Raw genomic sequence first — 55252 nt, forward strand, 5'->3', positions numbered from 1 at the left:
CTCTGCCAACCAGCCCGCCTTCTCTGGGGGGGGGGCGCCCCCCCCCGCCGCGCCCCGCGGGGGCGCGGGGGGGGGGGCGGGGGGGGGGGGGGGGGGGGGGCCCCCCCCCCCCCCCCCCACCACGGGCCGCCCTCGGATGCCGATCCTTCACGCCCCGGGCCCGCCGCGACCGCACATTGGCCGCATGCTGATGTGGTGACTTGAAGAAGTCTTCACATCATGGGCAGCCGTGGCCCGGGACGTGGCGGACGCGCTAGATGTCGATCACCTCCTCCACCCGCTTGAGCTGGAGGCGGGCCATCGCCAGGTTCGAACGGACCTTGTCGAGGACGAGGTAGAGGAACAGGCCGTTGCCGGAACGGCCACTGACCAGGCGGATCAGGTGGTACTGCGCGTCCAGCGTGATCAGGATGTCCTCGATCTGACCCTTGAGTCCGAGCTGGTCCATCGTGCGGACCTTGGCCCGGATGACGTCCGTGTTCCCGGCCGCGGCGACGGTCAGGTCCAGGTCCTTGCCCCCGCCCAGGGTGCCCAGCGCCATTCCGCTGGTGTAGTCGACGACCGCGGCCCCCAACGCCCCTTCGACTCCGGCCATCATCTCCTTCAGCGACACTTCCACACTCGCCACAGCGGCCTCCCTTTGCGTGTCTTCGACGACGGCGGGCCGGCGCTCCCGACCCGCCTCGGTCCACGGACCGTACGCATGCCGCTCACACGTCCGGAGCGACTCTCTGGGACTGACGGAGGACGACCGGAGAAGGTCACTGAAGGATCATCCGGAGTGCGCTAAGTGCCCCTACCAGTGCGGAAGTTGACACCGGAGACCGGCGTTCCGGTAGGGGCGGGCACCGGCGATCCCGCTGCCAGGTCCCGTCCTCACGGCTAACTTGATTGGAGGGACGCCGAGTTGGGGGAGGACCGAGGATGAAGCGCTTGTGGAGACTGGGCGTGGCGATGGGTGCCGTGGTGGCCGCGTTGCTGCTCGCGGGGTGCAGCCAGCCCACGGACTACAGCGAGATCGTCACGTTCACGGACGAGCACGGCCGGGTGTGCACCGCGGCGGTGGTCGTCGACCAGGAGCAGAGCGAGGGGGACGACTACGAGGTCTCCAGCCTCGACTGCGACTATCCGCCGGACGGCCGCACACCGGGGCCCACGCGCTACTCGCCGATGCCCGAGCGGGATTCCGAGTAGGCCGGCGGCTCAGTGACCGGGCGCAGGGGAGCCGGTGGGCCGCTCGGCCACCGGCTCGACCCTGCCGCCTCCCGCGCTCATTGAGGGGGCAGGACGCAGAACTCGTTGCCGTCGGGGTCGGCCAGGACCACCGGGCCGGCCTCGCCCTGCCCGATGTCGAGGCGGGTGGCGCCGAGGGAGACCAGGCGCTCCACCTCGGCCCGCTGGTCGCCGCCCGCGGGTGGGGCGAGATCGAAGTGGAGCCGGTTCTTTCCGGTCTTGGGCGCGACCGGCGGACCGCCCCAGGTGACCTTCGGGCCGCCGAGGGGTGAGCGGATCGCCGTCTCCTCGTCCTGGTCCCACACCAGGGGCCAGTCCAGCGCCCGGTTCCAGAAGTAGCCGACCGCCTGGGAGCCGTCACTGGCGAGGGCGCCGATGAATCCGCAGTCGGCGAGGAACGTGTTGCCGGGTTCGATCACACAGAACTCGTTGCCCTCGGGGTCGGCGAGGACGACATGGCCCTCCTCGGGGAGCTGGCCGACGTCGATGTGGCGGGCGCCGAGTCCGAGGGCCCGCGCCACGACGTCCTGTTGGTCGTCGGCGGAGGTGCTCGTCAGGTCGAAGTGCATCTGGTTCGGGCCGGACTTCGGCTCCCGGCTCGCGGCGAACCGGAGCCGGAAGCCGGTGTCGTCGTCCGGCAGCAGGGCGATGCCCCCGTAGCGGTCCTCGGTCGTCTCCCAGCCCAGGAAGCCCGCCCAGAACCGGGCGAGCCGGTCCGGGTCGTTCGCGTCGAAACTGAGCGCGTGCAGGTGGGAAGTCATGTGCCCGGCATCTCCGATCCCCTGGCCGCCAGCCGCGGACAAGGGTTCACGCTAGGAGGGCCGGGAGGAGGACCGCAACGGAATAACGGAGGGCTCAGAGGCCCTCGACCGCGGTGGTCACCGGGGTGCCGATCTCGACGGTGCGGCTGACCGTGCACAGCCGGTCGTGGGAGGTCTTCACGGCGCGCGGGAGGATCGCCCGGGCGCGCTCGGCACCGTCGCCCTCGGGGAAGGCGACGGAGAAGGTGACCGCGAGGTCGGTGAGCCGGTTGCCGAGGTCGTCGGCGACCTTGTTGCCGGTCACGGTGACGGTGAAGGTGTCGGGTTCCGCGTGGCGGCTGGTCGCGATGTCGACGTCGACGGCCGAGCAGCCGCCGAGGGCCGCGAGCAGCAACTCGACCGGGGTGAAGGCGGTCTCCCCGTCGGACGCCGTCCCGAAGTCGATCGTGCCGCCCCGGGCGTTCGTCGCGGTGAAGTGGCCGGTGCTGGTGCGCTCGACGGTGACGGAGCGCGGAGAAGGGTCGGTCATACCGGCGACCCTACGGGCCGCGGCCGGGAACCCGGAAAGATCGACACGGCCCGGCTGCCCCGTGACGGCCCAGGTCGCGTCCGCGAAGTCCCGTCGTCCGCCCTGAGGGCGGCGGGGCAGGCGGGACTTCGCGGACACGACCCAGAGGGTGTGGCGAAAGTCCTGTGCGGTGCCCGCGGTGTTCGGTGCGTGGCCTCGGTGTGCCGGGCGCCGCGGGTGCTGTGCGGGACTTTCACCACACCCCCTAGCCGCCCAGCAGCGCGAGCAGTTCCGTCGCCGGGAGCGCGTGCCGGGTGTCGCCGTGCGGGCCCGTCGTGGTGGTGGCCGTGAGGAGGGAGTCGAGGACGGCTTCCTCGACGGCGTCCAGGACCGCGACGAAGAGGGGATCGAGGGCGGTGTCGGGGAGGGCGCGGGGGTCGGCGGGCCGGGTGGCGAAGGCGAGGGCGTAGTCGCCGCTGCCGTGGGCGTAGGCGGCTCCGCTTCGGGCCAGGGCGTAGACGGCGCGGCGGGCGAGGCGGGTGAGCTGGCGGGCGTCGAGCGGGGCGTCGGTGGCGGCGACGATCATGCAGGAGCCGTCGTCGGGGACGGGCCTCGGGTCCGGGAGGCCGACGTCGGCGGGGGTGACGGTGCGTCCCGCCACACGCAGGGTGCCGCCGAAGTTGGCCTGGACGAGGACGCCGAGGGTGACCGGGCCGTCGGCGAGGGCGAGCCGTCGCGAGGAGGTGCCGATGCCCGCCTTGAAGCCGAGCGCGGTCAGGCCGGTGCCGCCGCCGACACAGCCCTCGGCGACCGGTCCTGCGGATGCCCCGGTGAGGGCGGCGCGGACGTGTTCCTCGCGGACGGGACGGGAGCGGATGTCCGACAGGAGGCCGTCGTTGCACTCCCCCACCACCGGGTTCAGGCTCCGCGCGCCCGCCGTCTCGGGCCGCTCCAGGAGCCAGCCGACCAGGGCGTCGGCGGCGCGGAACGCGGACAGGGTGGAGGTGAGCAGGACGGGGGTCTCCAGCGTGCCGAGTTCGGCGACCTGGGTGCTGCCGAGGAGCTTGCCGTAGCCGTTGCCGACGAACACCCCGGCGGGCAACGGGCTTTCGGGGCCGACCCCGTCGGGGACGATCGCGGTGACACCGCTGTGCACACGGGGCGGGTCGACGAGAGTCGTATGGCCCACCCGGACGCCGGGGACGTCGGTGAGGGCGTTGTACGGCCCGGTGGGCAGGCCACCGACGCCCAGGCCGAGTGCGCGGGCTCGGGTGGGTGTTCCAGGTGTGTGCATGAGCGGGACAGTAGCCGGGGTGTCGGTTCCGGGGCGGCGACGGGTTCGGGACATCGGTCCGGGGCGCCACCGGTTGCGGATCATCGGGTGCGGGGCGCCGTTGCTCCCGGGGCGCCGATTCCGGGCGCCGGTTCAGCGTCGTCGTGGTTGGCGCGTTGCCGTCGGTCCCCCGGTCGTCGGTCCCCTGTCGCCGGCTCCGCGCCGCCGCCGGTCCCGGTCGTCGGTTCGCCCTCTTCGGCGGTCTCGGGTCACCGGTTCCCCATCGTCGATGGTGTCGCGTCGCCGCAGGTCCCGGTAGCCGGTTCCGGGTCGCCGCAGGTCCCGGGGCGACAGTCCCCAACTCGCCGATGGTCCCTGGTCTTCGTCGGTACCTGGTCTTCGTCGGTGGCGCGTTGCCGTCGGTCCTTGGTCGTCGGTGCCGCATAGTCGTAGGTCCACGGTCGCCAGTCCCGCGCCGCTGCTGGCCCCGGGACGTCGCCGGTCCCCGGTCGCCAGTTCCCCCTTTTCAGCGGTTCCGCGTCGTCGTCGGTTCCGCGTCGTCGTCGGTGCCGCGACGCCGAGGTCCCCAGTAACCGGTTCCGGGCCGCCGTCAGTCCTAGGTCGTCGCCTGTACCCGGCAGTCGTCTGTTCCGCGCCCCCACCGGTCTTCGGTCGCCAACGCCGCACAGTCCCCGGCCCCCGGTCGTCGGTACCGCCTCGTCACCCGTCCCACGGCATTGGTTCCGCGCCGCCGGTCCCAGGTCGTCGACGGGCCCGGTCGTCGGGAGCGGGGTGCCGTCGGCCCCTGGTCGACGGCACCAGCCAGGCACCCTCACGCTTCCGGCAGCGCCGCCTGTGCTGCCGCGCGGTGCTCCGCGGCGGCTGTCGGGTCGGTCGCGTCGAGGACCGCCGCGATGCCCTCGTGGGCCAGGGCCTCGGCGTGCCGGTGGCCGAGCGCGGGGGCGAGTTCCAGGGCCCGCCGGTGCAGTCGCAGCGCCTCGTCGGGCAGGCCGGCGAGCCGGCTCGTCTCACCGTAGGCGTTGAGGAAGTGGATCTTCCAGTGTTCCTCGAAGAGCTGGTCGAGCAGGGCGAAGGCGGCTCGGTGGCTGTCCAGGGCCTCCTCGTGGCGGCCCATCTGCCGCAGGGCCACGCCGAGGCAGTTCAGGCACCAGGCCTCGTTGTGCTTGTGTCCGTCCTCGCGGGCCAGGTCGAGGGCCTCGCGCAACTGCCGTACCGCCTCGTCCGGGTCCTCCTCGGCGAGGGCGACGCCGAGGGTGATGCGGGCCGTCAGCGCGGGCGCCCACGCGGGGTCGGCGGCGTGCGGGACGTCCAGGGCGGTCCGGGCGAGACGGGCGGCCTCCTCGCGGTGACCGAGCTGGAGCGTCGCCCAGGCCTCGTAGGCGATCGCGTGGGCGGTGCCGGTGGGGCAGTCGGCGTCGGCATACAGCTTGGCGGCGAGCCGGAAGAGGTCGAAGGGTTCCTCGACGTGGCCCTGGTCCCAGCGCAAGTAGGCGCGACGCATGGTCAGTTCGGCCTCCGCGAGGGTGTCCCGGGCGCGGATCACCAGGGGTTGGGCGGCGTCGTAGGCGGCTTCGGCCTCCGCCGTGCGGCCGGCGTTGTGGCGGGCGAAACCCAGGTCGCTGTGGGCCTCGGCGAGATGCAGCGGGTCGTCCAGTCTGCGGGCGGCGGCCAGGGACCGTTCGAAGAGGGTGTTGAGCAGGGTGGTGCCGCACCGGCGGGCGAAGTAGGCCCGCATGAAGCGCGGCAGTTCGCACACGTGCCGGTCGGCTCCGGCGGCGTCGGCGGCCTCGAAGACGGCCAGAAGGTTGGTGTACTCCGTGCCGAACCACGCCATGGCCGCGTACTTGCCGTCGAACTGCGGCAGAGCGGCGGGGCGTTGTCCCGCGACGGGCTCGCGGCTGAGGGCGAGGAAGGGCATCGTGGCGTCGGCGGAGGCCGCCGCGTGCACGTAGTAGTCGAGGACACGGACGAGCGCCCGGTCGCGTTCCGCCGCGCTGTCCTGCTGGGTGGTGGCGCGGCGCGCGTGCTGGTGCACGAGGTCGTGGAGCCGGTAACGGCCGTACAGGTGCTGCTGGACGAGGTGGGCGTCGAGGAGGTCCTCCAGTGTGGCGCGGGCGTCGCGCAGGGGGACGTCGGCCAGGGCGGCGACGACGTACTCGTCGAAGGTCGCTCCGGGAAGCAGGCCCAGCAGCCGGAACAGCCGGCGCTGGGGGTGGGTCAACTGCCGTACGGACATGGCGAACGCGGTGTCGAACTCGCCGACGCCCTCGGCCATCCGCTCCACGAGGATGCCGACGGTCCAGCCCGGCCGGTGCCGTAGCCGGGCCGCGGCCAGCCGCAGGGCCAGCGGGAGCCGGCCGCAGCGGCGCAGCACCTCCGCGGTGGCGTCCGGGTCGCGGGCGAGCCGGCCTTCGGGGCCATCGCCCTCGCCGCTGGCGGCGGCGAGCAGCCGGGAGCTCTCCTCCTCGGTGAGGACGTCCAGGGAGACCGGGGGCACGTCGTCGAGGCCGAGGAGCCGGTTGCGGCTGGTGACGACGGCGACGGAGTCACCGGCACCGGGCAGCAGCGGGCGGACCTGGTCGGCGTCGGCGGCGTTGTCGAGCACCACGACGGCCCGTACCGCGGCGAGTTCGGCGCGCCAGCAGGCGGCGAGCTGCTCGACTCCCCCGTCCTGCGGGACCTTCTCGGAGGGGACGCCGAGCGCGGCGAGCAGGGTGCGCAGGGCGCGGTCGTGGTCGAGCGGGGTACGGCCGTCGGTGAAGCCGTGCAGGTCCAGGTAGAGCTGGGCGTCGGGGTGGTCGGCGGCGAGCCGGTGCGCGGCGTGCACCGCGAGGCAGGTCTTGCCGACGCCCGCCATGCCGTCGACGGCGACCACACGGCTGCTCCTCACGGCGTCGAGCAGTGCGGCGAGTTGGTCCTCGCGTCCGGTGAAGTCGGGCACGTCACGCGGGAGTTCGTTGCGGGGCGGACGCGGGGCGTCGGCCGGCGGCATCGGCGGGTGGACCTGGCGGCTCGTCCTCGGCGGCGCGGGAAGGGGGTTGGAGGCGCGCTCCCACAGCGGGCGCAGGGGGCGGGGGTCCCGCTTCACGAGCCGGCACAGCGCGACGACCGCGGGCCAGGGCGGCGCGGTCCGGCCGCTGAGATAGCGGGAGAGGGAGGAGGAGCTGAGCCCGGTGTCCCGGGCCAGGGCTCGTACGCCGAGCCCGGACAGTTCCTGGATCAGCCGCAGCCGTAGGGCCAGTTCGTCCCGTGCCGTCGCCTCGGACACCGCCATCGTTCTCCCCCGTCGTCCCACCGCCGAACTGTCCGTCCGCCCCGACTCATGCCTGCTCAGGGCCGTTTCGGCTGTCCCACGGTGTCCCACGCCCGTCGTCCTGGCAAGCCCTCGGCGCTGAGATGGAGTCACGCCCCGGGGAACACCGGGGCACCGAACCGGAGGAGTGAACGTGATGCAGTCCCGTATGCAGAGCCCCGCCGCCGTCCTGCCCGACGCCATGGGCGCGATCCAGGGCCTGATCAAGGCCGTTCAGTCGGGCGGCGTCGAGGGGCACACCCTGGAGCTGGTGCATCTGCGGGCCAGTCAGATCAACGGGTGCAGCGCCTGTGTCGACGGCGGCGTCAAGTCGGCCCGCAAGGCGGGGGTGAGCGAGGAGCGCCTCGCGACCGTCGCCGCCTGGCGCGAGACGCCGTACTTCTCCGAGGAGGAGCGTGCGGCGCTGGCGCTGACCGAGTCCGCGACACGGCTCGCCGACCGGTCCGACGCGGTGAGCGACGAGGTGTGGGACACCGCCGCCACCTACTTCGACGAGAAGCAGCTCGCCGCGATCGTGCTGATGATCGGCCTGACGAACCTGTTCAACCGGCTCAACGCCACGACCCGGCAGATCGCCGGCGCGTGGGGCTGACCCGCCCGCCTTCGAGGACGACGACAGAGCGACCGGCACCGAGCGGAGACAGCCATGACGGACAAGGACAAGCGGCACGGATCGTTCTCGCGGTGGATGCAGCACCGGATGAACGCCCGGACGAACCGTAGGATCCGGCGGGGGCGCGGCACGTTCATGGGGATGGACGTCCTGATCCTGCACACGGCGGGCCGCCGCAGCGGGGAGCCCCGCGAGACGCCCGTGGCGTGGTTCGAGGACGCGGCGGGCGGGGAGGACACCTGGCTGGTCGTCGCGTCGGGCGGTACGACACGGCACCCGGACTGGCACCTCAACCTGCTGGGGCGCCCGGAGCGGGCGTCGGTCGAACTGCCCGGCCGGACCGCCGTACCGGTGGCGGCGCGGGTCCTCGACGGCGCCGAGCGGGAGCGGGCGTGGCGGCGGGTCACCGAGGCCCAGCCGCGCTACGCGAAGTACCAGAGCAGGTCCGACCGGCAGTATCCGCTGGTCCGGCTCACCCCGAGGTGAGCGGGTCGGAGTCCGCCGGCCCGGCGCACCTCCCGGTGACCGGGTCGGCACCACGGCGAAAGGGGTCAGGCGTGTCCGGCACCACCGAGGTGAACCGCTCCTACCGTGACGTCCTGGTGCGCCGTCCGCTGCTGGCGGGGCTGCTGCTGGGCGACCTGCTGGCGAACGCGGGCACGGGCATGCTGATCGTGGCGATGCCCGTGCAGACGCTGGCCGTGCACGGCTCGGTGGACCCGGCGTACGCGATCGGGATGGTGGAGGCGGCGCCGTTCCTGCTGGCGACGGTGCTCGCCCTGGCCATCGGGCTGGGGCGGGTGTCGGTGCCGCCGAGGCGGCTGCTGCTCGTGGACTGTCTGCTGCGGGCGGTCGCGCTGACCGCGCTGGGGGTGCTCGCCGTGACGGACCGGCTCACGCTGCCGGTCCTGGTCGGCGGGCTGCTCCTCGGCAGCACCTGCCGGATCGCGGGCGCGGGCAGCCGGCGCCTGCTCGCCACGTCGATGGTGGGGGACGCGGACCGGTTCGCCGTCAACGGACTGCTGGGGCTGGGCACCAACGTCGCCCTGTACGTCGCCGGGCCGGTGGCCGGAGGGCTGCTCGTGGCGTCGGCGGGGGCCGGGTGGGCGCTGTTCGCCGACGCGTGCGGGGCGTTGATCCTGCTCGCGGCGGTGGTGCGGTGCGCGCCGCAGCCCGCCGCCGAGCCCGAGCGGGGCGAATCGGGGTGGCGGATCATGCGCCGGCAGCCGATGGCGGGGCGGCTGCTCGTCGTCGTGTTCTTTTTCTTCTTCCTGTACATGCCGATCGAGGTGGCGCTGCCGCTGTACGTCCGGGACACCCTGCACAGCGGGGCGTCCGGGCTGGGGCTGCTGTGGACGGCGCTGGGCGTCGGGACGATCGTGGGCGCGGCCCTGGTCGACCGGCTGCGCGGGCTGCCGCAACGCCCGCTGCTGGTCGTGATCATCGCGTTGTGGGCGCTGTGCCCGATCGCGCTGGCCGCGGTGGACGGCCAGGCGGCGGCGATGGTCGTCTTCGCTCTCGGGGGGCTGGTCTGGGCGCCGTTCACGCCCGTCGCGTACAGCTTCCTCCAGTCGGGGCTGAGCCCTGAGGAGCAGCAGCCGGTCGTCACGCTGTGGGCGACCGGGTCGAACGTGGCGGTGCCGCTCGGGCTGCTGGCGGGCGGTCCGCTGATCGCGCTCACGACGGTGCACACCGCTCTGGTGCTGTCCGGGCTGCTGACACTGCTGCTGGCGCCGCTCGCGGCGTGGGGCGTGCTGGCGGGAAAGGCGCGCCGGGCCGGGTGATCGTGGACCGAGGCGGGTGGGTATCGGCATGGTCGACACGGCGGGCGTCCGCCGCGTCCGTTCCAGGGAGGGCAGCATGACCGATGTCCCGTTCGTACGGCCCGACTCCGACCGCGCCGGTCCGCTCGGCCGGCTGACGCTGGAGCGGTTGCGGCGGCGCACCAGCATGAAGTGGCGCACGCATCCGGAGGACGTCCTGCCGCTGTGGGTCGCGGAGATGGACGTCCCGTTGGCCGGACCCGTCGCCGACGCCCTGCGCGCGGCGATCGGCCTCGGCGACACCGGGTACCCGCACGGGACCGCGTACGCCGAGGCGGTGGCCGCGTTCGCCGCGGAGCGCTGGGGCTGGGACGGGCTGAGGGTGGAGCGCACGGCGCTGGTGCCGGACGTGATGCTGGGTGTCGTCGAGGTGCTGCGGCTGGTGACCGCGCCCGGGGACGCGGTCGTGGTGTGCTCCCCGGTGTACCCGCCGTTCTACGCGTTCGTCACCCATGACGCCCGGGAGGTCGTCGAGGCGCGTCTGGGGCCGGATCTCCGGGTCGATCTGGGCGCGTTGCAGGACGCGTTCGTACGGGCCCGGCGCGGGGGCCGCGGTGCCGCGTTCCTGCTGTGCAACCCGCACAACCCGACCGGGACGGTGCACACGCGTGGGGAGTTGGAGGCCATGGCGGCGCTCGCGCGCGAGCACGGGGTGCGGGTGGTGTCCGACGAGATCCACGCGCCGCTGGTGCTGCCGGGGGCCGAGTTCACGCCGTTCCTGAGTGTGCCGGGCGCGGACGACGCGTTCGCGCTCGTGTCCGCGTCCAAGGCCTGGAACCTCGCGGGGGTCAAGGCGGCGCTGGCCGTCGCGGGCCCTGGGGCCGCCGGGGAGTTGCGGCGGATGCCGGAAGAGGTCGGGCACGGGCTCAGCCACCTCGGGGCCATCGCGCACACGGCGGCCTTCCGCGAAGGCGGGCCCTGGCTGGACGAGTTGCTCCTCGACCTCGACGGGAACCGGCGTCTGCTGGGCGAGCTGGCCGCGCTGCACCTCCCCGGTGTCCGATGTCATCGCCCCGAGGGCACGTACCTGGCGTGGCTCGACTGCACCGCTCTGGGGCTGCACGACGAGCACCGGGGCCCCGGTGAGCCGGGCGTGGTGAGCGATCTGGACGGCCCCGCGCGGATGTTCTTCGACAAGGCCAGGGTCGCCCTCAGCTCGGGGCACGTCTTCGGGTCGGGCGGGGAGGGTCACGTACGGCTCAACTTCGCCACGTCACCGGCGATCCTGCGGGAGGCGCTGACGCGGATGGGCGAGGCGGTACGGGGTCTGTGACCGGGCCGCACCGGTCCGCCGAGGCGCCTGGAACGCGTCCGGCGCCTAGGGGACGCGTCGCAGGGTGGCGGCCAGGTGGTGCTGCAACGGCTGTCCCACGGCGGCGAGTTCGTGGGCGAAGGTCAGCGTGTCGGCGTCGGTGAGGGTGTAGCGGCGGCGGGTGGCCTCGACGTCCTTGGCGGTGGGGGTGACCGCGACCTGGTCGGTCGAGAGGTCGACGGTGCCGTCCGCGGCGTGGCCGACCGCGAGTTCGGCGATCCCGGTGGGCTGGGTGATGAGCGCCTCCACCCTGCCCTCGGGCCGCAGCCGCCACCAGCCGCTCTCCCGGGCCGCCGGGCGCAGCGGCGCGCCCTCCGCGTCCAGCAGCCAGGCCCGGGCCTCGTAGTGCAGGAAGGGCCGGCCGTCGTGGCTGAACGTGACGACCTGCGCGTAGGTGAAGTCCTCGGCGAGGGTGGGGTATTCGCCGTGGCCGCGGCCGTGCCAGGTGCCGAGCAGGGCGAGGACCGGGCCGAGCAGGGGGTGGGGTGCGGGCGCCTGGTCGGGCCGCACGGCGTCCGGGTAGGGCGGCTCGGTCGTCGGGTCGGGCACGGTGGGTCTCCAGGAATGCGGTTCCGGTGGTGGGCAAAGCTTAGAACCCGCTGCGGTCCGGGGTTCACACCTCTGACTCGTGAGTTCCGCGCGCCGCCTCAATGGTCCATGCCAATAAACCGCGCGCGACCCCTTCTCCCCCCAGGGACGGCGTGGCATGCTCACCGCTCGACGCAAATCTGAACGTCGTTCACATTCCTGAATACAGAGGGGGAGGACGGGCATGCGAGAAGCGCCGACGGACACCCGCGCGGTGCCAGGAGTCACAGGCATGACCAGACGGGCACTGCTCGTGAGCGCCGTCGCGGTGGCGGCCGGTGCCGGATCCAGTGAGGTGACCGCCGCCGCCACGGGAACGGCCGGGGCCTCGGCCACCACCGGGCAGGTCCCGTCCCTGTGGGCGGAGTTCGGCCTCACCCCCTTCACCCACCCGCAGATCCCCTTCGTCGGCCGCGCGGGTTGCCACGGCGGAGCGGTGCGGCTCCCGCGGCGGCCGGTCGTCGCCGATGTGCGCGACTTCGGCGCCGTGGCCGACGGCACGACGGACTCCGCACCCGCGATCAACCGTGCCATCGCCGCCGCCGGAAGGGCCGGCGGTGGCACGGTCTCCCTACCCGCAGGAACCTTCCGGATCGACGACGTCATCCGCGTCGGCCACTGCAACGTGGTCCTCAAAGGCGCCGGGAGCGGCCGTACGACCCTCCTGGCGACGAAGAGCCTGACGGAGCTGATCGGCGTGTACGGCTCCCGGTACGGCGGCGACAAGTCGGCCTGGTCCTGGGCCGGTGGGCTCATCTGGCTGGCGCCCCAAGCGCGTTGGGACTCCCTCGTCTCGGCCGTCCGGGCGAAGGCCTGGCCCTTCGAGGGCTGGACGGGCAACGCCCGCGACGAGTGGCGTCCCCTCACCGCCGTCGAACCGGCGCTCCAGGGCTCCTGGACCGTCACGGTCACCGACCCGTCGCGCCTGCGCCCCGGCGACCTGGTCCTGCTCCGGCTCACCGACGACGCCGAGCACACCCTCCTGGAGCACATGTGCGGCGGCGGACCGGGAACGGAGGCGTATGTCTGGGACGACAAGACGAAGTTGACGTCGTACGTCCCCCACGAGTGGCCCGTCCGTATCGCGAGGGTCCACGGCGGACGCGTCACCCTCGAACGCCCCCTCCCCCTCGACGTACGCCCGGAGTGGAACCCTCAACTGACCACCCACGTGGCGGCGTTGACGGGCTCCGGGGTCGAGGGACTGACCCTGGAGGTGCCGGAGCTCGCGCAGCAGCCGCATCTCCTGGACAAGGGGTTCAACGGCGTGTCCCTGCAATGCGCCTACGACTGCTGGGTGGACGACGTGACAGTCCGCAACGTCGACAACGGCTTCGGACTCGTCGCCGCGTCCGCGTGCACCCTGCGGCGGACACGGGTGACCGGACGCGGGGCGCACCACCCCTACTTCTGCCGCGAGGGCTCGCACGACAACCTCGTCGAGGACTTCACCATCGAGGCGCGCACCACGCCCGCGCCGTCCACCACGCAACTGCACGGCATCAACGTCGAAGGGCTGTCGTCGTACAACGTCTGGTCGCGCGGGGTGATGCGGACGGGCACCTTCGACAGCCATCGCGGGCTGCCCTTCGCCAACGTCCGCACCGACATCACGATCGAGAACAACGGGCGCCACGGCGGCGACGCGAGCGCCGGTCCGCTCTACGGCGCGCGGTTCGCCCACTGGAACATCCGGGTGACCAACGGCCGGGCGGGACTGGTCAGGATCGACGGGCTGGCGCCGTACTCGGCCACCGTCGCCATCAGCGAGGTCACCGAGTTCGACCAGATCGACGTACCCGACTTCACGGGAGATCTGCACGCGCGGCTGGAGCTGTACGGCCGTCCGGACGCGGTGCGGCCACGCAATCTGTACGAGGCGCAGCGGGAGTTGGGGGTCGGACGATGAGGGCCGGGTCAGGGGCCGGGGTGCGGATCGGGGTGCGGATCGGGGTGCTGCTCTCCGCGTTCGCCACGTTCGCCGTCCCAGCGGTCCCGGTCGCGCAGGCGGGGCCCGTCGTACCGCATACGGCGGTGCTCGACGGGACGCGTCTTCAGCGGACAAAGCTGCGGCTGCACCAGGGCGATCCACAACTCCGCCAGGCCGTCCGGACGTTGACGGCACGAGCGGACAACTGGCTGGACCAGGGCCCGTGGACGGTCGTCGACAAGCCGCGGCCCGCACCGGGCGGAGACGTGCACGACTACCTGAGCCAGGCCCCGTACTGGTGGCCGACCACGGCCCCGACGGCCGACAACCCGTGGGGCTGCCCGTACGTGCAGCGCGACGGACAGCGCAATCCCGAGGTCGACAGCGGCACCGACCGCCAGGACGTCGAGAAGACCTTCGACTCCGCCTACGACCTCTCCCTGGCCTGGTACTACACCGGCGACCGGCGCTACGCCCGCAAGGCCGGACAGGTGCTGCGGACCTGGTTCCTCGACCCGGCGACCCGGATGAACCCGAACCTGGACCACGCCCAGTTCATCCCCTGCAAGTACGACGGCCGGGCGATCGGCGTCATCGACTTCTCGCAGTCGTTCACCAGCGTCCTCGACGCGATCGCCCTCCTCGACACGGGCGCCCCGGGCTGGACCACGGCGGACGCCACCGGCATGCGCCGGTGGAACACCGACTTCCTCGACTGGCTGAGGAACAGCGACTTCGGCCGGCAGGAGGCTGCGGCCACCAACAACCACGGCACCTTCTACGACATGCAGCTCGCCGGACTCGCGTACGCGACCGGCGACCGGGCGCTCGCCCGCCGGACCGTGCTGGAGGCGCGCGCCAGGCGGATCGCGCCGCAGATCGCGGCCGACGGCAGCCAGCCCCAGGAGCTGGCGCGGACCCGGAGCTGGCACTACTCGACGTTCGACCTGGTGGCCTACACGCGGCTCGCGGCGATCGGCCGGCAGGTGGGCGTGGACCTGTGGGCGTACCGGGGTCCGGACGGGCAGAGCCTGTTCAAGGCGGTGGGCTACCTGCTGCCCGCCGCGACGGGCGCCGCACCCTGGCCCCATCCCGAACTGGAGTTCCACCGGTTCGCGGCGACGGACGTCGTGCACGCGGCGGCCGACGCCGGGGACGCCCGGGCCCGGGAGGCCGTACCGCTGCTGGAGACCCCACCCAGTGGCGACCTCTGGGCGCTGCGCCCCGCGGCGGAACAGCTGGACTCGATCGCGGGCTGACCGGCCTCCGGGCCGTCAGGGCGTGGACGGGCAGGACGACGGCCCGTCCACGCCCTGCGTCCCGTTCATGTCACGGTGGCGCCACCGACCTGCTCGGGTGCGCCCCGCGCGCCCTGCACACGCCCGCGCGGGCCCGCCGTAGCGTGGCCGGATGTGTTGGAGCGCTACGGCCGATCTCGTCGCGGGCAGCTGTGTCGCGGCCGTCGGTGCCGTCTGTGTCGCGCGGGTGCGCGACCCCCGTGACCTCCCGCTCGCCGCGCTGCCCCTGCTGCTGGGCGCGCACCAGCTGGTGGAGGCCCGGGTCTGGGTCAACGGGGGCGGCAGCGGCCCGGCGACGCTCGTGTGGGCCGTCATCGCGTTCCCGCTGCTCGCCGTGTACGTACCGGCGGCGGTGCTGTGCGCCGCCGCGCCCCGCGCCCGGCGCCGGCTGCTCGGCCTCCTGGCGATCGGAACGGCCACCGCCGCAGCGCTCGCCCACGCCCTGGCCACACGCACGGTGACGGCCGAGATCCGCGGCCACACGGTCGGCTACTCGCTCGGCCTGACACACACCTCGCTGCTCGTCACCGGCTACCTGCTGGCAACCGTCGGCTCCCTGCTGCTCTCCGGCGACCGACGGCTGCTGGTACTGGGCCTGCTGATGGCGGCGGGCGCCACGGTCTCCTGGACCCTGTGGCGCCTGGAGTTCGTCTCCACCTGGTGCGCACTCGCGGCGCTGTGCTCGGTGGTGCTGCTGGGGTGGGTACGGTCCAGGGGGTCGGCGCGGAGCGTCCCCCGAGTGGATCGCTAGCGCCGACCTCCGAACATCCAGTCGTGGATCTCGACGGTCTCGTAGCGGCCGTCCCTGGCGTAGGGGTCGTTCGCGATGAGGGTCTCGGCTGTGGCGCGGTCCGGGAGTTCGACGAGGAGGGCGGTGCCCTGCCAGGTGGTGCCGTCGTCGGAGAGCAACGGGCCGTAGGCGATGAGGCGTTCGCGGTAGGACGTGTCGAGGTAGCGGGCCTGGGCCTCGTCGGCCCGTGTGTCCGTGCGGCCCTGGGCGATGATCAGGAAGCGGTGGTGGTCGGGCTGTGCGTGGGCGTACTCCCACATCGTGCGGCCGAGGACGTTGGTCCAGCGGCGGATGAGCACCTCGCCGTAGACTCCCGCCCGGTGGTTGGGCTCCTCGAAGGCGAACGCGTGGGCCGTCTCGGCGTCCGGCAGGTCGACGATGTGCAGGCTGCCGGTCACGTTGTCGTCGTCGTCCAGGGTGAACGTAGGGCCGCGGGCGATCATGCGGTCGGCGTAGCCGTCCATGAACGTCCAGTGTTCCTCCGCCAGTTCGAGCCGTTTCGGCATCGAGCCCTGCTTGTCGCGGCAGTAGAAGAAGTACTCCATGTCGCTCCCCCCGGAACGTCGTGCGTGCCACCGGGACCGGCGGCGTCGGATCGTACCAACGTTCGGATGCGGGGTTGCCGGGATGCGGAATCGCGGCCCGTGGGTATTCCTGGACTCGGGTGACGTGAGCGGGCGGAGGGTCGTGGTGGTGGACGTGGGATCGGCGGTGTGCGGGTGACGGGGCCGGGCGAGGCACCCGGGGCCGTCGCGGCCCGGTTGACCGGGCGTGCGGTGACGGGGCTGCGGCCCCTCACGGGGTCGGTCACCGAAGTCGCCCTGGACGGGGGGACGGTGGTGGTCAAGGACGCCGGTGAACCGGCGGCGGCCCGCGCCGAGGCGGCGGGGCTGGACTGGCTCGCCGCGGCCGGACCCGGTGCGGTGCGGGTCCCTCTCGTCCTCGGCCGCGAGGGGCGCTGGCTGGTCACCGAACGGGTCCCGGAAGGGCGGCCGAGCCGTGCCGCGGCGGTGCGGTTCGGCCGCGCGCTGGCCCGGACGCACTCGGCCGGGGCGGAGGCGTTCGGTACGCCGCCGCCGGGCGGGACGGCGGACGCGTACATCGGGCTCGCTCCCCTGCGCAACGTACCCGGCGGCGACTGGCCCACCTGGTACGCCGAACACCGGGTGCTGCCCTATCTGCGCCGTGCCGCCGACGACGGGACGCTGCGGTCCGGCGAGGCCGCCGTGATCGAGCGGGTCTGCGAGCGGCTGCCCGCGCTCGCCGGTCCCGCCGAGCCCCCGGCCCGGCTGCACGGGGACCTCTGGAACGGCAACGTCCTGTGGGGCGCCGACGGCGACGTCCGGCTGATCGACCCCGCGGCCCACGGCGGGCACCGCGAGACCGACCTCGCCATGCTCCGCCTCTTCGGCTGCCCTCACCTGGACGACATCCTGACGGCCTACGACGAGACCGCCCCGCTCGCCCCCGGTCACCACCGCCGCGTCGGCCTGCACCAGCTCTTTCCGCTCCTGGTCCACGCGGTCCTCTTCGGCCGCTCGTACGCGGAACAGGCGCTCTCCGAGGCCCGGCGCCTCCTCATCGACTGAGCGGCTGAGCGGCTGATTCTCTGAGCGGCTCAGAGAATCAGCATCTCAGCAACCAAGACTCCACGTCTCACCGACAGGGGCCCGAGCATGACGCACTCCACCCGTCTGATCGTGCTGCGCGGCAACAGCGCCAGCGGCAAGAGCTCGGTCACGGCCGGGCTGCGCGCCCGCTACGGCCGGGGCATGGCCGTCGTCGGCCAGGACGTCCTGCGCCGCGAGGTCCTGCACGAGCGCGACATCCCCGGCGGCGCGAACATCGGCCTGATCGACCTGACCGTGCGCCACGCGCTGTCCCACGGCTTCCACACCGTCCTGGAGGGCATCCTGCACACCTCGCGCTACGGCGACATGCTCGCCGGGCTCTTCGCCGACCACCCCGGCCGCAGCCACTGTTTCTACCTGGACGTCCCGTTCGACGAGACGCTGGCCCGGCACGCCACCAAACCCATCGCCGACGCGGTCTCCGCCGACCAACTCCGTCGCTGGTACAGCCCGCTGGACCTTCTGCCCGGCGGCGTCGAGACCGTGATCCCGGCGTGCAGCACGCTCGACGCGACGGTCGAGCGGGTGCTGCGCGCGTCGGGTCTGACCCCGTCGGGTGAACAGTCGGGGGCGACCGGCTGATCCCGGAACTTCTCGGGCCGGCCGCTAGTTTCTACGTTGCTGTAGATCTTACGGAGCACCGGACCGTCGAACGGGCGGGCCGGGCCCGATACACCGTTTGGAGTGCGCATGGCCCTGTGGGACCGCTTCAAGGAGTCCGCGTCGACGATGCAGACACAGCTCTTGGCGAAGAAGAACGACCTCAAGAGCGGCGCCTTCCGCGACGCCAGCATGGCCATGTGCGCGCTGGTGGCCGCCGCGGACGGCAGCGTGGACCCGTCCGAGCGGCAGCGCGTGGCCCAGCTGATCGCCACGAACGAGGTGCTGCAGAACTTCGACGCCATGGACCTCCAGCGGCGCTTCGACGAGAACCTGGCCAAGCTGACCACCGACTTCGCGTTCGGCAAGGTGAGCGTGCTCCAGGAGATCGGCAAGGCGAAGAAGAAGCCCGCCGAGGCGCGTGCGGTCGTCCAGATCGGCATCGTGATCGGCGGCGCCGACGGCGACTTCGACAAGACGGAGCAGGCCGTCGTGCGTGAGGCGTGTTTCGCGCTGGACCTGCCGCCGCACGAGTTCGACCTCTGACATCCTCCCGCCACTGACCGCATTCCGTCTCTGATCACCTCCCGACGCCGATCGGACTCCGTCTCCGGTCACATCCCGTCGCTGATCGTCCCCGGCGCACGGGGCGGGCCCTGCCGGTCCGCCCCTCGCCGGTGCGGCATGCGCCGCCCACGACAGATCTGCGCGCCGCCGAGCCGCTGCCACCACCCCCTGCCCCCGCCGCACCCCTCCCGCGCACTTCACGTGCGACGGGCCGTAGGGAGACCCCGCCACGAACGGCGTCCCGCCGCGCTTCTCCCGGCGTAGGAGAAGCGCTCTGTTTCCGGGCGGCGAGCGTGTATTGAGCGGCGAGTCGCGGGTTCCTCTTGCACGGCAGCGGTACGACGGTGAGGCTTTTCGTGCCGTTCCTCCCATTCGGGGGATGACATCGACAATGGACCGCTTTTGTCCAAGGAGGAAACATGGCGTGGACCTTCGGCGGGGGCACCATCGCCCCAGGAGCCACCCAGGAGTGGTGGTTCGCCTGGGGTGGCAATGGTGACGTCGGGCCGCAGCTCATCCAGGCACAGCCGCTCAACCCGAACGGGCTGCTCTTCACCACGCAGATCGGAGAGGTGCGCGACGGCAACAACAACCTCTCCTACCGGGCGACCGTGCGCAACGCGGGTCCCCTGACCGTCAACTTCAACTGGCGCGGCGGCGGGAGCGTGTGAGATGACCCGGCTCAAGGTACTGATCGACACCGCGGGCGCCGTCCTCGGCACGGTGCGCGAGGACGGCGCTTCCGGAGAGGGCGACGGTCCCGTGAAGGGGGCGTTCGTCGCGGGTCCGGGCCAGCGGATCGTCACGGTGGACGTCGACGACGACATCGTCGAGGGACCGCCCGCCACGCTCTACTCGCACATCAGGAACACCCACATCGGCTGACGGCCGTGAGCCCGGTCGGGTCCGCGCCCTGACAGGTGTGTCTCCGTCCGGCCGGTCGCCAGGGGCGCCACGCCTCCGGCGGCCGGCCGGGCTCGTGCTCAACCGTTCGCGCAGGTGCTGCCGTTGAGCGTGAAGGTGCTCGGTACGGCGTTGGCGGTGCCCTTGGTGCCGATGAAGCCGACGGTCACCGAACCGGCGGCCGGCACGGTGGCGGTGTAGGACGCGGGGATCACGGTGACGGCCGCGCCGCTCTGACTGGCGGTGCCTCCCCACATGTTGGAGACGGTCTGGCCGTTCGCGAACGAGAAGCCCAGTGTCCAGCCGCTGATGGCCGTCGTGCCCCGGTTGCCGATCACGATCTCGCCCTGGAAGCCGCCCGGCCACTCGCCGACGACGCGGTAGGCGACCGAGCAGTTCAGGGCCGGAGCGGCGCTGGTGGTGACGCTCACGGTGGCCGAGCGGGCGGAGCGGTTCCCGGCCGCGTCCCGGGCGTAGACGGCGAAGGTGTACGCCGTGGAGGCCGAAAGCCCGGTCACCGTGACCGAGTTGGTGGTGGAGGCCGCGACGTTGGTCTCGGTGCCGCCGCTGACGCGGACGATGTCGTAGCCGGTGACACCGACGTTGTCCGTCGAGGCCGTCCAGGCGAGCGCCGCCGTCGTGGCCGTCACCGCGGAGGCGCTCGGGGTGCCGGGCGTGGTGGGTGCCTGGGTGTCGCCGGATCCGCCGCCGCCGAAGACGGTCGCCTCCTTCGACGTCTGGGCGATGCCGTTCACGCCGTTGAAGATCCGCTGACCCCAGGTGCTGAGCTGCGCGGGGTCGAAGCCGATGGCCAGATCGAGGATCGGGTCGGTGTTCCCGCTCCAGGACCAGGCGAGATAGCCGAGGTCGAGCTGCTCGGCAGTGGCCATCATCGTGTCCTCGTCGGGGTCGCCCCACTGGTCGGCGGGTCCGCCGAACTCACCGATGAGGAGCGGGAGTTCCGCGTTGACGAAGGCGTTCAGGTAGTCGGTGATCTCCGCGGCGGTGTCGAAGACGCTGTACATGTGGATGGAGAAGATCAGGTTGCCGGTGGTGTCGGCGTCGTAGACGGTCTGGGCGTTGGCGCGCATGACGCCCTGCCAGTCCTGGCCCCAGTTGGGCGCGTCCACCATGATCGTGTGCTCGAAGCCGGCGTTGCGCAGCTTCTGGATCGCGGCGATGGTGGGCGCCGTCCATCCCTCGGGACTGGTGTTGCCCCAGGGCTCGTTGCCGATGTTGATGATGATGTAGTTCTCTTCGCCCGCCAGGACGCTCTTCAGGCCGATCCAGTAGTCGGCCGCCTGGTCGAGGGTGCCGGCCGCGGAGTCCTCGCCGTAGCCGGTGGTGTCGTGGACCTCCAGGACGCAGATGAGCCGGTTCGCCTTGCACTGCGCGACAACGTTGGCAACGTCCGCCGCGGAGTTGGCCGTCCAGCGGTGGCCGTCGGCCAGGACGACCCGGACGGTGTTGGCGCCGAGCGCCTTGACGTCGGCGAGCGACTGCGTCTCGTTCGGGTACCAGGTGTGGGCGTGGTTCACGCCGCGCATCACGAAATCGTTGCCGTTGCCTTCGAGAAGGCGGCCTTCGCTGATGTGCAGGCCGATGGCCTCGGCGGCGGGCGGGTCGTCGGCCCGCGCCTGGGCCGACGTCGCCGCCGGGAACAGCGCGGCGGCGACGACCAGCGAGAGGACCGCCGCCGCGCGGGCCAACAGGGTCCTTCCTGCGGTGCTCTTCTTCGTTCTCCTTGCGATTGTCCTCACTGCGACTCCAGGGAATGGGCGCCAGGAACTCAGGCATCGGAAGGTGCGGGTATGGGAGCGCTCCCATCAAGCCACCGCGACAAGTACACGTCAAGAAGAACGCCCGACTGTCGACACTATCGAGAATGACGAACGTCAACACCCTTGACCTCGCCATAGTGTCGACACTAGGAAGGGAGGGCGAGCCGTACCGCGGTCTCGTGAGACCGTCTCCCGAAAGGGGTCCTCGTGACCGGCAGGCTCTTTGGCAAGGTCGCTCTCGTCACCGGCGCGGGCGCCGGCATCGGACAGGGGTGCGCGCTGCTCTTCGCCGAGCAGGGCGCGACCGTCGTCGGATGTGACATCGACCCGGCGTCCGCCGAACGGACGCGCGAACTCGCCGCCGATCGCGGGCTGGACGTCGACGTGCTCGCCCCGCTCGACATGACCGTGCCCGAGGACGCGCGGCGGTTCGCCGACGAGGCGGCCGAGCGGTACGGCCGGATCGACGCGCTCGTGACGGCGGGCGCCATCGCCCCGCACATGGCCACCGCGGCCGACATGGACTTCGCCGGGCAGTGGACGCCGACGATGCGCGGCGAGGTCGACGTCGTGTTCCTCCCCGTGCAGGCGGCCTGGCCGCACCTGGTGGCGTCGGGAGGCGGCTCGATCGTCAACTTCGCGTCGGTCAACGCGTTCCGGGGCAGCGGCACCTTCGGGATGGTCGCGCACTGCGCGGGCAAGGCGGCCGTGCTCGGCATGACCCGGCAACTCGCCGTGGAGGGCGGGCCGTCGGGCATCCGCGCCAACACCATCGCGCCGGGGATGGTCCGGACACCGGCGACCGAGTCGGCCGGGGCGCACGAGGGCTCGGCCCGCGAGACGCTGCTCGCGCGGATCCCGCTGGGCCGCACCGGCACGCCGGAGGACATCGCGTGGTGCGCGGTGTATCTCGTCTCGGACGAGGCGGCGTGGGTGACCGGCGGCAACTTCCCCGTCGACGGCGGAGTGCTCGCCAAGTGACGGGCTCGCCCACGCGCGTCAGGCGTCGGCGCGGCGCCTGCGCGCCGGCTTCCCGCCCCGGTCCGCGTCCTGCTCCAGCTGTTCCTCCACCGCGCGCAGCGCCCGGACGGTCGCCCCCGCGATCAGCGCCGACGCCAGCTCGCCGTCCCGCTCCTCGCAGGCCTGGAGCAGCCGCTCCTGATCGTCGACGCTGTAGGCGAGGCGGCCCGCGCGGGTGAGGCTCAGATGGCGCAGCATCAGGGTGCGCAGCGCCAGGGAGTCCAGGATCTGCTTCAGGGTCGCGTTGCCGACGATCTCGGTCATGCGTTCCTGGAGCTGGACGTGGGCCCAGAAGTAGCCGTCCACGTCACCGGAGTCGGCGACCTTGCGCATCCGCTCGACCCGGCCGCGCAGCTCGGCCAGTTCGGTGTCGGTGGCGCGCTCGACGAGCAGGCCCGCGAGCATCGCCAGGAGCTGGCGCCTGACCTGGTAGATGTCGCGGATGTCCTGGAGGGAGGGCGCGGCGACGCGGGGCCTGCGGCGGGCCTTCATCTCGACCAGCCCTTCCTGTTCGAGGAGCATCAGCGCCTCGCGGACGGGCGTACGGCTGGTGTCGAACCGCCGTGACAGGTCGACGCTGTTGAGGTCCTGGCCCGGTTCGAGGCGTCCCTCGATGATGCCGGCGCCGACCCATTCGGCGATCTGCGCGACGAGCGGCTCGCGCCGGTCCCGCAGCCGCAGGAGGCGCTCCAGCACGAGGTGCGTGTCCTGCTCGGTCATCGGCGACTCTCCCTGCCTGCCCACCTGCCACCGGCTCACAGCCGGTTCAACGGTGTCGACACTAGCGCATCCCGCTCCGGCCCCCACGGGGGATTCCCCGTACCTGTCGACAGACAGCGCTGTCTGTCGGCCGACCATCACCATCGGGAGGACACCATGCATCAGGACCGCAGCATCCACGGGAACCCGGACACGGGTCGTCGTGCGGAGGTCAGCAGACGGGCCGTGGTCGGTGGCGCGCTGGCGGCGCTCGCCGTGACCGGCACCGCCGCCCAGGGCACGGCGCGGGCGGCCTCGCACGGCCGCTCGCCGTGGGAGCCGGTGCCGGTGCCCGCGCAGGTCCCGGTCACCGAGTACCAGGTGCCCGTCGCCGGGGACGGCAGCCTGTGGTGCTGGGACACCGGCGGTTCCGGTGAGCCGGTGATCCTGCTGCACCCGGGCTCCGGAAGCGGCGAGAGCTGGCCGTACCAGCAGCCGGTGCTGGCCGGGGCGGGCTTCCGGGTGCTCGCCTACTCGCGGCGCGGCGCCTACGGGTCGGTGGCGGGGACGCGGGCGGCGGCCGACACCGCGTCCGGCGACCTCGACGCCCTCGCCGACTTCCTGGGCCTGGGCCGCTTCCACCTGGGCGGTTCGGCGGCGGGCGGCCCGGTCTCCCTCGACTACGCGCTCACCCACGGCGACCGGCTGCTGAGCCTCACCGTCTCGGGCAGTGTCATGGGCGTGATGGACGCGGAGTACCTGACGCTGACCGCGGCGCTCCAGCCGGACCCGTTCGGGGACATGCCGGTCGAGTTCAAGGAGCTGGGGCCGTCGTACCGGGGCGGGAACCTGGACGGCGTCGCCGCCTGGCTGGAGATCCACGAACGGGCCCGGACCGCCGACGCGTTCCCCCAGTCGCTCGCCCGCACCCTCACCTGGGCGGCGCTGGAGACCCTCTCCCTGCCCGTGCAGCTCATCACCGGTGATGCCGACCTCTACTCCCCGCCCTCCCTGATGCGGCTCAACGCCGGGCACATCGGGGACGTGGAGACGCACGTCGTCGCCGAGTCCGGGCACAACCCGCACTGGGAGCAGCCTAACGCGTGGAACCGGCTGCTGATCCGCTTCATGCGCCGGCACGGCCGTAAGTCCTAGCCGCCCGCCGGTAGTTCGGCATCGAGGGCGCCCAGGAACCGGGACGTCATCTTGTACGGCGCCACGGTCGCCCCCGGTTGGACGAGTCCCGCCTCGTCGGCGTCTCCGCGCGGGGCGCCGAGGGGGGTCTGCGGGACACGCCGCCCACGGGTCGTCGCGTGGGCGTGCGCGACGACCCGTGGGCGGCGTTCGTCGAGGCCCTCGTCGGTGAGACCTGGGCGGCGTTCATCGAGGTCCTCGTCGGTGAGACCGGCCTTGCGTGCCTCGCCCTCGTGCGCGGTGCACTCGTACGGAGCGCGGCCGAGGGGGTGCGGGTCGCCGCCCCGGCGGGGCACGGACACGGGCGGCGACGTCGCCGCTGCCCTGCGGGGCGGGGAGTCGGGCCACCCGGCTCCCTTCGGGTCGTGCGGCAGCGTCAGAGGGGTCTGGGGCAGCGGGACAGGAAGTGCATCGCCTCGATCCGGTCGACGGGGCCGGCCGTCACCGTGTCACCGAAGTGCATGGCCTCGGTGCCGGTGAAGGCGGGCCAAGGGGGCAGTCCGGGGCCGCCGGGGTCTCCCGTGGCGACGAAGCGGGCCCAGGCGTCGGCCATGGTGCGGGCCAGCGCGCGGTCGGTGTCGGTCCAGGGCCAGGGGCGGCAGTCCAAGGTGTCGAGGGTGTAGGGGAGTTCGGCGGTGTGGTGCACGCCGTAGGAGGGCAGGCCGTCGGCCGGTGGTCTGACGTCGAGGCCGTCGGGGTGGGGCGGGGTGCGGGCGAAGCGGTAGAGCCAGGTGGGTGCCTGGGTGCGGTGGGCCGTGGCCCAGTGCCACACCGGGTAGGTGAAGCGGCTCTCCCCGGTGAAGCGGCGTGCGGTGCGGCGGACGTCGTCCGCGTCGCGCACGGGGTACAGCTCGTCGGTGCCGGGCAGGACGGGCAGCCCGCGTACGGCGTCCGGGGTCGCGTACACGGACCCCTCGTCGCGGTTGCTGCCGACGAGGAGCGGTACGGCGTGCTGGCGGCCGGTGGCGAAGACGTCGTCGGTGGGTTCGGTGAGAAGGCGGCCGTCGACGACCGGGCCGAAGTGCCCCTTGAGGACGAGTTCGACGCCGTCGGTGCGGCGCAGCGCCGTGAGGTCGCGGTCGCCGAACTCCCCTGCCCAGCGCAGCCCTTGTTTCTGGGCGGAGGCCTGGTCCGGGAGGGGGCCTTCGGCGCGTCCGACGCCCGACGCGCCCTGGCCGAGGGCCCGGTGGAACAGGGGGCGGGCCGTGGGGGCGGCCATGAGGTGGCAGATGTGGGCGGCTCCGGCCGAGTTGCCCGCGAGGGTGACACGGGCGGGGTCGCCGCCGAAGGCCGCGATGTTCTCCTGGACCCAGGTCAGGGCGGCGACGATGTCCAGGAGCCCGTAGTTGCCGGACGCGCCGTCGCCGTCCTCGGCCGCGAGACCGGGGTGGGCCAGGAAACCGAGGGCGCCGAGGCGGTGGTTGAGGGTGACGGTCACGAGCCCGCGGGCGGCCATGTTGTGGCCGTCGTGGATCTCCTGGCCGCCGTGTCCGTACCGGTTGCCGCCGCCGTGGATCCACACCATCACCGGCAGCCCGGCGCCGCCCGGGTCCGGCGTCCATACATTGAGGTAGAGGCAGTCCTCGCTCATCACCAGCGCCCGCCGGTCGGCGAAGTTCGCGTGGTACATGATCGCGTCGCGCGGCGGCTGCGGTTGCAGGGGTGCCGGGCCGAAGCTGTCGGCGCGGCGCTCGCCGTCCCAGCCGGGGCCCGGTGCGGGCGGGCGCCAGCGGAGGTCGCCGACCGGGGGCGACGCGAAGGGGACGCCCTTGAAGGCGCTCACCCCACCCCGGCGCTCCCCCACGAGGCGTCCGCCCGTCGTACGGACCCGTACCCGTGTCCCGGTGGCCGCGGGGGCCCGGGTCACGCCGGTGCCTTGTGCAGGACGCCGTCCTTCATGACGACGGTGAGCCGTGCGGGGTCCTGGAGGAGGGCGATGTCCTCCAGCGGGTCGCCGTCGACGAGGACGAGGTCGGCGAGGAACCCTTCGCGGATCAGGCCGAGTTCGTCGCCCATGCCCATGATCTGGCCGCCGAGGCAGGTCGCGGCGCGCAGGGCCTCGGCCGGGGTGAAGCCGAACCAGTCGACGAACAGTTCCAGGTCGCGCAGGTTGCGGCCGACCGGGTTCCAGGCGAAGCCGTAGTCGCCGCCGGGGACGACCCGGATGCCGCGCCGCACCAGTTCGGGCACGACCCGGCGGACGGCGTCGTGGGTGGCCTCGACCTCCATGCCGGGTTCGGGTTCGCTGTCGGCCTCGTGGAGGTTGGCGTGGATGATGCCCGGGGTGGGGGCGACGAAGATCCGGTCGCGGGCCGCTTCGAGGAGGTCGAGGGCTTCCTCGTCGGCGAAGGTGCAGTGGTAGACGGCGCGGATGCCGTGGCGTACGGCCATCTTGACGGACTCGGCGGCGTGGGCGTGGGCGGTGAGCCAGACGCCGTGCTTCTGGGCGGTGTGCGCGGCGGCGGCGACCTCCTCGTCGGTGAACTGGACGATCCGTGAGGTGCCCTGGACGACCGCGCTCTCGCCGGAGAGGGACAACTTGACGATGTCGACGCCGAGTTCGGCCATGTCGCCGACGAAGCGGGACACCGATCCGGGGTCGGAGGCACGGCCGTCGACGCCGGGGAAGTCGTAGACGCCCGGTTCGACCATGCCCGCGCTGCCCTCCCAGGAGGCGGCCTTGAGGCGCGGGCCGGGCATCCAGCCCTCGGCGAACGCCTTGCGGGCGGCGGTCTCGGTGCGCGGGAGCCGGTTGCCGCCGGAGTAGGCGCTGGTGATGCCGTGGTCGAGGAGGACCCGTCCGGCGTGGGCGACGAGCAGGGCCTTCTCCTCGTCGGGTTCGTCGCGGCGCCGGGAGCGGTGTTCGACGGTGGAGCCGAAGCCCAGGTGGGCGTGGGCGTCGACGAGGCCGGGGAGCAGGGTGCCGCCGGCGCCGTCGACGAGGCGGGCGCCGTCCTGCCGGATGTGCCGGGCCACGCGGGTGATGCGGTTGCCCTCGACGAGGACGTCCGCGGGGAAGGGGTCGCGGCCGGTGCCGTCGAAGACCTGGACGCCGGTGAAGAGGATGCCGTGGTGCGGGTGCCGGTTCATCGGGTGGTCGCCCTCCGGAAGTGGTGCCGCATCTCCCCCACGCCGGTGATCCGGCTGACGAGTTCGTCGTCCGGGGTGAGGAACCGCCGGGGGGTGCGCCGGTTGCCGACGCCCGCGGGGGTGCCGGTGAAGATCAGGTCGCCGGGGAGCAGGGTGCAGAACGCGCTGAGGTACGAGACCAGCCGGGGGATCGGGAAGATCATGCCGGAGGTGCGGTCGTGCTGCACCACCTCGCCGTTGAGCTCGCAGATGAGTTCCAGGTCGTCACGGTCCTCGATCTCGTCGAGGCTGACCAGGGCCGGGCCGACGGGGCCGAAGCCGGGGTGCGACTTGGCGAGGGAGAACTGGGCCGGGCGGCCCGCGAGTTGGGCGACGCGTTCGGACAGGTCCTGGCCGACGGTGAGCGCGGCGACCGAGTCCCAGGCCTTCTCGACGGGGACGTGGCGGGTCTCCCTGCCGATGACGGCGACGAGTTCCAATTCCCAGTCGACGTTGCCGGGCGGCAGTTCGATCACGGTGCGGGGTCCGGTGAGGCAGGTCGGGAACTTGGTGAAGACGAGGGGTTGTTCGGGGTCCTCGTAGCCCGCCTCCGCCGTGTGGGGACGGTAGTTGAGGGCGACGGCGAAGACCTGGCGCGGGGCGGGGACGGGGCTCTGGAGGGCCGCGGGGTCGTAGGGGCGGGCCTGCGTGGCGGCGGCTGCGGTGGCGGTCGCCGACCACGTGCGCAGGTCGTCCCAGCGGGCGTAGAGGTCTGTCGACAGTTCCGCGGGGACGTCGACGGCGCCTTCGGCCGTCAGCAGGACGGTACGGCCTTCGAGTTGTGCGATGCGCATGGGCCGGTCACACCCACTGCTCTGCGGGCGGCTCGTCCTCGCCGTACGCGTCCCGCCAGGAGACGACGGGGTTGCGCAGGACGCCGAGTCCCTCGATCTGGGCTTCGACGACGTCCCCGGGCTTGAGGTAGTTCGCGAAGGGGTCCTCGGTGCTCGCGGCGACGCCGGCGATGGTGCCGGTGGTGATGATGTCGCCCGCGCTGTAGGTCTGCGGGGAGTGGTAGGCGACGAGTTGCGGGATCGACACCGACATGCGGGCGGTGCTGGACTTCTGCCGGACGTCGCCGTTGACCCTCAGTTCCATGTCCAGGTCGTGCGGGTCGTCGATCTCGTCGGCGGTGACGATGTACGGGCCGATCGGGCAGAACGTCTCGATGGCCTTGGAGAAGGAGAAGACGCCGGACTCCATCTCCCTGCGCTGGATGTCGCGGGCGGTGATGTCGTTGAAGACGAGGTATCCGGCGATGTGCTCGGCGGCCTGCTCGGCGGAGAAGAAGCGACCCGGCTTGCCGATGATCACGGCGAGTTCGAGTTCGTAGTCGAGTTCCCGGGTCAGGTGCGCCGGGTGGACGATCGGCTGGTCGGGGCCGATGATCGCGTCGACGTTCTGGAAGAAGACGATGCCCTTGTTGACCGGGTGGGACCAGTCGACGCGGACGAGGTCCTCGTGGTGCTCACGGAAGTTGCCCGCGGTGTGGAAGAACTTCTTCGGCACGATCGGCGCGCGCAGCCGGACGTCGGCGAGCGCGAACGCCCGTCCGGTCTCGCCCACTTGGCCCTCCCGCTCGAAGTACGCGCGGGTCGAGGGCACGTCCAGCTCCACGACCGTGTCGCCGTCGAGACGGCCGACGAGTCCGTCGTCGAATGTCACCAGCTTCATCAAGACCTCCCTAACTGTCGACACTCAGCCTGCCCAGGGCGGCTTTGATCGTCAATAGCTGTGCGAAGTGTGGACACAATTCATGGCCGTGGCTTAAGTTCCGGAGCATGCGCACTACATGGGACTTCACGGGCACGCGCGCTCTGGTCGCCGGCGCGGGCGGGATCGGGGCGGCCGTCGCCCGGGAACTCACGGACGCGGGTGCCTCGGTCGCCGTACTCGACGCCGACAAGGACAGACTCCCCACCGAGAACGGCATCGCCGCCGACCTCACCTCCCCCGACGCCTGCCGCGCCGCCGTCGCCGAGGCCGTCCGGCTCCTCGGCGGACTGGACGTGTTCGTGCACGCCGTCGGCGCCAACGACCGCAGACCGGTCCTGGAGACGCCGGACGAGGTATGGGACCGGCTGCTCGCCGTCAACCTCACCAGCGCCTTCCATCTGGGCCGCGCGGCCGGTGCCGTGATGGTGCCCGGCGGCTACGGGCGTGTCGTCTACCTCTCCTCCGTCTCCGGGCTCCTGGCCCACAAGGACCACGCCCCGTACGCCGCGACCAAAGGCGGCGTCAACCAGCTCATGCGGGTGATGGCCCGCGAGTGGGCCCCGCACGGCGTCACCGTCAACGCGGTCGCACCGGGCTACACGGAGACCGGACTCACCCGCGAGTACCTCGAACGGCCCGGTATGCGCGCCTCCCTGGAGTCGCTCGTCCCCGCCGGACGCCTGGGCCGCCCCGAGGACCTCACCGGACCGGTCCTCTTCCTCGCCTCCGCCGAGTCCGCGTTCGTCACCGGCCAGGTGCTGTACGTCGACGGCGGCCGGACCCTCGTATGAACACCCTTCCCCCTCGCACGACTTCACGATCGGAGCCCGTATGACCGCCGCCCCCGTCCCTTCCCCCGTCCCCGGCCGCTTCGCCGGGAAGACGGTCCTCGTCACCGGTGCCGGTACCGGATTCGGCGCCGAGATCGCCGTACGGGCCGCGCGGGAGGGGGCCGATGTCGCCGTCCACTACCGCGGTTCGCGCGAGGGCGCCGAGGCGACCGCCGAGCGGATCGCGGCGCTCGGCCGCAAGGCCTTCGTCGTGCAGGCCGACATCGCCGAGCACGAGCAGATCAAGCGCCTCGCCGACGAGGTGTGGACCCACTTCGGCCGCCTCGACGTCGCCGTCAACAACGTCGGTGACGTGGCCCGTGAGCAGATGTCGTGGCGGGACATCACCGAGGAGTCCATCGACCACGTCCTCGCCGTCGACGTGAAGGGAACCCTCCTGTGCACCCATGAGTTCGGGGCGCGGATGCTGGAGCAGGAGGGCGGCGGCGCGATCGTCAACATCGGCTCCACGGTCGTCGTCCGGGGCAGCGCGCGGGCACCCCAGTACGCCGCCGCCAAGTACGGGATCATCGGGCTCACCAAGTCCTACGCCCACGCCTTCGCACCCGCGGTACGCGTCAATGTGTTCGCGCCCGGGTTCATCGAGACGGCGGCGACGCTGGGGCGGGCGGACTGGCAGGGCGGACGCGGGGACAGGCTGCGCGAGGCCACGCCCATGGGCCGGATACCGGGTCCCGAGGAGCTGGCGGGGGCCGCGCTGTTCCTGGCCACCGAGGACGCCCAGCACATCACCGGCGGCTTCCTCGTCGCCGACGGCGGCTACAACATGATCGGCGCGTAGCCCTGACCGGCGCGTAGGCGCCCGCACGAACGCCGGCCCCCGGGGAGTGGTTCGCATCCCGGGGGCCGGCTCCTGTGCGGGGCGGGTTACGCGACCGTGAGGGTGAGCGCTCCGGTGTAGCTCTTGCCGGCGGTGACGGCCGTGGCCGTCCCGTCGACCGTCAGGGTCACGGTCTTCCCCGACGGGGCCGTCACCTGGGCGTCGGACGCCAGGGTGAGCGCGCTCAGGTACGACGTGCCGGTGACCGTCCAGGTGGAGCCGCTGCCCAGCGTCACGAGGACGCCGTTGTTGACGACGGGGCTCGGGGTGTTGGTGACCTCGCTGATCTCCCGGTACTCGGCGGAGGTGATGGTGGTGACGTTGTGCTTGGCGGTGCTCGCCGAGATGACACCCGTGACGGTGGACCCGGTGAAGGAGACGCTGAGGTTCTGCCCCTGGAGGCTCGCGTTGCCGCCGCCCCAGACCGAGTTGTAGAAGTCACCGGTCAGGTCGATGTCGGTGAAGGAGGCCTTGGAGTCGGTGGACTGGGAGCTGGTGGTGACCCAGGACGACGACTTGACCGGGGAACCGGTGGGTTCGGTGTAGGTGCCGATCGTCTCCGTCTTCCAGGGCTTGCCCGACACGGTGACGCTGCTGGGACGGTCGGTGTCCATCAGCTGGAAGACGATGCCGTTGCCCGCGTTGACGGCGGCGCCCTCGGAGCCGTCGACGGTGACCGTGCCGGCCACGGCCTTGGAGACGAACGCCGTCTCCCCGGTGTTGACCTGGGTGCCGCCGTCGATGGTGACGGAGCCCGCCGCGTACCACAGCACCATGAAGCGTCCGGCGTTCACGGTGGTCGACTTCACCTTCAGCTTGTTCAACTCGGCTGTGGTGAGACCGAGTTCGAGCGAGGTGTTGAGGTCGGCGACCGCGGCCCTGGTGCTGTCGCCGTAGTGCGCCGAGGCACCCCAGTGGATCAGGGCGTAGTCGCCGACGTCGAAGGTGCAGCCGAGGAAGTGCTCGGTGACGTTGCCGATGGCGTACGAACCGTAGCCCTGGCCGCCGGTGTTGGCGATGGTGGAGTTGATGGCGGTGAGCGTGCAGTTGCTGCCGCCGTCGACGGACAGGGCACCCCATTTCTCCGAGGAGATCGTGGAGTTGATGTACGAGGCCCTGGTGCTCGCGCCGAGCAGGTTGGTGGTGCGGACGTTCCCGGACAGGCCCAGCATCCACGGCACGGTGATCATGTAGCGGGTGTCGCCGGTGCCGGCGGTCGGGTACTCGTCGGGGACGGTGCCGTCGTCGCAGTGAAGGGTGGAGTTCTTGACGACGACGTTGGCGGTGGCGTCGGCGATGACGGCGGTGCGGACCACGCCTTCGTTGCGGATGGTGGCGCCGTCCACGACGAGCGTGGTGCCTTCGCCGGTGCCGACGACGGAGGCGCCGTAGCCGATGAAGTCGCAGCGTCCGTTGCCGTCGAAGGCGATCTTCGGCTTGGTCAGGGTGTAGGTGCCGCCGCCGGTGACGTAGACGCCGTTGAAGGCCTCGCCGTTGGACAGGAGCTGGATGTTGGAGGCGCCGGTGTCGGTGACCGTGCCGCCCCGCACGTTCGACGGCACCGACTTGGCCTCGTCCACGCCCTCGGCGTCCACGTAGAGGGACTGGCGGAAGGGGAAGGTGAGGTCGCTGAAGGCGAGTTCGTTCGCCCCGGCGACGGTCAGGACGACCGTTCCCTGATAGGTGCCGGCGGCGATCGCGGTGGCCTCTCCGCCGTAGCCGTCGGTGAGGGCGGCGAGTTCGGCACCGGTCTCCACGCCGTTGACGGTGAGGGAGAGGCTGTAGCCGTCGGGGACGGTGATGACCCCGCCCTCCTCGATGGTGAGACGGCTCGCGGTGGTCGTCTCGGTCAGCTCCAGGGTCTCGTCGGCGCCGACGGTGATGGTCGTCGCCTTGGTGCCGGCCTTGTCCTTGCAGGCGGCGTTCGCGGTCGCGGGGACCAGGAGGGTCGGGGCGAAGGCGGCGGCGACCGCGACGAGCAGGGCGCGGGGGCGGGCCCGGTAGGTGAACTCGGGCTCTGTCCTGCTGGGGTGTTCCACAGTGAACTCCTTTGTTCTCAGAGGGTTTTCACGGGTTCCGTGGGGGGGGTGCGGAAGGCTTTTCGGGCAGGGCTGACCCACGCGTGGCGGTCAGATGTGAGGGCCTCGGCCGGAAAGGCTCAGCCCTGAAGGGAGCGAGAGGGGCGGGCCGCCGGTCTCGTCAGACGGTCCGGTCGATCAGTTCGATCAGGTTGCCGTACGGGTCGGCCACGAAGGCCATCCGGCCGCCCGGCCGGGGTGCGGGGCACGGACGCATCCGTGCGCCCGCGCCCGCGGCGAGGAGGCGCGCGTAGGCCGCGTCGACCTCGTCGGCCGTGTCCACGGCGAGGCACAGATGGCCGTAGCCGAGGGTGCCGGCGGCGTGCACCGGGTCGGTGGGGGTGAGGCCCGGTGCGGCGCCCGGCCGGTGCAGCAACTCAATGCGGTAGCCGCTGTCGTGACGGAGCATCACTCCGCGCAGGTCGGTGCCGGGGATCGCGAACGCCCGCTCCTCGGTGAGGTGCAGTGCCGCGCGGTACCAGGCGGTGGCGGCCTCCAGGTCGGGGACGGAGACTCCTATGTGGTCACACCTCACTGGGCGCCGCTTCCGGTCCGGTGGGCAGCTTCTCGCCGCGGATACGCGCCAGGACGCGGGTTCGGAGTTCGGCGAAGCGGGGGTCGGCGCGGGTGGTGAGCTGGTCGCGGTGGTCGCCGAGGGGGATGGTGAGGTTGTCCAGGACGGCCGTCGGCCTGCCGCCGAGGACGACGACACGGTCGCCGAGATAGACGGCCTCGTCGATGTCGTGGGTGACCACGACCACCGTGATGCCCAGCCGCCGGCGCAGTCCGAGGGTGAGGTCCTCCAGGTCGAAGCGGGACTGCGCGTCGACCGACCCGAACGGCTCGTCCATGAGCAGCACGGGAGCGTCGTAGGCCAGTCCTCGGGCGATGGCGACGCGCTGCTGCATGCCGCCGGAGAGCTGCCAGGGGTACTTCTCGCCGACGTCCGGCAGCCCGACGGCCTCCAGGCACTCCAGGGCGCGCCGCTTGCGGACGGCCTTCTTCACGCCGCGCCCCTGGAGCGGGAAGGCCACGTTGTCCCAGACCCGCAGCCAGGGGAGCAGGGAGCCCCGGTAGTCCTGCGAGACGACGGCGATGTCGGCGTGGGGTTCGGCGAGCTCCTGGTCGCCGTAGCGGACCCGGCCGCCGGTGGGCGGGGTGAGTCCGGCCAGGCAGCGCAGCAGGGTGGTCTTGCCCGCCCCGGACGGTCCGACCAGGCACACCGCCTCGCCGGGTTCGACGCGCAGGGAGAGGCCGTCGAGGACCCGGTGCTCCCCGAAGCTCATGGAGAGGTCCTCGACGTGGAGGATCGATCCGCGTGTCATACGACGACTCCGTTGCTCTTCTCGACAGGTGCCGCGCGGACCGGCCGCGGGGACCGTGTGCGCGGGGCGCGTTGGTGGTACCAGCCCAGCAGACGGTGCTCCAGCAGCAGGAGGAGCACGCTGAGGCCGTAGCCGACGACGCCGATCAGGACGGTTCCGGCCCAGGTCTCGGCGACGTGGAAGCTGGAGCCGCTCTGGAGGATGAAGTTGCCGAGCCCGATGGGTGAGCCGTAGATCTCGCTGACGACCATCAGGACGACGGCGACGGACAGGGCGACCCGGATGCCCGCGAGGATCTGCGGCAGGGCGCCCGGCAGGACGACCCGGCGCAGCCGCAGCGGCCAGGGGATGCGGTAGCCGCGGGCGGTCTCGTGGACGGCGGGCCCGATGGACCGCACCCCGCTGACGGTGTTGAGGAGGATGGGCCAGACCGAGCCGAGGAAGATCAGGAAGATCTTGGGTCCGGAGCCGATGCCCAGGGTGAGGATGATGACGGGGACGAAGCCGACGGTGGGGGTGGCGCGGGCGAAGTCGAGCAGAGGTCCGGTGGCCAGGCGCAGGGTGCGGAGCTCACCGATGACGAGTCCGGCGCCGACCCCGACGACGGTGGCGACGGCCAGGCCCAGGACGATGTTGCGGAGGCTGAAGAGGAGGTCCTCGACGAGGCCGCCGTGCAGGAGTTCGTCCCACAGGGTGGTCAGGACCTCGGTCAGGGGCGGGAAGTAGAAGCTGGTGCTGCCCGCCGTCGCGACCAGGAGGATCACGAACACCGTGGCGGGGAGCCAGAGTTGGCGCAGGATCGGTTTCCAGGGCATCGGCCGGTCACTCCTCTCCCGCGTGGGCCGGGGGCCGCCAGCGCAGCAGCCGGCGTTCGGCGGACTGGGCGGCGAGTGTGATCGCGTAGCCGATGGCGCCGGCGGCGAGGATGTAGGCGTAGGCCCGCGCGGAGGCGCCGCCCTGCTGCGACTCCATGATCATGTGCCCCATCCCGGGGAGGGTGGTGAGCACCTCGACGCCGATCGACACCAGGACCGAGGTGGTGGCGGCCAGCCGCAGTCCCGTCATGATCGACGGGGCGGCGGCGGGCAGGACCACGCGGCGCATCCGCAGCAGGCGCGGGATGCGGTAGCCGCGCACGGTCTCGTGCACGGCCTGGCTGACGCCGCGCGCCCCGTACTGGGCCTGGAGCAGCACCGGGAAGACACAGGCGATGAAGACGACCGTCGCCTTCATCCCCGGGGTCGAGCCGAGGACCAGCAGGAACACCGGGAGCAGGGCGATCACGGGGAAGGAGCGGAGGATCTCCATCAGGAGCCGGGAGGATTCCTCGGCCGCCGCGTACACACCGGTGAGCAGCCCCAGCGGGACGCCCACCGCGACGGCGAGGAGCAGCCCGGTGACGGCGCCGCGCAGGGTCTCCCCCACGGCCTGCCAGAAGGTGCCGCTGCCGAGCAGATCACCGAGGGCGGCGGCCACCGGTCCCGGTCCCGGCAGTGCCGTCGCGCTGACCACCCCCACGGCGGCGGTCAGCGCCCACAGCAGCAACACGGCGGCGAGCGCGCCGAGTTGCAGCAGCCGTACCCGCAGCATCCCTACTCCCCGGCCGTCGTCGGAGCCTGGTCCCAGTAGATCGCGTCGTCCTTCGGCTCGTTGTCGAGGAGGTCGAACTCGTGCATCTTCGTGATGACGGTGCGCATGACGGTCGTGTCGAGGTTCTTGTCGTAGTGGTTGATGTCGTGGGCGTCGATGAAGTCGTCCGGGACCTCGGTGTACTTCTTGTCGATGGCCTTCACGGCGTCGGGGTGGGCGTTGGCGTAGGCGATGGCCTTGGCGACGGCGTCGATGAACTTCTTGGCGGTGTCGGCGTTCTTGGACAGGTACTCCTGGCTGGAGAACAGCACGCCCTGGACGATGCCGGGGACGTCGTTCATGCCGTTGCCGACCGAGCGCAGGCCGCTGTCCTTGGCCGCGAAGTAGAACGGGCCGAAGGAGTAGACCGCGTCGGTCTTGCCGGAGGTGGCGGCGTCGGTGAGCGAAGTCGTCGGCAGGGCGACGAACTTGACCTTCGTGGGGTCGCCGCCGGCCTTCTGGACCAGGTACTCGCAGATGAACTGGATGGTGCCGCCGAGCGCGGAGATGCCGACGGTCTTGCCCTCCAGGTCCTTGAAGGACTCGATCGCGCTGTCCTTCTTCACCAGGAGGCCGTCGGTGGGGTCGGTCTGTGTCGTCGCCGACTGGAGGCCGGTGACGATGCGTATGGGCATGTCCTGGGCGGCGCCCTTGAGGAAGCCGGAGCTGTCGGTCATCGCGAACTGGGCCTCGCCGTTGAGGACGGAGGGGGCGTTCTGCGAGGTGTCCTGGGCGCCGGCCTTGATGGTGACGTCGAGTCCGGCGGCCTTGAAGTAGCCCTGGTCCTGGGCGATGTAGAGCGGTTCGAAGATGGCGCCGTTGGAGCGCAGGACGGTGACCTTCGCCTTGCCGTCCGCGGTGGTGGCCGCGTCGGAGTCGCCGCCGCAGGCGGTCGCGGTGAGGGAGGCGGTGACGGCGAGCGCGGTGAGCGTGATCAGGGTGCGGCGCCGCGGGTTTCTGGAGGTGTGCATGGAACGGCTCTCCTTCAATGGGTCCACGTCAGTGGGTCCGCGCGTGTCCCGCGACGGCGTAGGCGGTGGTGGATTCCTGCGGGGTCATGTAGCTGCGGAACAGGCCGTCGGGGTCGTACGCGGCCCGGATCTCCTCCAGGCGTACGGCGTTGGCGGGGCTGAGTCCGTGGTCGAAGCGGTCGGCGAGGTTGTTGTCGGAGAACTGGAGCCCCTTGGACAGGTGCTGGAGTCCGGCGAGGGTGCCGTGGGCCCACTCCTCGTGGGCGAGGTCCTCGGCCGGGTCGGTCCAGCCGGCGTTGGGCGAGAGGTAGAGCTTGGCCTGGCTGGACCAGCAGGAGTCGGCGCGCTCGGGGAGGCCGCCCCACAGCATCCACAGGACGTGGCTCGTGGTGTCGGGGACCGAGTCGAGCAGGGGCCGGGCGGCGTCGAGGATCTTCTCGACCGGGCCGTCGGTCCAGATGCCGTCCAGCGCCCAGCGCATGTCGGGCGGGGTCATGCGGTCGGCGTAGTCGTACAGCTCGGCCATGGTCGTCTCCTGGGCGACGACCTCGCGCAGGGCCCGGTGCCGGAAGGGGGCGTGCTCCAGGGGCGCCAGGATGTCGGGGTCGTCCTCGCAGAAGGCGGTGGCGGTGACGGAGACGGTCCGCCGGTCCAGGCCGGGGGTGAAGCCGACCTTGGCGGAGAACTCGACGGCGGGCGAGAGGAGTTCGAGGGTGTCGTAGGCCCAGGCGAGGACCTCGTCGCGCAGGTCGAGGGGGTAGCTGTGCACGGTGCGCAGGATGCGGCGGGGCAGGTCGTGCAGGTCGAGGTGGAAGCGGGTGACGACGCCGAAGAAGCCGGGGCCGCTGCCGCGGGCCGCCCACAGGAGGTCGGGGTGGGTGTCGTCGGTGGCGTGGACGAGGGTGCCGTCGGCGAGGACGACGTCGATGGCGCGGATGCTGTGGCAGGCGGGGCCGAGGCGGCGCGAGTCCCAGCCGTAGCCGCCCCCGAGGATGAATCCGCCGATCCCGACGGTCGGGGCGTGGCCGGTGGGGAAGAACAGGCCGTGCGGGGCGAGCTGTTCGAGGAGCGCGGGCCCCTTGACGGCGGGCTGCACGGCCGCCGTGCGGGCCTCGGCGTCGACGCTGATGTCCTGGAGCCGGGAGAGGTCCAGCAGCATGCCGCCGTCGCGCACCCCGTTGCCGACCCAGCTGTGCCCGCCGGAGCGGATGCCGATCGCCAGGCCCTCGTCGCGGGCGAGGCGTACGGCGGCGACTACGTCCTGCTCGTCGTGGGCAAGGACGATGACATCGGGGTGCCGGTCGGGTTTGCGGGCGTTCCAGACGGCGTCGAGGCGGGCCTGTTCGTAGTGCGGCTCGCCCCGGCGCAGGAGCCTGTCCGCAGGCAGCTCAGGCATGGCCGTTCTCCTTACGTGGGTTACGAGTCGGGACCTTACTGTCGACACTTTGGCGCTTCAAGGGATGTGACAGCGAAATACCTGGCATCTCTGGCGACACTCGCGGATTCATGGCGCACTCTCAGGCCGGGGCCGGGAAGTCGAAGAGTTCGGCGGGGTTGGTGACGAGCAGCCGGCGCAGCTGCGCGGGGTCGGGCGCGATGCGGTCGACGAGGTCGACCAGCAGTCCGTCGTCGGGGGCGTCGCCGGCGATGTTGACGTGCGGATAGTCGGTTCCCCACACGACGCGTTCGGGCGCGTGCGCGACCAGGGAGGCGGCGAGCGCCACCGCGTCGCGGTAGGGCGGCCCCTGGCGCGAGATCCTGTCGACACCACTGACCTTCACCCACACCCGTCCGGTGTCCAGCAGCGCGCGCAGGCTGCGCAGGGCCTGCCGGTCCGCTGGGTCGATCCGGCCCATGTGGTCGACGACCGTGCGACCGGGAAGCGCTCGCACGACATGCTCCAGGGCCGTGATCCCCCTGCCGTGGACGTGGAGTTGAACGGCCCAGTCCAGGCCGTCGACCCGTTCCAGCACCGCGTCGATCTCGGCGCGCGTGGGCGGAGTCCGCAGATGCGGGAGGAAGTTGAGCCGCAGGGCGCGGACACCGGCCAGGTGCAGTTCCTCGACCTCGGCGCGTGTCGTGCGCTCGTCGATCAGCGCCACACCGCGCAGCCGTCCGCCGCCCGCCCGGAGCGCGTCCAGCAGCACGGCATGGTCGTGTCCGTGACAGGACGACTGGACGACGACCGCGCGGTCCAGGCCCAGATGGTGATGCAGGGCCCGCAGTTGCTCCTTGGGCGCGTCGAGCGGGGTGAAGGTGCGCTCCGGCGCGTAGGGGAAGACGTCCGCGGGGCCGAGGATGTGGCAGTGGGCGTCACAGCTGTCGCGCGGGAGAGCGAGCGAGGGCGTGCGCGGGTCGGGGTGCGGGGGCGGGCAGCCGGGCGAGGGCATGAGAGGGCCGCCAGGGGCCGTCAACCGGGCGGACTCGTTCACAGCGGGCCGCTCCGGCTCTTCAGGCGGCCCGGTTGGCGGGCGGGCGGATCGTCGGTCACGGCGTCTCCCTTGCTCGGAGTGGCGGAACTGTCGACAGTCCTAGTCATGTGTCGACAGAAAGTAAATATCTGGGCCGAAATTCGCCATCGAAGCCGACCTCTTGCCATTACTGTCGACACAGGGCTTGGATGGGTCGCATGGACAAGCCCTCTGCGTCGACCGGCGCCATGCCGGCGGCGCCGGCGGAGGAAGAGCAGGAGGAGGAACTGCGGTGAACCGGCTGTCCCGGCTGAGGCCGGACGAACTCGACGACGAGCAGGCGACGTTGTACGCGGAGATCACCGCGGGCCCTCGCGCCGGCGGCCCCTTCGCGCTCACCGATGCCGAAGGACGCCTGGAGGGGCCGTTCAACGCGATGCTGTTCAGCCCTGATCTGGGGCGCTCGCTCCAGGATCTCGGGGCCGCCGTGCGCTACCGCACGGAACTGACGCCCCGGGTGCGGGAGATCGCCGTACTCGTGGTCGCACAGGTCCGGGACAGCGCCTTCGAGCGGCAGGCCCACGAACGGGCCGGGGCGGCGGCCGGACTGACGGAGGACGAACTGGCCGCGCTGCGGGAGGGCCGCGACCCCCGGCTCGGTGACGCCGTCGAACACGCCGCCTGGTGGTTCACCCGGGCCCTGGCCCGGTACAACGGCACGGTCGACGACGTCGCGTACGAGGCGGCCCGTTCCGCGCTCGGGGAGCGTGCGCTCTTCGAACTGTCCACACTCGTCGGCTACTACGCGACCCTCGCCCTGCAACTGCGGCTGTTCAAGGTGTAGCCGGCTTCGGTCAGGGTCCGCAGCAGTCGTCTCCCGGAGCGTTCGCGGGGGTGCGGCGGCAGAAGCAGGACGCCTCGATCGGGATGTCCGCCACCGCCGTCGCGAGCTTCAGCTGCTGGGCCACGATCCGCGCCTCGCCCTCCTTCCCGAGCCGTACCAGGCACTCGTGGAAGCCGTGCAGGGCCCACACGTTCCCGGGGTGCTGCACCGCGCGCGGCAGCGTGTCGTCCAGGCCGAGGTCGGCGCGGTACACCGCTTCCGCCTCGGCGATCCGCCCCTGTTCCAGCAGGAGGGCGCCGTACGCGTGCCGGGTGGGCTGCATCCAGCCCCAGGGCTCGTCGTAGGGAAGGTGGTCGGAAAGGTCGACGGAGCGTTCCAGTGCGGCGAAGGCGGCGTCGAAGTCGCCTTTGCGGTAGTCGAGTTCGCCGTCGAGCATGGCCGAGGCGATGGCGAGGAGGTCGGCGCAGGTGTTGTTGAACAGCATCCGCGAGTCGGGGACCCGGGCCACCGCCTCCCGGAACAGGGCCCGTTCGGCCTCGGCCTCGGGGACCCGCCCGGTGGCGGAGAGGGCCACTCCGCGGGCGTAGCGCAGCATCGCGGTCGTCACGGCGTACAGGCCGGCGTCGGCGGGCAGCGGCAGGTCCAGGATGTCGGTCCAGCGGCCGAAGCGGATCAGCACATGGACCCGCATCGCGAGGAAGCCCTCCAGCCAGTCGGCCATCGGCGGGCTCTCGACGCGCAGGAGGTCCTCCGGGATGGAGGCCTCCAGCGCGGCGGCGGTCTCCAGGGCGGTGCCGGCCTGGCCGAGGAACATCGCGCCGTAGATCTTGAAGTGGTAGTTGTGCGAGCGGTACAGGGTGTAGAAGTTCATCGCCCCGGCCCGCGCCCGGTACTTTTCGTCGGCGGTGATCGCGGAACTGTTGTCGGAGACGACACGGCGGTAGTCGCCGCACAGGACGTCCAGGTGGGTGGGCATGTGCTGGAGGTGTCCGGCGTCGGGGACCAGGCCGCGCAGCCGGTCGGCGACGGACAGCGCGGCCTCGGGGGTCGGGGACATCTCCATGAGGTGGATGTACAGGTGCAGGAGCCCCGGGTGCCGGTGGCCCGCGTCGGTGGCGAGGGCCCGGTCGAGGACGGCCTTGGCCTCCAGCGTGCGCGACCCCTCCTCCGGCAGGCCCGTTCCGAGGTTCCAGAGCTGCCAGGGGGTGAGGTTCATCAGGGCGTCGGCGTACAGGGCGGCGATGTCCGGGTCGTGCGGGGCGAGTTCGTGGACGGCGCGCATGCTGTCGGCGTACGGCGCGTTCCACACCGAGCAGTCCTCGACGGCCTCCGCCCGGGGGTAGCGGGAGCGCAGCGCGCCGATCAGCGCCCGTTCGACGGGTGTCGCGGCCGACTCGGCCTTCGCGTGGGCCAGTTCGACGGCGGCGTGGGTGCGTTCGACGGTCCGCAGGAGGTCGTCGCCGTCGAAGAACTCCCACGGCTTGTTGTAGTTGGGGCCGAGCGCGTAGGCGATGCCCCAGTGGGCCATCGCGCAGTCGGGGTCGGCCTCGGCGGCGGCCCGGAAGCAGGCGACGGCCTCCTCGTGGTGGAAGGCGTAGCACCACACCAGGCCCCGGTCGAACCATCGCTGCGCCTCGGGGGAGGTGGTGGTGACGGTGCGGGTGTGGGTGCCGAGGTCGTAGTAGCCCTCATGGTCCTGGTGGCCCTCGTAGTCCTCGTGGCCCTGGTGGCTCTCGTGGCCCTGGTGGCTCTCGTGGTCTTGGTGGCTCTCGTGGTCCCGGCGATCCGTGGGGTGGTCCCTGTGCTCCATCTGCTTCCCCCGAGTTCCGTGTGCGTCCCCGTGTACGGCGGGCCTGGATCGGTGACGTTACCTGCCGCTTTGCCCCCGACACACCGATAGGCCCGATAGGCCGCCGAAATTGTGTTGCGGCCTCCCCCGCCGGTCGGGACCCTGGCCCTCATGGCCTATCTCCTGCGCCCGGCCCGGCTCGCCGACGCCCCCGCGATCACCGAACTGCTCAATCTCGTCGACGAGATCGAGATCGGCCGGCGCGAGACCGATCTGCGGACGGTGGAGGCGGATCTGCGGCATCCCGAGACCGACCTCGCACGGGACTCGTGGCTGGCCTTCGACGGGGATCTGCTGGTCGCGTACGGGCTGCTGTGGGACGAGTCCGGGGGCGAGCGCATCGACGTCGACCACTACGTGCTGCCCGCTCACCAGGCCGCGGGCGTCGTCCTCCTCGACGCGATGGACGCCCGTGCCCTGGAGCGGGCCCGGGCGAACGGCGTGACGCGGGCCGTGGTGCATCTGCACCTCAACACGGCGCCGACCCTCGACACCGCGCTGATCGAGGCCCGGGGCTGGTGCGTGGTCCGCCGCTACCACGTGCTGCGGCGCGACCTCGACCCGGAGCGGGACCTCGCCCCCGAGCCGCCGGCGGGCGTCCGGGTGCGGCCCTGTGCGAGCGACGCGGACCGGGCGACCGTGCACCGGCTCTACCAGGCGACCTTCGCCGACCACTTCGACTTCCAGCCGCGCGCCCTGGAGCAGTGGCTGCACGACATCGACGCGGGGGCGCTCGACTGGTCCCTGGTCTGGATCGTCACCGCCGGGGAGCTGGGCGACGTCGGTTTCCTGCTGTCCCGGGACGACCGGGAGGCGATGGGCTGGATCCGCAGCGTCGGCGTGCTGGACGCGGCGCGCGGCCGAGGGCTGGGCGGGCTGCTGCTGCGCCACGCCTTCGCCGCGTTCGCGGCACGGGGCCGGGACACCGTGGGCCTCGGCGTGGACACCGCCAACGCCACCGGGGCCCCCGAGCTGTACGGCCGCAACGGCATGGCGCTGCACTACGCGGTCGACACGTGGGAGACGGTGCTGAAGTGAACCGGGGGAAGGCGGCGGGGTGACGGACTCGACCCGGGGTTTCTACGACGACCTGGCGCCCGGCTATCACCTGATCTTCCCGGACTGGGACGCGAGCATCGCCCGTCAGGCGGAGTTCTTCGACCGGCTCGTCCGCGACCGGCTGGGCCCGGGGCCGCGGCGCGTCCTGGACTGCTCCTGCGGGATCGGCACCCAGGCGATCGGGCTGGCCCGGCGCGGTCACCGGGTCGTCGGCAGCGATCTGAGCCCGGTGGCCGCCGCGCGCGCGTCGGCCGAGGCGGCGGCCCGGGGCCTCGCGCTGCCCACGGTCGCCGCGGACATGCGCCGGCTGCCGTTCGCCGCGTCCACCTTCGACGCCGTCGTCTGCGCCGACAACTCGCTGCCCCATCTGCTCGACGCGGCGGACGTCGTCACGGCGCTGCGGGACATGCGCCGGGTGCTGCGCGACGACGGTCTGCTCCTCCTGACACTGCGGGACTACGACGAACTGCGCGGCGCCCGGCCCGCCTCGACGCCTCCGCAGGTGTCGCAGACGCCGGACGGCCGGGTGATCACCTTCCAGCTGTGGCACTGGCGCGGGGAGCACTACGACCTGGAGCACTTCCAGCTCGTCCCGTCGGACGGCGGCTGGGCGGTCCGGCAGCGCCGCACGACCTACTGGGCCCTGTCCCGCGGGCAGTTGACGGTGTGCCTGGCCGACGCCGGGTTCGGGGACGTCGACTGGCTCGGGCCGGAGTCGACGGGGTTCTATCAGCCGGTGGTCCTGGCGAGGAGGTAGGCGCGGTGGGTCTCCACCTCGTGGGCGTGGCGCGCGCTCCATCCGCATCTCCACCGTGAAGCCGGCCGCCTCCAGGAGAGCGGTGACGTGCGCGGGGTCGAGGAAGCGGAAGTCGACGTCGACCTCGTGGCCCCACCACTCGTCGAGGTGGCGGATCTCCTCGCCGATGTGGAAGGAGACCAGCGCCAGTCCTCCGGGACGCAGGACGCGGTTCATCTCCCGGAAGGCACGGGGCAGTTCGTCGGGAGCGAGGTGGATGATCGAGTAGAGGGCGGTCACGGCCCCGAACTCGCCGTCCTCGGCGGGCAGTTCCAGCAGGTCGCCCTCGCGGAACTCCACCTGCGGGTAGCGCTTGCGGCCGGTCGCCACCATGCCCGGTGACAGGTCGACGCCGACCGTGCGGACCCCTCGCTCCGCCAGCCACGCGGCCACGTGCCCGGGTCCGCAGCCGAGGTCGCAGACAGGTGATCCCGCCCGCTCGGCCAGGCTGCCGAGCAGCGCCCGGTCGAGGGGCTTCGCGTCGAATTCGGCGTGCAGCCGGTCCGCGTACTCCTCGGCCACCGTGTCGTAGCTGCGGCGGACGCTGTCGTGCCCTGCGTGATCACCCATGCGGCAAGGATGGCAGCCGCTCCCCCGAATCCCCCGTTCCGACTTAAGTGAACGGTTAACCGGCCGTTGACACCCGTCGGCCGTCAGGGGCGCAATGACCCCCGAGGCGCTCGCCTCAACAGCTGTGCGAGACAAGGGGAATGCGGCCATGCAGGTTCCCGCACCGTTCGAGTACCAGCGGGTGCACAGCGTCGAGGAGGCCATCGCCGTCCTCGACCGACTGGGCGACACGGCACGGTTGGTGGCGGGCGGGCACAGCCTGATCCCGATGATGAAGCTCCGGCTGGCCAACTTCGAGTACCTGATCGACATCAACGAGCTGCACGGCGAACTGGGCTACATCCGGGTCGAGTCCGACGTGATCCGGATCGGCGCCATGACCCGCCACCGGGAGCTGCTGGAGTCCGACGCGCTCGCCGCGGCCTTCCCGATCTTCCGGGACGCCGAGCGGGTCATCGCCGATCCCGTCGTCCGCAACCGGGGCACGCTCGGCGGGTCGCTGTGCCAGGCGGACCCGTCGGAGGACCTGTCGGCGGTGTGCACGACGCTCGACGCGGTCTGTGTGATCCAGAGCCTCGACGGTGAACGGGCCGTCCCGATGAACGAGTTCCATCGCGGGCCCTACGAGACGGCCGTCGGCGACGCCGAGATGCTCACCGAGGTCCGTCTGCCGCTCCGGCCCGGCGGGTCGAGCGCCTACGAGAAGGTCGAACTGCGGGCCGGGGACTGGGCGGTGGTGTCGGCGGGCGCCGCCGTGTGGCTCGACGACGGGGCGGTCCGGGACGCGCGGGTCGGGCTCGCCGCCGTGGGCCCCAACACCGCCGGGATTCCCGGCATCGCCGAGGCGCTGCGCGGGCGGCGGCCCGACGAGGAGCTGTACGGGCGGGCCGGGGACATCGCGGCCGAGGCCTGCTCACCGGTCACCGACCGGCGGGGCAGCGCCGAGTACAAGCGGCATCTGGCGCGTGAACTGACCGTGCGCGTACTGCGCCGGGCCGTGGCCCGGGCCACCGGACAGGAGGGGTGAGGTCGTGCAGGTCACGATGACCGTCAACGGGGAAGAGGTCACCCGGGAGATCGAGGGGCGGCTGCTGCTCGTCCACTTCCTGCGGGACCATCTGCGGCTGACCGGCACCCACTGGGGGTGCGACACCAGCAACTGCGGCACCTGTGTGGTGTGGCTGGACGACGAGCCCGTCAAGTCGTGCACGGTGCTGGCCGCGATGGCCGACGGGCACGCGGTGCGCACCGTCGAAGGGCTCGCGACCGACGGTGAACTCGACCCCGTGCAGCGCGGGTTCGTCGAGTGCCACGGACTCCAGTGCGGGTTCTGCACCCCGGGCATGATGATGACCGCGCGCGCCCTGCTGGACCGCAACCCCGACCCGTCCGAGCAGGAGATCCGGGAGGCGATCTCGGGACAGATCTGCCGCTGCACCGGCTACGCCACCATCGTGCGGTCCGTGCGCTGGGCCGCCGCCGAGGAGGCCGGGAACCGGACCACCGTGACGGAGGCGTCATGACCACCGTCGACGACTCCCGTGCCACCGCGTTCGTCGACAACGACCAGAAGCCCTGCGGCCACGGGCGGATGCTGCGCAAGGAGGACGCCCGTTTCGTGCGCGGCAGGGGCCGCTACGTCGACGACCTGGACCTGCCGGGCATGCTGCACCTGGCCGTGCTGCGCTCGCCCCTCGCGCACGCCCGGATCACCAGTGTCGACACCAGTCTCGCCGAGGCCCATCCGAAGGTCCGGCTGGTGGTGACCGGCGCCATGCTCGCCGAGAAGGGCCTGGCCTGGATGCCGACCCTGTCGGGCGACGTGCAGGCCGTGCTCGCCACCGACAAGGTGCGGTTCCAGGGCCAGGAGGTCGCCTTCGTCGTCGCCGAGGACCGCTACGCGGCCCGGGACGCACTGGAGTTGATCGACGTCGAGTACGACCCGATCGACCCCGTCATCGACGTACGCTCCGCCCTCTCCCCCGCCGCGCCCGTCATCCGCGACGACCTGGAGGGCAAGGCCGACAACCACTGCTTCGACTGGGAGACGGGCGACGCCGCCGAGACGGAGGCCGCGTTCGCGCGCGCCGAGGTCGTGGTCACCGAGGACATCGTGTACCCGCGTGTCCACCCGGCGCCCATGGAGACGTGCGGCGCGGTCGCCGACTACGACGCCGTCGACGGCAGGCTCACCCTGTGGTCCACCACTCAGGCCCCGCACGCCCACCGCACCCTGTACGCGATGGTCGCCGGGCTGCCGGAGCACAAGATCCGGGTGATCTCACCGGACATCGGCGGCGGCTTCGGCAACAAGGTCCCGATCTACCCGGGTTACGTGTGCGCGATCGTCGGGTCCCTGCTCACGGGCAAGCCGGTGAAGTGGATGGAGGACCGCGCCGAGAACCTCATCAGCACCGGCTTCGCCCGCGACTACGTGATGCGCGCCGAGATCGCCGCGACCCGCGAGGGGAAGATCCTCGCCCTGCGCACCCATGTCCTCGCCGACCACGGCGCGTTCAACGGCACAGCGGCGCCGGTGAAGTACCCGGCGGGCTTCTTCGGCGTGTTCACCGGCAGTTACGACCTGGAGGCCGCCTACTGCAAGATGACGGCCGTCTACACCAACAAGGCGCCGGGCGGGGTCGCGTACGCGTGCTCGTTCCGGATCACCGAGGCCGTGTACCTGGTCGAGCGGATCGTGGACTGCCTGGCCTTCGAGCTGGACATGGACCCGGTCGCGTTGCGGATGCGGAACTTCATCCAGCCGGAGCAGTTCCCGTACCGCACGAAGACGGGCTGGACGTACGACTCCGGGAACTACCCGCCCACCATGGAGCTGGCCCAGCGGCTCGCCGGGTACGACGAGCTGCGCGCCGAGCAGGCGGAGAAGCGGGCGCGGGGCGAACTCATGGGCATCGGGGTGTCGTTCTTCACGGAGGCGGTCGGCGCCGGGCCGCGCAAGGACATGGACATCCTGGGCCTCGGCATGGCCGACGGCTGCGAACTGCGGGTCCATCCGACCGGGAAGGCCGTCGTCCGGCTGTCGGTGCAGACGCAGGGGCAGGGCCACGAGACGACGTTCGCGCAGATCGTCGCCGAGGAACTCGGCATCCCTCCGCAGGACATCGACGTCGTGCACGGCGACACCGACCAGACGCCCTTCGGGCTCGGCACCTACGGCAGCCGTTCCACGCCCGTCTCCGGAGCCGCCGCCGCGCTGGTGGCCCGGAAGGTGCGCGACAAGGCGAAGCTGATCGCCTCGTCGATGCTGGAGGTGTCGGTCGCCGACCTGGAGTGGGAGAAGGGTTCCTTCCACGTCGCGGGCGACCCCAAGGCCGCGGTCACCATCCAGGACATCGCACTGCGGGCGCACGGCGCCGGGGACCTGCCCGACGGCGTGGAGGGCGGCCTGGAGGCGCAGATCTGCTACAACCCGGAGAACCTCACCTACCCGCACGGCGCCTACATCTGCGTCGTCGACATCGACCCGGGCACGGCGAAGGTGACCGTCCGCCGGTTCGTCGCCGTCGACGACTGCGGCACCCGCATCAACCCGATGATCATCGAGGGGCAGGTGCACGGCGGTCTCACCGACGGGGTCGGCATGGCGCTGATGGAGATGATCTCCTTCGACGAGGACGGCAACTGTCTGAGCGGCTCGCTGATGGACTACCTCATCCCGACCGCGCTCGAAGTCCCCGACTGGGAGACCGGGTTCACCGTGACGCCGTCGCCGCACCATCCCATCGGCGCCAAGGGCGTGGGCGAGTCCGCGACCGTCGGATCACCGCCCGCGATCGTCAACGCCGTCGTCGACGCGCTCAAGCCGTTCGGGGTCCGGCACGCCGACATGCCGCTCACCCCGTCCCGGGTGTGGGAGGCCATGCGCGGCCGGCCCGCTCCGCCGATCTGAGGAAGGCCGTGATGACGGGCAACGTGAGCGCGCGGGCGCTCGAACTCGCCGAGCGCCGGGTGCCGTTCGTGCACGCGCGCGTGGTGCGTGCCCAGGCACCCGCCTCCGCGCACCCCGGCGACGAGGCCATCGTCCACGGCGACGGCACCATCGACGGTTTCGTCGGCGGCCTGTGCGCCGAGGGCTCGGTGCGTACGGCGGCGCTGGGCGCGCTGCACGGGGGCGCGCCGCTGTTGCTGCGCGTCCTGCCCGAGGGCGAGTCCGGGTTCCCGGAGGCGCCCGGCGCGCAGGTGGTGGTCAACCCCTGTCTCTCCGGCGGCGCTCTGGAGATCTTCCTCGAACCGGTGCTGCCGCCGCCCCTCGTCGAGATCGTCGGTTCCACGCCCATCGCCGAGGCGTGCCGGGCCTTCGCCGGGGTGCTCGGCTACGCCACCTCGCCCTCCGTGCCCGGCGAGCGGGTGGCGGCGGTCGTCGTGGCCGCTCAGGGGCACGGCGACGCGGAGGCCGTACGGGCCGCCCTCGACGCGGGTGTTCCGTATGTCGCGCTGGTCGCCAGCAGGCGGCGCGGCACGGCGCTCCTCGCCGAACTGGGCCTGGACGAGGCGGAGGGCGCCCGCGTCCACACCCCCGCCGGACTGGACATCGGCGCCCGCACGGCACCGGAGGTCGCGCTGTCGATCCTCGCGGAGGTCGTGCGGACCGTGCGCGCCGCGCCACCGGCGGCGCCCTCGCCGGCTCCCCGCACGGCGGTGGACCCCGTCTGCGGAATGACGGTGACGGTCACCTCCGGCACACCCCGTCTGTCCACCAAGGACGGCGAGTTGTGGTTCTGCGGTCCGGGCTGCCGCGACCGGCACGCGGCGGGGGCGGTGTGAGCGAGCTCTTCACGGACGCGGAGGACGTGCGCCAACGCCTGGACACGGTGGGCCACTTGGTCGACGAGGGCACGGCGACCGCCCTCTACCTCGCGACCGTGCTGGACCGTCCGCTGCTGGTGGAGGGTGAGCCGGGCGTCGGCAAGACCAGCCTGGCCAAGGCGCTCGCCCAGGTCCTGGACACCCCGCTCATCCGCCTCCAGTGCTACGAGGGACTCACCCCGGGTGAAGCCCTCTACGAGTGGAACCATCAGCGTCAACTGCTCGCGATCCGGCTCACCGAGGCCCATGGCGGGCGGCTGGCCGACGCCGATCTGTTCACCGAGGCGTTCCTGCTGGACCGGCCGTTGCTGCGGGCGGTGCGGCATCAGGGTCCGCTGCCGCCCGTGCTGCTGATCGACGAGATCGACCGGGCCGACGACGAGTTCGAGGCGCTGCTCTTCGAGTTCCTCGGCGAGGCCGCGATCACCGTGCCCGAGCTGGGTACGTTCGCCGCGGTCCGGCCGCCCGTCGTGATCCTGACCTCCAACCGCAGCCGTGAACTCCACGACGCGCTGCGCCGCCGCTGCCTCTACCACTGGATCGACTTCCCGGCGCCGGAGCGTGCCGCGCAGATCCTGCGGCGCACGATCCCCGCCGCGAGCGAGTCGCTGATCGCGACGACGACCGGGCTCCTGGGCCGTGTCCGCGCGCTGGACCTCGACAAGGCGCCCGGCCTCGCGGAGGCAATCGACTGGGTCTCCGCGCTCGCCGCCCTCCATGTCACCCGGCCGTCCCGCGCGGATCTCCTCGGCACGCTCAGCGCCGTCGCCAAGAGCCCGGACGACCGGGAGGCCATCGCCGGGGCCCTCGACAGCCGGCCGTGACCGGCACCGGCATGAGCGACACCGGGATGAGCGACACAGGCGTGGACGACACCGGCGGGTCCCGCCCCGACCGGGCCGCGCTCGCCGTCGCGCTCACCGGACGGCTCAGGGCGCGGGGGGTGACGGTGGGCCTCACCGCCGCGCAGGACTTCGTCCGCGCGCTGGACGCCGTACGGCCCGTGTCGAGGTCGGCCCTGTACTGGACGGCACGGGTGACGCTCGTGCGCGATCACGCCGAACTGCCGTTGTTCGAGGAGGTCTTCGGGGCGTTGTTCGGGCCGCAGACCCTGTCCGTCGCCGAGCGGCGCAACCCGAACGTGCCGCCGCCCGGACGGAGTTCCGGGGCGACGGCGGGTCCGGGCGCCGACGGGGGCAGCCTGCCGTGGATGACACCGGCGCTCGTCGAGGCCGCCGACGACGAGGTCGGTGTCACCGTCCCCGAGCGCCTGCCCAGCGCGGTCGCGGGCGCCCTGGACACGCCGTTCGAGCAACTCGACTCGGACGAGGCCGAGTTGCTGGGCGCGTGGCTGGAGCGGGCGGTGCGGCAGTGGCCGGTGCGGCGGTCGCGGCGGTTCGCCGTGCGGCCGGGCGGGCCCCGGGTTGCGATCCGGGAGACGGCGGCGCGGGCGCGGCGTACGGGCTGGGAGCCGGTACGGCTGGTGCGTACGGGGCCCGTGAAACGGCCGCGGCGGGTGGTGATGCTGTGCGACGTGAGCCGCTCGATGCAGGCCCAGGCGCAGGCGTATCTGCATCTCATGCGGGCCCTGGCCCTGGGCACGCGAGCGGAGGCCTTCGCCTTCGCGACCTCGCTGACCCGGCTCACCCCGGCGCTCACGCACCGCTCGGCGCGCGTGGCGCTCGACGAGGCGACCGAGCGGGTCACCGACCGGTTCGGTGGCACCCGGATCGCGCACTGTCTCGCCGCGCTCCTCGCCTCCCACCACGGCGGCACGCTGCGGGGCGCGGTAGTCTTCATCGCCTCCGACGGCTGGGACGGCGACCCGCCCGAACGCCTCGCCGCGACGATGGCCCGGCTGCGCCGCCGCGCGCATCTCGTGGTGTGGCTCAACCCGAGGGCGGGCGTGCCCGGGTTCGAGCCGCGCACGACGACGCTGGCCGCGGCGCTGCCGTACGTCGATCTGCTGCTGCCCGCGGGCACGTTCGGGGAGCTGCTGAAGGTGCCCGGCCAGGTGGGGCTCAGCTCCACAAGGTGACGTGGATGGCCGGGCGGAAGCGGCCCGCGGTCACGCCCGCGCCGCGCAGCATCGCCTGGGTGGCGCGGGGGGTGGTGACGAAGCGGCGGAGTTCGGCGGCGGCCTCCGGGGCTTCGCGGTCGGCGAGGGCGAGGAGGTTCCAGGAGCCGCGGGCGGGCAGGTGGGGGCCGTCGAGGCGGTGGAGGTCCCCGGCGGCGACGGCCTTGGTGACGGCGAAGGAGACGGCCAGGGCGATGCCCTTGCCGTTCTTGGCCTCGTCGACGCAGGCGGCCTGGCTCTGGAAGATGCGCTGGTTGTGGTCGGGCACGCTCAGCCGGCGCAGCACGGACGGGACGAGTCCGGTGCGGCCGACGGCGGAGGGGCCGAGAAGCCAGGTCTGTTCGCGCAGTTCGGTCGCGCCGACGGTGCGGCCCGCGAGGGGGTGGTCGGCGCCGACGACCGCGACGATCTGGTAGTTGAGGAAGTGCGTGCAGGTCATCGTCGCCTCGACGGCGGCGGGCCTGGGGCCGATGGCGACGTCGACCGCGCGCGTCCGGAGCAGTACCGGGAAGCGGTCAGGGTCGTGGACGCTGAGTTCGACGTCGAGGTCGGCGGCGCGGTGCGCGAACAGTTCGATCAGGCCCGGGGCGGCGTGCTCGGCGAAGAGGGTGGAGGCGGCGATGCGCAGTTGCCGGCGGCCGGAACCGGCGTGGCGTACCTCCAGGATCGTGCGGTCCTGGAGGCCGAGCAGTTCGGCCGCCCGGCTGGCGAGCCGGAGCCCGCCGGGGGTGAAGGCGAGGGTTCCGGCGGTGCGGGTGAAGAGGCGGTCGCCGAGTTCGCGGCGCAGATGCGCGATGTGCATGGAGACGGCGGCCTCGGTCACGGCCAGATCGGCCGCCGCCGCCTTCACGGAACCGAGCCGTGCGATGGCTGAGAAGGCCCGCAGTTGTGCCGGGGTCAACAAGAACCTCCCGCGTTCACCACGAGTGACCGTCCACCTGTGACCTGGCCTCAAATTAGCGCACCAGTTCACCGGGGGCTACGGTCGTGCTCCGCCTCCGCGGACCTCGTCCGGTCAGTCCGTCAGCCCGGCGGCGAGCGTGGCGCCCAGTTCCCAGCAGGCCCGCGTCCGCGCCGTGTCCGGCTCCCCGGTGACGGTCACGGGCTCCGCCGCGAGCCGCCAGCCGAGGCCGGTGGTGACGGTCTCGACGGAGCGGACGGCGCCGGTGACGTCGCTGCCGCCGTGCACGTAGTAGCCGAAGGGGCGCCCGCGCGTCTCGTCCAGGCACGGGTAGTAGACCTGGTCGAAGAAATGCTTGAGAGCCCCCGACATGTAGCCGAGGTTCGCCGGTGTGCCGAGCAGGTAGGCGTCGGCGGCCAGGACGTCGGACGCGGTCGCCGCGAGCGCGGCCCGCCGTACGACGTGGACGCCCTCGATCTCCGGGGCCGTGGCTCCGGAGACGACGGCCTCCAGCATCGCCTGGCAGTGGGGCGAGGGGGTGTGATGCACGATCAGCAAGGTGGGCACACCTCGAACCCTGCCGCCGCCCCCGGTTCCGGCGCAAACGCGCCGCTCGGTCACTCCGTGCGCAGCGCCGTCGCCGTGCGGGTCCTCGCCGCCCAGCCCGCCGGGAGCAGCGCGCCCAGGACGGCGATGAGCAGGCCGGCCGCGCCCAGGAGGAGCAGTTCCGGCGTGTCGTACACGTCCAGGACGGTGTTCGGCAGCCGTGTGCCCGCGCCCTCCGCCATCACCGGGAGCACATAGGCGTGCAGCGCGTACCCGACGGGGACGCCGATCGCTCCGCCGATCACGCCGATGCCGGCCACGGAGGCGAGGACGAGGCCGACGGTCTGCCGGGGTGTCATGCCGACGGCCTTGCAGACGCCGAGGTCGTGGACGCGTTCGCGGGTGTCAAGGACGACGGAGTTGAGCACGCCGAGACCCGCGACGGACACCAGCATGAGGGTGAGCAGGGCCGCCATCGCGTCGAGCAGGATGATGATCGTGTCCTGCTGGGACGGGGCGTTGGCGCGTGCCTCGCCGCCGAGCGCGCCGACCGTCGCGTTCAGCTGCTCGGCGTACCGGGCGGCGTCGGTGCCCTGGGTCACCTGGACCATGAAGACCCCGGTCACGGCGGCGGGGAAGTCCGAGGCGCTCGCCTGGATCTCGAACCGGTCGTCGTCGGTGCCGAAGCCCTCGCCGACGATCCGCAGGGTCCGCGTCTCCTTCCCGTACGTGACGCGCACGGTGTCGCCGATCTTCGTCGCCGTGGTCTCCAGGAACCGGGTCGAGACGACGACCTGCCCGCCGCCCGTCAGCCAGTGCCCGTCGATCATGGCGTGGGCGCCGGAGGCGATGTCACCGTCGTAGAGGGTGGCGTCCACGGTGCCGGAGATCCCGGCGACGGTGACGTCCGCCTGGGCGACGCCGTAGGAGGAGGCGGTGCCCGTCTGCGCGTCGATGGCGGCGCGGATCCCGGCCGGGTCGGCCTCGGCTCCGGGAGGGCCGGAGAAGACGGTGACGGCGGCGTTGCTCTCGGGGTCCTGGGCGCGGCCGACCTCGTCGAGGGACGAGGTGAGGCCGAGGGCGAAGGTGGCCGCGACCGTGCCGAACGCGACCGCGAGCAGCATCGCCAGGGTGCGCACCGGGTGCGTGAAGGGTCCGGCGAGGCCGTAGGTCACCGCGCGCGGCAGGGGCAGCCGGCCCGCGGCGCGGTGCGCCCACCGGCCGCGCCCGGAGCGGGGTGCCCGGCCCACCTCGATGGCCTCCACGGTGCTCAGCCGTCCGGCGCGCAGCGCGGGGACGAGGGCCGCGAGGCCGACCACGCCGACCGTGCCGACGGCCACCAGGACGTCCACCCACCAGGCCACGGCCAGGGAGGCGGTGCCGTAGATCGTCTCGGTGTCGCTCAGGAGCGGCAGCGCCATCAGGTTGCCGAGGACGATGCCGAGCGCGATGCCCGCCCCCGCCGGGAGGAGCGCCTGGGCGACGTAGGCGCGGACGACCTCGCGCGGGGTGAAGCCGATCGCCTTGAGGATGCCGATCCTGCGCAGCCCGGTGCCGACCGCGCCGCTGACGACACTGCCGACGATGATGACCGACATGACGACGCCGAGGATCCCGAAGGCGAACAGGAACGGCACGGTCGCCGCGGCGTTGGAGTCGGCGGCGCGCTTGGTGTCCAGCCAGGACAGGGTGCCGAGCAGCGCCCCGGAGGGCACGGCGGCGGCGAGCCGCCCGCGGTCGGCGGCGATCTGCTCCTTGGTGCCGGCCTCGTCGAAGCGGTAGAGCATCTGCCGGGTGACCGGACTGTCCTTCGTGGCCAGCGCGTTCACCTGCTCGGGGGTCGCCCACGCGTCGGCGGTCCTGCCCACGGACAGCGCGAAGCCGACGACCCGCAGGGTCGTGCCGTCGGGGGTCTTCAGAGTGTCGCCGAGTCGGAAGGCGGGCCCGTCGAAGGCCGCGTCGAGCACGATCTCCCCCGAAGCGCGCACCCAGCGACCGGACTTGAGGTCGAGCCGGTCGACGTCGCTGTCCGGGTCGGAGCGTCCGGCGAGGGTCATCGCCGGGGGCTGCCGGCCCATCTCGTCGAGCGCGCTCAGCGAGGTCACCGGGTAGGGTCCGGAGGTCGCGGTGACGCCGTCCACGTCACCGGTGGCCCTCACCTGGGCGTCGGTGGCCTTGCCGGGGTCGTACTCGGCGGTGACGTGGGCGCCGTTCTGCTGGGCGAAGGCGTGCGCGAAGGGCGCGTCGGCGGCCACCATCAGCGACCCGGCGACGACGGCGGCGGCCACGGCCATCATCGTGGCCAGGGCGACCACCAGGGTCTGCACGCGCCGCCGGCCGACGCCGGACCGGACGACCCTGCCGAGTACGCTCATCGCACGGCCTCCGCGCGGGTGTCGAGGGCGAGATGGCCGTCGACGAGATGGATGGTGCGGCTCGCGACCGCCTCCGCGAGCGCCGGGTCGTGGGTGACCAGGACGATGGTCTGTCCGCCCCGGTGCAGTTCGAGGAGGAGCTCCCGTACGTCCCGGCCGGAGGCGGTGTCGAGGGCGCCGGTCGGCTCGTCGGCGAGGAGCAGGGCGGGCCGGTTCACCAACGCGCGGGCCACGGCGACCCGTTGGCGTTCGCCGCCGGAGAGGCGTCCGGGGTAGGCGTGGGCGTGCTTCTGGAGGCCGAGGACCTCCATGAGCTCACCGGCCCGGGAGGCGGCCTTGCGCCGTGCGGTGCCGGTGAGTTGGGCGGGGAGCTGGATGTTGTCGGTGACGGTCAGGTCGTCGAGGAGGTTGAAGAACTGGAAGACCATGCCGATGCGTTCGCGCCGGTGGCGGGCCAGCGCGTGTTCGCCGAGGTGGTCGATGCGCTGCCCGGCGACGGTGACGGTGCCCGTGGTCGGCTTGTCGAGTCCGGCGACCAGGTTGAGGAGCGTGGACTTGCCGCTGCCGGAGGGGCCGGTCACGGCGAGGGCCTCGCCCTGGGCGACGGAGAGGTCGAT

General features: G+C 72.3%; 53 protein-coding genes and 1 pseudogene (1 of these 54 cut by a window edge). 26 read left to right on the forward strand and 28 right to left on the reverse strand.

Annotation, left to right across the window (positions count from 1 at the left end; genetic code table 11):
• Positions 1 to 253: 253 nt before the first annotated feature.
• Entirely contained in the window at positions 254 to 628 is a 375-nt protein-coding gene (locus tag ACIPSE_RS29225) for a hypothetical protein (RefSeq protein ID WP_401668055.1), read from the reverse strand.
• A gap of 296 nt (positions 629 to 924) precedes the next feature.
• On the opposite strand from ACIPSE_RS29225, the gene ACIPSE_RS29230 reads away from it, so the two are divergent.
• Entirely contained in the window at positions 925 to 1194 is a 270-nt protein-coding gene (locus ACIPSE_RS29230) for a hypothetical protein (protein ID WP_401668057.1), read from the forward strand.
• A 77-nt stretch (positions 1195 to 1271) separates the two neighbouring features.
• On the opposite strand, the gene ACIPSE_RS29235 is transcribed toward ACIPSE_RS29230, so the two are convergent.
• The 4 genes from ACIPSE_RS29235 to ACIPSE_RS29250 form a co-directional block, all read right to left on the reverse strand.
• Positions 1272 to 1994, reverse strand: coding sequence for a VOC family protein (locus ACIPSE_RS29235; protein WP_401668060.1), 723 nt, complete (start codon positions 1992 to 1994; stop codon positions 1272 to 1274).
• Positions 1995 to 2088: 94 nt separating this feature from the next.
• Positions 2089 to 2523, reverse strand: a complete 435-nt coding sequence (locus tag ACIPSE_RS29240; protein WP_401668063.1) for an OsmC family protein — start codon at positions 2521 to 2523, stop codon at positions 2089 to 2091.
• A gap of 244 nt (positions 2524 to 2767) precedes the next feature.
• Positions 2768 to 3796, reverse strand: a complete 1029-nt coding sequence (locus ACIPSE_RS29245) for a P1 family peptidase (RefSeq protein ID WP_401668065.1) — start codon at positions 3794 to 3796, stop codon at positions 2768 to 2770.
• Positions 3797 to 4607: 811 nt separating this feature from the next.
• Complete coding sequence (locus ACIPSE_RS29250) at positions 4608 to 7070, reverse strand: tetratricopeptide repeat protein (RefSeq protein ID WP_401668067.1); 2463 nt, start codon at positions 7068 to 7070, stop codon at positions 4608 to 4610.
• Positions 7071 to 7245: 175 nt separating this feature from the next.
• Between ACIPSE_RS29250 and ACIPSE_RS29255 the strand changes: the two genes are divergently transcribed.
• The 4 genes from ACIPSE_RS29255 to ACIPSE_RS29270 all read left to right on the forward strand — a co-directional run bounded on the left by ACIPSE_RS29255 (position 7246) and on the right by ACIPSE_RS29270 (position 10818).
• Positions 7246 to 7701 (forward strand): carboxymuconolactone decarboxylase family protein, encoded by a 456-nt coding sequence (locus tag ACIPSE_RS29255; RefSeq protein ID WP_401668070.1) that lies wholly within the window; start codon positions 7246 to 7248, stop codon positions 7699 to 7701.
• Positions 7702 to 7755: 54 nt separating this feature from the next.
• On the forward strand, positions 7756 to 8208 hold the full coding sequence (locus ACIPSE_RS29260; RefSeq protein ID WP_401668073.1) for a nitroreductase family deazaflavin-dependent oxidoreductase: 453 nt from the start codon (positions 7756 to 7758) through the stop codon (positions 8206 to 8208).
• Between the two features lie 71 nt (positions 8209 to 8279).
• A complete protein-coding gene (locus ACIPSE_RS29265) occupies positions 8280 to 9506 on the forward strand; it encodes an MFS transporter (protein ID WP_401668075.1) in 1227 nt (408 codons plus the stop codon).
• A gap of 76 nt (positions 9507 to 9582) precedes the next feature.
• Complete coding sequence (locus tag ACIPSE_RS29270; RefSeq protein ID WP_401668077.1) at positions 9583 to 10818, forward strand: MalY/PatB family protein; 1236 nt, start codon at positions 9583 to 9585, stop codon at positions 10816 to 10818.
• 45 nt (positions 10819 to 10863) lie between these two features.
• On the opposite strand, the gene ACIPSE_RS29275 is transcribed toward ACIPSE_RS29270, so the two are convergent.
• Entirely contained in the window at positions 10864 to 11406 is a 543-nt protein-coding gene (locus ACIPSE_RS29275) for an FABP family protein (protein ID WP_401668080.1), read from the reverse strand.
• Between the two features lie 271 nt (positions 11407 to 11677).
• Between ACIPSE_RS29275 and ACIPSE_RS29280 the strand changes: the two genes are divergently transcribed.
• The 3 genes from ACIPSE_RS29280 (at position 11678) to ACIPSE_RS29290 (ending at position 15424) form a co-directional block, all read left to right on the forward strand.
• Positions 11678 to 13354 carry a glycosyl hydrolase family 28-related protein gene (locus ACIPSE_RS29280; RefSeq protein WP_401668083.1) on the forward strand — a complete coding sequence of 559 codons (1677 nt, stop codon included), beginning with the start codon at positions 11678 to 11680 and terminating at the stop codon, positions 13352 to 13354.
• Complete coding sequence (locus ACIPSE_RS29285; protein WP_401668085.1) at positions 13351 to 14634, forward strand: alginate lyase family protein; 1284 nt, start codon at positions 13351 to 13353, stop codon at positions 14632 to 14634. Before ACIPSE_RS29280 ends, ACIPSE_RS29285 begins: the two co-directional genes overlap by 4 nt.
• Before the next feature lie 151 nt (positions 14635 to 14785).
• Positions 14786 to 15424, forward strand: coding sequence for a DUF6629 family protein (locus ACIPSE_RS29290; protein ID WP_401668088.1), 639 nt, complete (start codon positions 14786 to 14788; stop codon positions 15422 to 15424).
• Here the strand turns inward: ACIPSE_RS29290 and ACIPSE_RS29295 are convergent.
• Positions 15421 to 16008, reverse strand: a complete 588-nt coding sequence (locus ACIPSE_RS29295) for a YciI family protein (protein WP_401668091.1) — start codon at positions 16006 to 16008, stop codon at positions 15421 to 15423. The genes ACIPSE_RS29290 and ACIPSE_RS29295 overlap by 4 nt on opposite strands.
• Before the next feature lie 174 nt (positions 16009 to 16182).
• Here ACIPSE_RS29295 and ACIPSE_RS29300 point away from each other — a divergent pair, with 174 nt between their 5' ends.
• The 5 genes from ACIPSE_RS29300 (at position 16183) to ACIPSE_RS29320 (ending at position 19146) form a co-directional block, all read left to right on the forward strand.
• The gene (locus ACIPSE_RS29300) at positions 16183 to 17052 is read left to right on the forward strand and encodes a fructosamine kinase family protein (RefSeq protein ID WP_401668094.1); all 870 of its coding nucleotides are present in this window, start codon (positions 16183 to 16185) and stop codon (positions 17050 to 17052) included.
• Between the two features lie 87 nt (positions 17053 to 17139).
• Positions 17140 to 17676: an AAA family ATPase gene (locus ACIPSE_RS29305; RefSeq protein WP_401668096.1), complete on the forward strand. Its 537-nt coding sequence runs from the start codon at positions 17140 to 17142 to the stop codon at positions 17674 to 17676.
• Positions 17677 to 17784: 108 nt separating this feature from the next.
• Complete coding sequence (locus ACIPSE_RS29310) at positions 17785 to 18240, forward strand: tellurite resistance TerB family protein (RefSeq protein WP_401668098.1); 456 nt, start codon at positions 17785 to 17787, stop codon at positions 18238 to 18240.
• 440 nt (positions 18241 to 18680) lie between these two features.
• The gene (locus ACIPSE_RS29315) at positions 18681 to 18932 is read left to right on the forward strand and encodes a hypothetical protein (protein WP_401668100.1); all 252 of its coding nucleotides are present in this window, start codon (positions 18681 to 18683) and stop codon (positions 18930 to 18932) included.
• A gap of 1 nt (position 18933) precedes the next feature.
• Positions 18934 to 19146, forward strand: coding sequence for a hypothetical protein (locus ACIPSE_RS29320; RefSeq protein ID WP_401668102.1), 213 nt, complete (start codon positions 18934 to 18936; stop codon positions 19144 to 19146).
• Positions 19147 to 19244: 98 nt separating this feature from the next.
• Here the strand turns inward: ACIPSE_RS29320 and ACIPSE_RS29325 are convergent, their stop codons facing one another.
• Positions 19245 to 20876 carry a cellulase family glycosylhydrolase gene (locus ACIPSE_RS29325; protein ID WP_401668299.1) on the reverse strand — a complete coding sequence of 544 codons (1632 nt, stop codon included), beginning with the start codon at positions 20874 to 20876 and terminating at the stop codon, positions 19245 to 19247.
• A 276-nt stretch (positions 20877 to 21152) separates the two neighbouring features.
• Between ACIPSE_RS29325 and ACIPSE_RS29330 the strand changes: the two genes are divergently transcribed.
• Positions 21153 to 21926 carry an SDR family NAD(P)-dependent oxidoreductase gene (locus ACIPSE_RS29330; RefSeq protein WP_401668104.1) on the forward strand — a complete coding sequence of 258 codons (774 nt, stop codon included), beginning with the start codon at positions 21153 to 21155 and terminating at the stop codon, positions 21924 to 21926.
• Positions 21927 to 21944: 18 nt separating this feature from the next.
• Here the strand turns inward: ACIPSE_RS29330 and ACIPSE_RS29335 are convergent, their stop codons facing one another.
• Positions 21945 to 22685, reverse strand: coding sequence for a GntR family transcriptional regulator (locus tag ACIPSE_RS29335; protein ID WP_401668107.1), 741 nt, complete (start codon positions 22683 to 22685; stop codon positions 21945 to 21947).
• Between the two features lie 156 nt (positions 22686 to 22841).
• On the opposite strand from ACIPSE_RS29335, the gene ACIPSE_RS29340 reads away from it, so the two are divergent.
• Positions 22842 to 23819, forward strand: a complete 978-nt coding sequence (locus ACIPSE_RS29340; protein WP_401668110.1) for an alpha/beta fold hydrolase — start codon at positions 22842 to 22844, stop codon at positions 23817 to 23819.
• Here the strand turns inward: ACIPSE_RS29340 and ACIPSE_RS29345 are convergent.
• From ACIPSE_RS29345 to ACIPSE_RS29365, 5 genes are all read right to left on the reverse strand, one after another.
• On the reverse strand, positions 23816 to 24160 hold the full coding sequence (locus ACIPSE_RS29345) for a hypothetical protein (RefSeq protein ID WP_401668112.1): 345 nt from the start codon (positions 24158 to 24160) through the stop codon (positions 23816 to 23818). The two genes, ACIPSE_RS29340 and ACIPSE_RS29345, sit on opposite strands and share 4 nt — an antisense overlap.
• A gap of 74 nt (positions 24161 to 24234) precedes the next feature.
• Entirely contained in the window at positions 24235 to 25725 is a 1491-nt protein-coding gene (locus tag ACIPSE_RS29350) for a carboxylesterase/lipase family protein (protein ID WP_401668114.1), read from the reverse strand.
• A complete protein-coding gene (locus ACIPSE_RS29355) occupies positions 25722 to 26948 on the reverse strand; it encodes an amidohydrolase family protein (RefSeq protein WP_401668116.1) in 1227 nt (408 codons plus the stop codon). The genes ACIPSE_RS29350 and ACIPSE_RS29355 overlap by 4 nt, the downstream gene beginning before the upstream one ends.
• Positions 26945 to 27781, reverse strand: coding sequence for a fumarylacetoacetate hydrolase family protein (locus ACIPSE_RS29360; protein ID WP_401668118.1), 837 nt, complete (start codon positions 27779 to 27781; stop codon positions 26945 to 26947). The genes ACIPSE_RS29355 and ACIPSE_RS29360 overlap by 4 nt, the downstream gene beginning before the upstream one ends.
• A gap of 7 nt (positions 27782 to 27788) precedes the next feature.
• Positions 27789 to 28661: a fumarylacetoacetate hydrolase family protein gene (locus ACIPSE_RS29365; RefSeq protein WP_401668121.1), complete on the reverse strand. Its 873-nt coding sequence runs from the start codon at positions 28659 to 28661 to the stop codon at positions 27789 to 27791.
• A gap of 107 nt (positions 28662 to 28768) precedes the next feature.
• Between ACIPSE_RS29365 and ACIPSE_RS29370 the strand changes: the two genes are divergently transcribed.
• Positions 28769 to 29494 carry an SDR family NAD(P)-dependent oxidoreductase gene (locus ACIPSE_RS29370; RefSeq protein ID WP_401668124.1) on the forward strand — a complete coding sequence of 242 codons (726 nt, stop codon included), beginning with the start codon at positions 28769 to 28771 and terminating at the stop codon, positions 29492 to 29494.
• 40 nt (positions 29495 to 29534) lie between these two features.
• Positions 29535 to 30335 carry an SDR family NAD(P)-dependent oxidoreductase gene (locus tag ACIPSE_RS29375; RefSeq protein WP_401668126.1) on the forward strand — a complete coding sequence of 267 codons (801 nt, stop codon included), beginning with the start codon at positions 29535 to 29537 and terminating at the stop codon, positions 30333 to 30335.
• 86 nt (positions 30336 to 30421) lie between these two features.
• Here the strand turns inward: ACIPSE_RS29375 and ACIPSE_RS29380 are convergent, their stop codons facing one another.
• The 8 genes from ACIPSE_RS29380 to ACIPSE_RS29415 all read right to left on the reverse strand — a co-directional run bounded on the left by ACIPSE_RS29380 (position 30422) and on the right by ACIPSE_RS29415 (position 38767).
• Positions 30422 to 32413, reverse strand: coding sequence for a hypothetical protein (locus ACIPSE_RS29380; RefSeq protein WP_401668129.1), 1992 nt, complete (start codon positions 32411 to 32413; stop codon positions 30422 to 30424).
• Positions 32414 to 32573: 160 nt separating this feature from the next.
• Entirely contained in the window at positions 32574 to 32987 is a 414-nt protein-coding gene (locus tag ACIPSE_RS29385) for a VOC family protein (RefSeq protein WP_401668133.1), read from the reverse strand.
• Positions 32977 to 33777, reverse strand: a complete 801-nt coding sequence (locus tag ACIPSE_RS29390) for an ABC transporter ATP-binding protein (RefSeq protein ID WP_401668135.1) — start codon at positions 33775 to 33777, stop codon at positions 32977 to 32979. Before ACIPSE_RS29390 ends, ACIPSE_RS29385 begins: the two co-directional genes overlap by 11 nt.
• Complete coding sequence (locus ACIPSE_RS29395; protein ID WP_401668137.1) at positions 33774 to 34592, reverse strand: ABC transporter permease; 819 nt, start codon at positions 34590 to 34592, stop codon at positions 33774 to 33776. The genes ACIPSE_RS29390 and ACIPSE_RS29395 overlap by 4 nt, the downstream gene beginning before the upstream one ends.
• Positions 34593 to 34599: 7 nt before the next feature.
• Positions 34600 to 35367, reverse strand: coding sequence for an ABC transporter permease (locus ACIPSE_RS29400; protein WP_401668139.1), 768 nt, complete (start codon positions 35365 to 35367; stop codon positions 34600 to 34602).
• Between the two features lie 2 nt (positions 35368 to 35369).
• Positions 35370 to 36377, reverse strand: coding sequence for an ABC transporter substrate-binding protein (locus tag ACIPSE_RS29405; RefSeq protein ID WP_401668141.1), 1008 nt, complete (start codon positions 36375 to 36377; stop codon positions 35370 to 35372).
• Between the two features lie 28 nt (positions 36378 to 36405).
• Positions 36406 to 37773 (reverse strand): FAD-binding oxidoreductase, encoded by a 1368-nt coding sequence (locus ACIPSE_RS29410; protein ID WP_401668143.1) that lies wholly within the window; start codon positions 37771 to 37773, stop codon positions 36406 to 36408.
• Between the two features lie 121 nt (positions 37774 to 37894).
• Positions 37895 to 38767: an amidohydrolase family protein gene (locus tag ACIPSE_RS29415; RefSeq protein WP_401668145.1), complete on the reverse strand. Its 873-nt coding sequence runs from the start codon at positions 38765 to 38767 to the stop codon at positions 37895 to 37897.
• 313 nt (positions 38768 to 39080) lie between these two features.
• On the opposite strand from ACIPSE_RS29415, the gene ACIPSE_RS29420 reads away from it, so the two are divergent.
• The gene (locus tag ACIPSE_RS29420; protein ID WP_401668148.1) at positions 39081 to 39632 is read left to right on the forward strand and encodes a carboxymuconolactone decarboxylase family protein; all 552 of its coding nucleotides are present in this window, start codon (positions 39081 to 39083) and stop codon (positions 39630 to 39632) included.
• A gap of 10 nt (positions 39633 to 39642) precedes the next feature.
• Here ACIPSE_RS29420 and ACIPSE_RS29425 read toward each other — a convergent pair whose 3' ends face one another.
• Positions 39643 to 41442, reverse strand: coding sequence for a hypothetical protein (locus ACIPSE_RS29425; protein WP_401668150.1), 1800 nt, complete (start codon positions 41440 to 41442; stop codon positions 39643 to 39645).
• Positions 41443 to 41592: 150 nt separating this feature from the next.
• Here ACIPSE_RS29425 and ACIPSE_RS29430 point away from each other — a divergent pair, with 150 nt between their 5' ends.
• Positions 41593 to 42519, forward strand: a complete 927-nt coding sequence (locus ACIPSE_RS29430) for a GNAT family N-acetyltransferase (RefSeq protein WP_401668152.1) — start codon at positions 41593 to 41595, stop codon at positions 42517 to 42519.
• A 19-nt stretch (positions 42520 to 42538) separates the two neighbouring features.
• Positions 42539 to 43297, forward strand: coding sequence for a class I SAM-dependent methyltransferase (locus ACIPSE_RS29435; protein WP_401668154.1), 759 nt, complete (start codon positions 42539 to 42541; stop codon positions 43295 to 43297).
• Between the two features lie 111 nt (positions 43298 to 43408).
• Here ACIPSE_RS29435 and ACIPSE_RS29440 read toward each other — a convergent pair.
• A pseudogene (locus ACIPSE_RS29440) lies at positions 43409 to 44110 on the reverse strand (class I SAM-dependent methyltransferase); the annotation flags it as partial.
• Here ACIPSE_RS29440 and ACIPSE_RS29445 point away from each other — a divergent pair.
• From ACIPSE_RS29445 to ACIPSE_RS29470, 6 genes are read left to right on the forward strand one after another with little or no spacing between them, the layout of a single operon-like run.
• The gene (locus tag ACIPSE_RS29445; protein WP_401668156.1) at positions 44055 to 44933 is read left to right on the forward strand and encodes an FAD binding domain-containing protein; all 879 of its coding nucleotides are present in this window, start codon (positions 44055 to 44057) and stop codon (positions 44931 to 44933) included. The pseudogene ACIPSE_RS29440 and the gene ACIPSE_RS29445 overlap by 56 nt on opposite strands.
• Positions 44934 to 44937: 4 nt before the next feature.
• A complete protein-coding gene (locus tag ACIPSE_RS29450; protein WP_401668158.1) occupies positions 44938 to 45429 on the forward strand; it encodes a (2Fe-2S)-binding protein in 492 nt (163 codons plus the stop codon).
• On the forward strand, positions 45426 to 47819 hold the full coding sequence (locus ACIPSE_RS29455) for an aerobic carbon-monoxide dehydrogenase large subunit (protein WP_401668160.1): 2394 nt from the start codon (positions 45426 to 45428) through the stop codon (positions 47817 to 47819). The genes ACIPSE_RS29450 and ACIPSE_RS29455 overlap by 4 nt, the downstream gene beginning before the upstream one ends.
• A gap of 11 nt (positions 47820 to 47830) precedes the next feature.
• Entirely contained in the window at positions 47831 to 48694 is an 864-nt protein-coding gene (locus ACIPSE_RS29460) for an XdhC family protein (protein WP_401668162.1), read from the forward strand.
• On the forward strand, positions 48691 to 49560 hold the full coding sequence (locus tag ACIPSE_RS29465) for an AAA family ATPase (protein ID WP_401668164.1): 870 nt from the start codon (positions 48691 to 48693) through the stop codon (positions 49558 to 49560). Before ACIPSE_RS29460 ends, ACIPSE_RS29465 begins: the two co-directional genes overlap by 4 nt.
• An 11-nt stretch (positions 49561 to 49571) precedes the next feature.
• A complete protein-coding gene (locus ACIPSE_RS29470) occupies positions 49572 to 50774 on the forward strand; it encodes a VWA domain-containing protein (protein ID WP_401668166.1) in 1203 nt (400 codons plus the stop codon).
• On the opposite strand, the gene ACIPSE_RS29475 is transcribed toward ACIPSE_RS29470, so the two are convergent.
• The 4 genes from ACIPSE_RS29475 to ACIPSE_RS29490 all read right to left on the reverse strand — a co-directional run.
• The gene (locus ACIPSE_RS29475) at positions 50758 to 51714 is read right to left on the reverse strand and encodes a LysR family transcriptional regulator (protein WP_401668168.1); all 957 of its coding nucleotides are present in this window, start codon (positions 51712 to 51714) and stop codon (positions 50758 to 50760) included. The genes ACIPSE_RS29470 and ACIPSE_RS29475 overlap by 17 nt on opposite strands.
• A 114-nt stretch (positions 51715 to 51828) precedes the next feature.
• Positions 51829 to 52281: a flavodoxin family protein gene (locus ACIPSE_RS29480; protein ID WP_401668170.1), complete on the reverse strand. Its 453-nt coding sequence runs from the start codon at positions 52279 to 52281 to the stop codon at positions 51829 to 51831.
• Between the two features lie 50 nt (positions 52282 to 52331).
• Positions 52332 to 54635, reverse strand: coding sequence for an ABC transporter permease (locus ACIPSE_RS29485; protein WP_401668172.1), 2304 nt, complete (start codon positions 54633 to 54635; stop codon positions 52332 to 52334).
• Positions 54632 to 55252 carry the 3' portion of an ABC transporter ATP-binding protein gene (locus ACIPSE_RS29490; RefSeq protein WP_401668175.1) on the reverse strand. It continues 72 nt past the right edge of the window, so the window shows 621 of its 693 coding nt (coding positions 73–693); its start codon lies beyond the right edge, outside the window; its stop codon occupies positions 54632 to 54634. Before ACIPSE_RS29490 ends, ACIPSE_RS29485 begins: the two co-directional genes overlap by 4 nt.

This window comes from Streptomyces sp. NPDC090106 (genome assembly GCF_044747265.1).
In the GTDB taxonomy this organism is placed as follows: Bacteria; Actinomycetota; Actinomycetes; order Streptomycetales; family Streptomycetaceae; genus Streptomyces.

What these genes read in the sequence shown, in the direction of transcription:
- ACIPSE_RS29445 (WP_401668156.1), top strand. Translation starts at nt 44,055, where the DNA reads ATGCAGGTTCCCGCACCGTTCGAGTACCAGCGGGTGCACAGCGTCGAG.
- ACIPSE_RS29290 (WP_401668088.1), top strand. Translation starts at nt 14,786, where the DNA reads ATGTGTTGGAGCGCTACGGCCGATCTCGTCGCGGGCAGCTGTGTCGCG.
- ACIPSE_RS29255 (WP_401668070.1), top strand. Translation starts at nt 7,246, where the DNA reads ATGCAGTCCCGTATGCAGAGCCCCGCCGCCGTCCTGCCCGACGCCATG.
- ACIPSE_RS29470 (WP_401668166.1), top strand. Translation starts at nt 49,572, where the DNA reads ATGAGCGACACCGGGATGAGCGACACAGGCGTGGACGACACCGGCGGG.
- ACIPSE_RS29260 (WP_401668073.1), top strand. Translation starts at nt 7,756, where the DNA reads ATGACGGACAAGGACAAGCGGCACGGATCGTTCTCGCGGTGGATGCAG.
- ACIPSE_RS29430 (WP_401668152.1), top strand. Translation starts at nt 41,593, where the DNA reads ATGGCCTATCTCCTGCGCCCGGCCCGGCTCGCCGACGCCCCCGCGATC.
- ACIPSE_RS29415 (WP_401668145.1), bottom strand. Translation starts at nt 38,767, where the DNA reads ATGCCCTCGCCCGGCTGCCCGCCCCCGCACCCCGACCCGCGCACGCCC.
- ACIPSE_RS29395 (WP_401668137.1), bottom strand. Translation starts at nt 34,592, where the DNA reads ATGCCCTGGAAACCGATCCTGCGCCAACTCTGGCTCCCCGCCACGGTG.
- ACIPSE_RS29455 (WP_401668160.1), top strand. Translation starts at nt 45,426, where the DNA reads ATGACCACCGTCGACGACTCCCGTGCCACCGCGTTCGTCGACAACGAC.
- ACIPSE_RS29295 (WP_401668091.1), bottom strand. Translation starts at nt 16,008, where the DNA reads ATGGAGTACTTCTTCTACTGCCGCGACAAGCAGGGCTCGATGCCGAAA.
- ACIPSE_RS29360 (WP_401668118.1), bottom strand. Translation starts at nt 27,781, where the DNA reads ATGCGCATCGCACAACTCGAAGGCCGTACCGTCCTGCTGACGGCCGAA.
- ACIPSE_RS29405 (WP_401668141.1), bottom strand. Translation starts at nt 36,377, where the DNA reads ATGCACACCTCCAGAAACCCGCGGCGCCGCACCCTGATCACGCTCACC.
- ACIPSE_RS29410 (WP_401668143.1), bottom strand. Translation starts at nt 37,773, where the DNA reads ATGCCTGAGCTGCCTGCGGACAGGCTCCTGCGCCGGGGCGAGCCGCAC.
- ACIPSE_RS29250 (WP_401668067.1), bottom strand. Translation starts at nt 7,070, where the DNA reads ATGGCGGTGTCCGAGGCGACGGCACGGGACGAACTGGCCCTACGGCTG.
- ACIPSE_RS29365 (WP_401668121.1), bottom strand. Translation starts at nt 28,661, where the DNA reads ATGAAGCTGGTGACATTCGACGACGGACTCGTCGGCCGTCTCGACGGC.
- ACIPSE_RS29235 (WP_401668060.1), bottom strand. Translation starts at nt 1,994, where the DNA reads ATGACTTCCCACCTGCACGCGCTCAGTTTCGACGCGAACGACCCGGAC.
- ACIPSE_RS29340 (WP_401668110.1), top strand. Translation starts at nt 22,842, where the DNA reads ATGCATCAGGACCGCAGCATCCACGGGAACCCGGACACGGGTCGTCGT.
- ACIPSE_RS29230 (WP_401668057.1), top strand. Translation starts at nt 925, where the DNA reads ATGAAGCGCTTGTGGAGACTGGGCGTGGCGATGGGTGCCGTGGTGGCC.
- ACIPSE_RS29320 (WP_401668102.1), top strand. Translation starts at nt 18,934, where the DNA reads ATGACCCGGCTCAAGGTACTGATCGACACCGCGGGCGCCGTCCTCGGC.
- ACIPSE_RS29315 (WP_401668100.1), top strand. Translation starts at nt 18,681, where the DNA reads ATGGCGTGGACCTTCGGCGGGGGCACCATCGCCCCAGGAGCCACCCAG.
- ACIPSE_RS29310 (WP_401668098.1), top strand. Translation starts at nt 17,785, where the DNA reads ATGGCCCTGTGGGACCGCTTCAAGGAGTCCGCGTCGACGATGCAGACA.
- ACIPSE_RS29460 (WP_401668162.1), top strand. Translation starts at nt 47,831, where the DNA reads ATGACGGGCAACGTGAGCGCGCGGGCGCTCGAACTCGCCGAGCGCCGG.
- ACIPSE_RS29280 (WP_401668083.1), top strand. Translation starts at nt 11,678, where the DNA reads ATGACCAGACGGGCACTGCTCGTGAGCGCCGTCGCGGTGGCGGCCGGT.
- ACIPSE_RS29270 (WP_401668077.1), top strand. Translation starts at nt 9,583, where the DNA reads ATGACCGATGTCCCGTTCGTACGGCCCGACTCCGACCGCGCCGGTCCG.
- ACIPSE_RS29335 (WP_401668107.1), bottom strand. Translation starts at nt 22,685, where the DNA reads ATGACCGAGCAGGACACGCACCTCGTGCTGGAGCGCCTCCTGCGGCTG.
- ACIPSE_RS29485 (WP_401668172.1), bottom strand. Translation starts at nt 54,635, where the DNA reads ATGAGCGTACTCGGCAGGGTCGTCCGGTCCGGCGTCGGCCGGCGGCGC.
- ACIPSE_RS29375 (WP_401668126.1), top strand. Translation starts at nt 29,535, where the DNA reads ATGACCGCCGCCCCCGTCCCTTCCCCCGTCCCCGGCCGCTTCGCCGGG.
- ACIPSE_RS29245 (WP_401668065.1), bottom strand. Translation starts at nt 3,796, where the DNA reads ATGCACACACCTGGAACACCCACCCGAGCCCGCGCACTCGGCCTGGGC.
- ACIPSE_RS29285 (WP_401668085.1), top strand. Translation starts at nt 13,351, where the DNA reads ATGAGGGCCGGGTCAGGGGCCGGGGTGCGGATCGGGGTGCGGATCGGG.
- ACIPSE_RS29355 (WP_401668116.1), bottom strand. Translation starts at nt 26,948, where the DNA reads ATGAACCGGCACCCGCACCACGGCATCCTCTTCACCGGCGTCCAGGTC.
- ACIPSE_RS29400 (WP_401668139.1), bottom strand. Translation starts at nt 35,367, where the DNA reads ATGCTGCGGGTACGGCTGCTGCAACTCGGCGCGCTCGCCGCCGTGTTG.
- ACIPSE_RS29390 (WP_401668135.1), bottom strand. Translation starts at nt 33,777, where the DNA reads ATGACACGCGGATCGATCCTCCACGTCGAGGACCTCTCCATGAGCTTC.
- ACIPSE_RS29240 (WP_401668063.1), bottom strand. Translation starts at nt 2,523, where the DNA reads ATGACCGACCCTTCTCCGCGCTCCGTCACCGTCGAGCGCACCAGCACC.
- ACIPSE_RS29425 (WP_401668150.1), bottom strand. Translation starts at nt 41,442, where the DNA reads ATGGAGCACAGGGACCACCCCACGGATCGCCGGGACCACGAGAGCCAC.
- ACIPSE_RS29305 (WP_401668096.1), top strand. Translation starts at nt 17,140, where the DNA reads ATGACGCACTCCACCCGTCTGATCGTGCTGCGCGGCAACAGCGCCAGC.
- ACIPSE_RS29370 (WP_401668124.1), top strand. Translation starts at nt 28,769, where the DNA reads ATGCGCACTACATGGGACTTCACGGGCACGCGCGCTCTGGTCGCCGGC.